General features: G+C 49.1%; 53 protein-coding genes (2 of these 53 cut by a window edge). 24 read left to right on the forward strand and 29 right to left on the reverse strand.

Annotated features, from left to right (window positions below; all coding sequences use genetic code 11):
• Nucleotides 1-1,163, forward strand: the 3' portion of a protein-coding gene (trhP, locus tag J7439_RS03215; RefSeq protein WP_209200402.1) for a prephenate-dependent tRNA uridine(34) hydroxylase TrhP. 163 nt of this gene lie to the left of the window's left edge; only the last 1,163 of its 1,326 coding nucleotides appear in the window; its start codon lies off the left edge, out of view; its stop codon occupies nucleotides 1,161-1,163.
• Nucleotides 1,164-1,194: 31 nt separating this feature from the next.
• Nucleotides 1,195-1,860: a hypothetical protein gene (locus J7439_RS03220; RefSeq protein ID WP_209200404.1), complete on the forward strand. Its 666-nt coding sequence runs from the start codon at nucleotides 1,195-1,197 to the stop codon at nucleotides 1,858-1,860.
• A 42-nt stretch (nucleotides 1,861-1,902) separates the two neighbouring features.
• Here J7439_RS03220 and J7439_RS03225 read toward each other — a convergent pair whose 3' ends face one another.
• Nucleotides 1,903-2,325, reverse strand: a complete 423-nt coding sequence (locus J7439_RS03225; RefSeq protein ID WP_209200405.1) for an H-NS family histone-like protein — start codon at nucleotides 2,323-2,325, stop codon at nucleotides 1,903-1,905.
• Nucleotides 2,326-2,916: 591 nt separating this feature from the next.
• Between J7439_RS03225 and J7439_RS03230 the strand changes: the two genes are divergently transcribed.
• The gene (locus J7439_RS03230) at nucleotides 2,917-4,761 is read left to right on the forward strand and encodes a Na/Pi cotransporter family protein (protein ID WP_209200406.1); all 1,845 of its coding nucleotides are present in this window, start codon (nucleotides 2,917-2,919) and stop codon (nucleotides 4,759-4,761) included.
• A 66-nt stretch (nucleotides 4,762-4,827) separates the two neighbouring features.
• Here the strand turns inward: J7439_RS03230 and J7439_RS03235 are convergent, their stop codons facing one another.
• Both J7439_RS03235 and J7439_RS03240 read right to left on the reverse strand, forming a co-directional pair.
• Nucleotides 4,828-5,946, reverse strand: a complete 1,119-nt coding sequence (locus J7439_RS03235; protein ID WP_209200407.1) for a hypothetical protein — start codon at nucleotides 5,944-5,946, stop codon at nucleotides 4,828-4,830.
• 224 nt (nucleotides 5,947-6,170) lie between these two features.
• Entirely contained in the window at nucleotides 6,171-7,676 is a 1,506-nt protein-coding gene (locus J7439_RS03240) for a Ppx/GppA phosphatase family protein (protein ID WP_209200408.1), read from the reverse strand.
• 408 nt (nucleotides 7,677-8,084) lie between these two features.
• Between J7439_RS03240 and trxA the strand changes: the two genes are divergently transcribed.
• The 5 genes from trxA to J7439_RS03265 all read left to right on the forward strand — a co-directional run bounded on the left by trxA (nucleotide 8,085) and on the right by J7439_RS03265 (nucleotide 13,369).
• Nucleotides 8,085-8,408, forward strand: a complete 324-nt coding sequence (trxA, locus tag J7439_RS03245; protein ID WP_101745329.1) for a thioredoxin TrxA — start codon at nucleotides 8,085-8,087, stop codon at nucleotides 8,406-8,408.
• A gap of 332 nt (nucleotides 8,409-8,740) precedes the next feature.
• A complete protein-coding gene (rho, locus tag J7439_RS03250; protein ID WP_101745328.1) occupies nucleotides 8,741-10,000 on the forward strand; it encodes a transcription termination factor Rho in 1,260 nt (419 codons plus the stop codon).
• A gap of 303 nt (nucleotides 10,001-10,303) precedes the next feature.
• A complete protein-coding gene (gene ubiD, locus J7439_RS03255; protein ID WP_209200409.1) occupies nucleotides 10,304-11,773 on the forward strand; it encodes a 4-hydroxy-3-polyprenylbenzoate decarboxylase in 1,470 nt (489 codons plus the stop codon).
• Nucleotides 11,774-11,833: 60 nt separating this feature from the next.
• The gene (locus tag J7439_RS26865) at nucleotides 11,834-12,562 is read left to right on the forward strand and encodes an NAD(P)H-flavin reductase (protein ID WP_209200410.1); all 729 of its coding nucleotides are present in this window, start codon (nucleotides 11,834-11,836) and stop codon (nucleotides 12,560-12,562) included.
• A 159-nt stretch (nucleotides 12,563-12,721) separates the two neighbouring features.
• Complete coding sequence (locus tag J7439_RS03265) at nucleotides 12,722-13,369, forward strand: TetR/AcrR family transcriptional regulator (protein ID WP_101745326.1); 648 nt, start codon at nucleotides 12,722-12,724, stop codon at nucleotides 13,367-13,369.
• A 108-nt stretch (nucleotides 13,370-13,477) separates the two neighbouring features.
• On the opposite strand, the gene parC is transcribed toward J7439_RS03265, so the two are convergent.
• The 5 genes from parC to cdd form a co-directional block, all read right to left on the reverse strand.
• Nucleotides 13,478-15,733, reverse strand: a complete 2,256-nt coding sequence (parC, locus tag J7439_RS03270; RefSeq protein ID WP_209200411.1) for a DNA topoisomerase IV subunit A — start codon at nucleotides 15,731-15,733, stop codon at nucleotides 13,478-13,480.
• A gap of 114 nt (nucleotides 15,734-15,847) precedes the next feature.
• Nucleotides 15,848-17,314 (reverse strand): di-heme oxidoreductase family protein, encoded by a 1,467-nt coding sequence (locus J7439_RS03275; protein ID WP_502950402.1) that lies wholly within the window; start codon nucleotides 17,312-17,314, stop codon nucleotides 15,848-15,850.
• A 282-nt stretch (nucleotides 17,315-17,596) separates the two neighbouring features.
• The gene (locus J7439_RS03280) at nucleotides 17,597-18,889 is read right to left on the reverse strand and encodes an FAD-dependent monooxygenase (RefSeq protein WP_209200413.1); all 1,293 of its coding nucleotides are present in this window, start codon (nucleotides 18,887-18,889) and stop codon (nucleotides 17,597-17,599) included.
• A 189-nt stretch (nucleotides 18,890-19,078) separates the two neighbouring features.
• Nucleotides 19,079-19,342, reverse strand: a complete 264-nt coding sequence (locus J7439_RS03285) for a hypothetical protein (protein ID WP_209200414.1) — start codon at nucleotides 19,340-19,342, stop codon at nucleotides 19,079-19,081.
• A 35-nt stretch (nucleotides 19,343-19,377) separates the two neighbouring features.
• Entirely contained in the window at nucleotides 19,378-20,286 is a 909-nt protein-coding gene (gene cdd, locus J7439_RS03290) for a cytidine deaminase (RefSeq protein ID WP_209200415.1), read from the reverse strand.
• Nucleotides 20,287-20,462: 176 nt separating this feature from the next.
• Between cdd and J7439_RS03295 the strand changes: the two genes are divergently transcribed.
• On the forward strand, nucleotides 20,463-21,446 hold the full coding sequence (locus tag J7439_RS03295) for an ankyrin repeat domain-containing protein (protein WP_209200416.1): 984 nt from the start codon (nucleotides 20,463-20,465) through the stop codon (nucleotides 21,444-21,446).
• A gap of 277 nt (nucleotides 21,447-21,723) precedes the next feature.
• Complete coding sequence (gene murI, locus J7439_RS03300) at nucleotides 21,724-22,626, forward strand: glutamate racemase (RefSeq protein WP_209200417.1); 903 nt, start codon at nucleotides 21,724-21,726, stop codon at nucleotides 22,624-22,626.
• Here murI and J7439_RS03305 read toward each other — a convergent pair.
• Entirely contained in the window at nucleotides 22,602-23,723 is a 1,122-nt protein-coding gene (locus J7439_RS03305; protein ID WP_209200418.1) for a TRAP transporter substrate-binding protein, read from the reverse strand. The two genes, murI and J7439_RS03305, sit on opposite strands and share 25 nt — an antisense overlap.
• Nucleotides 23,724-23,966: 243 nt before the next feature.
• Between J7439_RS03305 and J7439_RS03310 the strand changes: the two genes are divergently transcribed.
• A complete protein-coding gene (locus J7439_RS03310; protein WP_209200419.1) occupies nucleotides 23,967-24,965 on the forward strand; it encodes an ankyrin repeat domain-containing protein in 999 nt (332 codons plus the stop codon).
• 72 nt (nucleotides 24,966-25,037) lie between these two features.
• Here J7439_RS03310 and J7439_RS03315 read toward each other — a convergent pair whose 3' ends face one another.
• Together J7439_RS03315 and uvrD are read right to left on the reverse strand one after the other, a co-directional pair.
• Nucleotides 25,038-27,404 carry a hypothetical protein gene (locus J7439_RS03315; protein ID WP_209200420.1) on the reverse strand — a complete coding sequence of 789 codons (2,367 nt, stop codon included), beginning with the start codon at nucleotides 27,402-27,404 and terminating at the stop codon, nucleotides 25,038-25,040.
• Nucleotides 27,405-27,637: 233 nt separating this feature from the next.
• The gene (uvrD, locus tag J7439_RS03320; RefSeq protein WP_209200421.1) at nucleotides 27,638-29,812 is read right to left on the reverse strand and encodes a DNA helicase II; all 2,175 of its coding nucleotides are present in this window, start codon (nucleotides 29,810-29,812) and stop codon (nucleotides 27,638-27,640) included.
• A 227-nt stretch (nucleotides 29,813-30,039) separates the two neighbouring features.
• Here uvrD and J7439_RS03325 point away from each other — a divergent pair, with 227 nt between their 5' ends.
• Nucleotides 30,040-30,216: a hypothetical protein gene (locus J7439_RS03325; RefSeq protein ID WP_209200422.1), complete on the forward strand. Its 177-nt coding sequence runs from the start codon at nucleotides 30,040-30,042 to the stop codon at nucleotides 30,214-30,216.
• Between the two features lie 70 nt (nucleotides 30,217-30,286).
• Here the strand turns inward: J7439_RS03325 and J7439_RS03330 are convergent, their stop codons facing one another.
• Nucleotides 30,287-30,937 (reverse strand): hypothetical protein, encoded by a 651-nt coding sequence (locus J7439_RS03330; RefSeq protein ID WP_209200423.1) that lies wholly within the window; start codon nucleotides 30,935-30,937, stop codon nucleotides 30,287-30,289.
• 181 nt (nucleotides 30,938-31,118) lie between these two features.
• On the opposite strand from J7439_RS03330, the gene znuA reads away from it, so the two are divergent.
• Nucleotides 31,119-32,060, forward strand: coding sequence for a zinc ABC transporter substrate-binding protein ZnuA (znuA, locus tag J7439_RS03335; RefSeq protein ID WP_209200424.1), 942 nt, complete (start codon nucleotides 31,119-31,121; stop codon nucleotides 32,058-32,060).
• On the opposite strand, the gene J7439_RS03340 is transcribed toward znuA, so the two are convergent.
• Nucleotides 32,053-32,337: a Lar family restriction alleviation protein gene (locus J7439_RS03340; RefSeq protein ID WP_209200425.1), complete on the reverse strand. Its 285-nt coding sequence runs from the start codon at nucleotides 32,335-32,337 to the stop codon at nucleotides 32,053-32,055. The genes znuA and J7439_RS03340 overlap by 8 nt on opposite strands.
• A 110-nt stretch (nucleotides 32,338-32,447) precedes the next feature.
• Complete coding sequence (gene purU, locus J7439_RS03345; protein ID WP_209200426.1) at nucleotides 32,448-33,305, reverse strand: formyltetrahydrofolate deformylase; 858 nt, start codon at nucleotides 33,303-33,305, stop codon at nucleotides 32,448-32,450.
• A 161-nt stretch (nucleotides 33,306-33,466) separates the two neighbouring features.
• Between purU and def the strand changes: the two genes are divergently transcribed.
• Nucleotides 33,467-34,078, forward strand: a complete 612-nt coding sequence (def, locus tag J7439_RS03350; RefSeq protein WP_209200427.1) for a peptide deformylase — start codon at nucleotides 33,467-33,469, stop codon at nucleotides 34,076-34,078.
• Nucleotides 34,079-34,143: 65 nt separating this feature from the next.
• Here def and J7439_RS03355 read toward each other — a convergent pair whose 3' ends face one another.
• The 7 genes from J7439_RS03355 to J7439_RS03385 all read right to left on the reverse strand — a co-directional run bounded on the left by J7439_RS03355 (nucleotide 34,144) and on the right by J7439_RS03385 (nucleotide 39,242).
• Entirely contained in the window at nucleotides 34,144-34,488 is a 345-nt protein-coding gene (locus J7439_RS03355; RefSeq protein WP_209200428.1) for a hypothetical protein, read from the reverse strand.
• Between the two features lie 54 nt (nucleotides 34,489-34,542).
• Nucleotides 34,543-35,124, reverse strand: a complete 582-nt coding sequence (locus J7439_RS03360; protein WP_209200429.1) for a hypothetical protein — start codon at nucleotides 35,122-35,124, stop codon at nucleotides 34,543-34,545.
• Nucleotides 35,099-35,713 carry an NUDIX domain-containing protein gene (locus J7439_RS03365; protein WP_209200430.1) on the reverse strand — a complete coding sequence of 205 codons (615 nt, stop codon included), beginning with the start codon at nucleotides 35,711-35,713 and terminating at the stop codon, nucleotides 35,099-35,101. Before J7439_RS03365 ends, J7439_RS03360 begins: the two co-directional genes overlap by 26 nt.
• Nucleotides 35,710-36,285 carry an adenylyltransferase/cytidyltransferase family protein gene (locus tag J7439_RS03370; RefSeq protein WP_209200431.1) on the reverse strand — a complete coding sequence of 192 codons (576 nt, stop codon included), beginning with the start codon at nucleotides 36,283-36,285 and terminating at the stop codon, nucleotides 35,710-35,712. The genes J7439_RS03365 and J7439_RS03370 overlap by 4 nt, the downstream gene beginning before the upstream one ends.
• A gap of 364 nt (nucleotides 36,286-36,649) precedes the next feature.
• The gene (locus J7439_RS03375; RefSeq protein ID WP_209200432.1) at nucleotides 36,650-37,525 is read right to left on the reverse strand and encodes an endonuclease/exonuclease/phosphatase family protein; all 876 of its coding nucleotides are present in this window, start codon (nucleotides 37,523-37,525) and stop codon (nucleotides 36,650-36,652) included.
• Nucleotides 37,526-37,676: 151 nt separating this feature from the next.
• Entirely contained in the window at nucleotides 37,677-38,462 is a 786-nt protein-coding gene (locus J7439_RS03380; RefSeq protein ID WP_209200433.1) for a thiol:disulfide interchange protein DsbA/DsbL, read from the reverse strand.
• Between the two features lie 174 nt (nucleotides 38,463-38,636).
• Nucleotides 38,637-39,242 carry a c-type cytochrome gene (locus J7439_RS03385; RefSeq protein WP_209200434.1) on the reverse strand — a complete coding sequence of 202 codons (606 nt, stop codon included), beginning with the start codon at nucleotides 39,240-39,242 and terminating at the stop codon, nucleotides 38,637-38,639.
• Between the two features lie 349 nt (nucleotides 39,243-39,591).
• Between J7439_RS03385 and yihA the strand changes: the two genes are divergently transcribed.
• A complete protein-coding gene (yihA, locus tag J7439_RS03390; RefSeq protein WP_209200435.1) occupies nucleotides 39,592-40,251 on the forward strand; it encodes a ribosome biogenesis GTP-binding protein YihA/YsxC in 660 nt (219 codons plus the stop codon).
• Between the two features lie 22 nt (nucleotides 40,252-40,273).
• On the opposite strand, the gene radC is transcribed toward yihA, so the two are convergent.
• On the reverse strand, nucleotides 40,274-40,921 hold the full coding sequence (gene radC / locus J7439_RS03395; protein WP_286198163.1) for a RadC family protein: 648 nt from the start codon (nucleotides 40,919-40,921) through the stop codon (nucleotides 40,274-40,276).
• A 154-nt stretch (nucleotides 40,922-41,075) separates the two neighbouring features.
• On the opposite strand from radC, the gene coaBC reads away from it, so the two are divergent.
• From coaBC to slmA, 4 genes are all read left to right on the forward strand, one after another.
• Nucleotides 41,076-42,326: a bifunctional phosphopantothenoylcysteine decarboxylase/phosphopantothenate--cysteine ligase CoaBC gene (gene coaBC / locus J7439_RS03400; RefSeq protein WP_209200436.1), complete on the forward strand. Its 1,251-nt coding sequence runs from the start codon at nucleotides 41,076-41,078 to the stop codon at nucleotides 42,324-42,326.
• Nucleotides 42,327-42,364: 38 nt separating this feature from the next.
• Nucleotides 42,365-42,820: a dUTP diphosphatase gene (dut, locus tag J7439_RS03405; RefSeq protein ID WP_209200437.1), complete on the forward strand. Its 456-nt coding sequence runs from the start codon at nucleotides 42,365-42,367 to the stop codon at nucleotides 42,818-42,820.
• 96 nt (nucleotides 42,821-42,916) lie between these two features.
• The gene (argB, locus tag J7439_RS03410; RefSeq protein WP_209200438.1) at nucleotides 42,917-43,819 is read left to right on the forward strand and encodes an acetylglutamate kinase; all 903 of its coding nucleotides are present in this window, start codon (nucleotides 42,917-42,919) and stop codon (nucleotides 43,817-43,819) included.
• Nucleotides 43,820-43,833: 14 nt separating this feature from the next.
• A complete protein-coding gene (slmA, locus tag J7439_RS03415) occupies nucleotides 43,834-44,418 on the forward strand; it encodes a nucleoid occlusion factor SlmA (protein WP_286198164.1) in 585 nt (194 codons plus the stop codon).
• A 29-nt stretch (nucleotides 44,419-44,447) separates the two neighbouring features.
• Here the strand turns inward: slmA and J7439_RS03420 are convergent, their stop codons facing one another.
• The 5 genes from J7439_RS03420 to pyrE all read right to left on the reverse strand — a co-directional run bounded on the left by J7439_RS03420 (nucleotide 44,448) and on the right by pyrE (nucleotide 49,782).
• On the reverse strand, nucleotides 44,448-45,080 hold the full coding sequence (locus J7439_RS03420; protein WP_209200440.1) for a nucleotidyltransferase family protein: 633 nt from the start codon (nucleotides 45,078-45,080) through the stop codon (nucleotides 44,448-44,450).
• Nucleotides 45,067-46,068, reverse strand: a complete 1,002-nt coding sequence (locus J7439_RS03425; protein WP_209200441.1) for an XdhC family protein — start codon at nucleotides 46,066-46,068, stop codon at nucleotides 45,067-45,069. Before J7439_RS03425 ends, J7439_RS03420 begins: the two co-directional genes overlap by 14 nt.
• A gap of 80 nt (nucleotides 46,069-46,148) precedes the next feature.
• Nucleotides 46,149-48,404 carry a xanthine dehydrogenase family protein molybdopterin-binding subunit gene (locus J7439_RS03430; RefSeq protein ID WP_209200442.1) on the reverse strand — a complete coding sequence of 752 codons (2,256 nt, stop codon included), beginning with the start codon at nucleotides 48,402-48,404 and terminating at the stop codon, nucleotides 46,149-46,151.
• The gene (locus tag J7439_RS03435) at nucleotides 48,401-48,940 is read right to left on the reverse strand and encodes a (2Fe-2S)-binding protein (protein ID WP_163372303.1); all 540 of its coding nucleotides are present in this window, start codon (nucleotides 48,938-48,940) and stop codon (nucleotides 48,401-48,403) included. The genes J7439_RS03430 and J7439_RS03435 overlap by 4 nt, the downstream gene beginning before the upstream one ends.
• Nucleotides 48,941-49,122: 182 nt before the next feature.
• On the reverse strand, nucleotides 49,123-49,782 hold the full coding sequence (pyrE, locus tag J7439_RS03440) for an orotate phosphoribosyltransferase (protein WP_209200443.1): 660 nt from the start codon (nucleotides 49,780-49,782) through the stop codon (nucleotides 49,123-49,125).
• A 563-nt stretch (nucleotides 49,783-50,345) separates the two neighbouring features.
• Here pyrE and J7439_RS03445 point away from each other — a divergent pair.
• Both J7439_RS03445 and J7439_RS03450 read left to right on the forward strand, forming a co-directional pair.
• Nucleotides 50,346-51,119, forward strand: coding sequence for an exodeoxyribonuclease III (locus J7439_RS03445; protein ID WP_209200444.1), 774 nt, complete (start codon nucleotides 50,346-50,348; stop codon nucleotides 51,117-51,119).
• 250 nt (nucleotides 51,120-51,369) lie between these two features.
• Nucleotides 51,370-52,818, forward strand: coding sequence for a hypothetical protein (locus J7439_RS03450; RefSeq protein WP_209200445.1), 1,449 nt, complete (start codon nucleotides 51,370-51,372; stop codon nucleotides 52,816-52,818).
• 102 nt (nucleotides 52,819-52,920) lie between these two features.
• Here the strand turns inward: J7439_RS03450 and J7439_RS03455 are convergent, their stop codons facing one another.
• Nucleotides 52,921-53,508 (reverse strand): AAA family ATPase, encoded by a 588-nt coding sequence (locus J7439_RS03455; protein WP_209200446.1) that lies wholly within the window; start codon nucleotides 53,506-53,508, stop codon nucleotides 52,921-52,923.
• Nucleotides 53,509-53,594: 86 nt separating this feature from the next.
• The gene (gene rph / locus J7439_RS03460; protein WP_163372308.1) at nucleotides 53,595-54,311 is read right to left on the reverse strand and encodes a ribonuclease PH; all 717 of its coding nucleotides are present in this window, start codon (nucleotides 54,309-54,311) and stop codon (nucleotides 53,595-53,597) included.
• A gap of 262 nt (nucleotides 54,312-54,573) precedes the next feature.
• On the opposite strand from rph, the gene J7439_RS03465 reads away from it, so the two are divergent.
• From J7439_RS03465 to J7439_RS03475, 3 genes are all read left to right on the forward strand, one after another.
• Nucleotides 54,574-55,443 carry a YicC/YloC family endoribonuclease gene (locus tag J7439_RS03465; protein WP_353622987.1) on the forward strand — a complete coding sequence of 290 codons (870 nt, stop codon included), beginning with the start codon at nucleotides 54,574-54,576 and terminating at the stop codon, nucleotides 55,441-55,443.
• A 106-nt stretch (nucleotides 55,444-55,549) separates the two neighbouring features.
• Nucleotides 55,550-56,164 (forward strand): guanylate kinase, encoded by a 615-nt coding sequence (gene gmk, locus J7439_RS03470; RefSeq protein ID WP_209200448.1) that lies wholly within the window; start codon nucleotides 55,550-55,552, stop codon nucleotides 56,162-56,164.
• A 145-nt stretch (nucleotides 56,165-56,309) separates the two neighbouring features.
• Nucleotides 56,310-57,671, forward strand: the 5' portion of a protein-coding gene (locus J7439_RS03475) for a hypothetical protein (protein WP_209200449.1). 198 nt of this gene lie beyond the right edge of the window; 1,362 of the gene's 1,560 nt are visible here — the first part of the coding sequence; its start codon is at nucleotides 56,310-56,312; the stop codon falls past the right edge of the window.

Raw genomic sequence — 57,671 nt, forward strand, 5'->3', positions numbered from 1 at the left:
CTCACTCCCTGGGCAAAAAGCTGTATATGGCCAGCAATATCGCGGCCCATAACAGTAAGGTGAAAACCTATCTCCGGGATATGGAGCCGGTTATTGCCATGGGGCCTGATGCACTGATCATGTCCGATCCGGGTTTGATTATGATGGTGCGTGAAACCTGGCCGGATATGCCAGTCCACCTCTCAGTTCAGGCGAACGCGGTGAACTTTGCCACGGTAAAATTCTGGGCCAGGCAGGGGGTTGAGCGGATTATTCTGTCCCGTGAGTTATCCCTGGAGGAGATTCAGGAGATCCGGGAAGAGTGCCCTGATACCGAGATTGAGGTCTTTGTTCATGGTTCACTCTGTATTGCATACTCGGGCCGCTGTCTGCTCTCCGGTTATATCAACAAAAGGGACCCGAACCAGGGAACCTGCACCAATGCCTGTCGCTGGCAGTATCAGGCCCATGAGGCAAAAGAGACTGAGAGCGGTGATGTGATTCCGGTCAGTAGTAGCCCTGCGATGGTTACTCCAACCCTGGGGACTGGCGAAACATCTGACTCTATTTTCCTGCTGCAGGAAAAGGGGCGTCCGGACCAATATATGCCTGCTTTTGAAGATGAGCATGGCACTTATATCATGAACTCCAGGGACCTCAGGGCTGTCCAGCATGTTCGTCGCTTAACGGAGATGGGCATTCACTCCCTCAAGATCGAAGGGCGGACCAAATCTTTTTATTATGTTGCCAGAACCGCCCAGGTATACCGTCAAGCCATTGATGATGCCGCAGCGGGTAATCCTTTTGATATGGGCATGATGGACACTCTGGAGAATCTGGCCAACAGAGGATATACCGAAGGCTTTTATCGTCGCCATGTGCACGACGAGTATCAGAATTATGAAACTGGTAACTCCCGGGAAAGCAAGCAGCAGTTTGTCGGTGAAATTGTTGATTTTGACGATCAGCAGCTAACGGTGGATGTGAAAAACCGCTTTGAGTTGGGAGATACCCTGGAGCTGATGACCCCCAAAGGCAACTATGTGTTCAATCTGGAGCATTTGGAAAATCGTCGTGGTGAGCGTATTGATGTAGCTCCCGGATCGGGCCACCTGGTAAAAATACCAAAGCCTGACGGTGTTTTGCCAAATGCCCACTCACTGCTGGTGCGTAATCTGCCCTAATCCGGTGATATTCTGAGTCGATAAGATCGTTATGGATCTTACGACCTTTACCAGTATTTTTTCCGGCTCTGCCTATAAGCCGTTAAGCCAGCATCGACAGGTGATCCTGGATGCCCTGGTGTTATTGAACAGGCAGTTGCAGAGCCGGTTAACTGCCGATGACCAGTGGCATGAGCGGGCGAAATGGCTTGTTGATTTTCTGCCAGCTGTGGAAAAACTGGAGCAGGAAATTCTGGCCAGGCTCAACCAGCCAACATTGACCGCGCAGCCCAAGGGGCTGGTGCTCTCCCTCTTACAGACTCAGAATAACCTTGCACACCTGATCTGCCGACTGGCTGAGCGATTAACTTATCGACCTCCCAGGCTTACCGAAGATTTGCAACGTTCTGTTGAACAGCTGAACCAGCACTTTGCCAGCGTTGTATATAGCTTGAAGTCGGGTATTGCAAAACAGGATCGTTTGGGTATCGCGGGATTTAAAAGGCGACAATCCCTGGCTTTGCTGGAGGTCAATCAGGAAGTAAAAATGGCTGTGGATGAGCTGCGGAATATGATTTCAGCCTGCAAAGGTGAAGTCTTTCAACATGAAGGCGAGTTGGACCCTCTTGATATGGCTCTTTTACTACTGTCCCTTGAAGATATGGATGACCTGACACTCTGGATTCGCTCAATGGTCATCCACATGCAACAGATATAACTGACCAACAAATGAGAAGCGGATTTTCACAAATTCCTGGATCTACTTAATAATGCACTCTGCCCGCTTTTTCTGAGTTTTTTCCAGGTACTCCTGAAAGTCTTTTGGTAGTCTTCCAGTGGTTGAGCCCTCCCAGTACACAGTTTGTCCGGCTGGATTTTCATATTGAAAGGTATGCTTTGTGACAGTTCGTCGACGTTTTCCCGTTTTTCCCGGGTCGTTAATGTTGTCCAGATCTGAGAGCGTAATACCAAGTTCCGCCATTTCTTTGTGTATAGCGACAATGTCTTTCATTTTTTTCTGTCGTTTTGCATCCTCTTTAACCCTGGATTGCAATTTTTCCTTATGTACCCCTTTCAGGCGGTCCAGAATCTTTTCCAGCTCCTGAACACTGACATCTTTGAATAGTGAGCGAATCCGGGATTTACTACCTAGCCGATGATGTAACTCATCCAGTAATTTCATTGTATACCCTCAATCTACTGGAGCCTTTGACCGTATGAGGCGGTAAATAATGCATCAACACGGACATTAAGAAAGTCGACAAATATCTATAACCTAAGACTGGAACGGTTACCTGTCAGTTACGCAGGTATAGGGTAATTCACAGAGTGGTTCTGCTTATTACTCGTTCAATATGAATAAAAGTAATGTATTTTGTTTGATTGGCAAGAAAATGGTGAGTTTGACCCTTATAAAATACTGCTCTTCATTTTACTGGTTACTCCTGTTAGCAGTCGGTTACTGCCCTCTATTTATCAAGTTATAAGGCACATGTTTTATTCAAATACTTTGCTGGATTGTATCGAGTAAGTCAGGGCCGTAGCCTTGGCTCAATGAGGCTTTTTGTTGTCATCCATGTTGCAATATTTGACCAAACCCTTTCTTTCGCTCCGTCGTTTTTCAGCCAGGGCTGAACCTTTTTCCCGATGGTGATTAATTGAAGATCAGATACATTGGAGGGATCCTGTTTACCCGTCGATAACAGACGCTATAGCCCCATATTTTCTGCATTGGGAATGGGTCTTACTGGTTATCCTGGATAAGTGACTAAATATGCTCGGACGCGTTGTTCTTCCAACAGCACTGCTGCTGTTGACTTACGGCTTTTGGGTTAGCTCAGAGCTTCAGGTGATCACGGCAGGTGTGGTTATTTTTCTGCTGGGCATGGTTTATCTGGAAAAGGGGTTTAAGGTCTTTACGGGGGGGATGCTTGAGGCGTTCCTTCAGAAAACCACTGACAGTCTCTGGAAAAGTCTGGCCTTCGGTATCACCACAACCGCTGTCCTGCAGTCCAGTTCGCTGGTTTCCGTTATTGTTATTTCATTTCTCAGTGCCGGCCTGATTGGGCTGACTGCGGGCGTTGGCATCATTTTTGGCGCAAATCTGGGCAGTACTGTCGGTGCATGGTTAGTTGCCTTGTATGGTATGAAGTTAAAGCTGATTTCCTATGCAATGCCATTACTCGTTTTCGGTTTGATTTTGAGGAGTCAACGGGAGAAAGCATTCAGTGGCTTCGGCTGCATCTTGCTGGGTATTGGCTTTCTCTTTCTTGGTATTCATTACATGAAAGAGGGTTTTGAAGCATTCCAGACTGTGATTGATTTCAGCAGCTTCTCCATGGAAGGAATGCAGGGCATTCTGGTATTCACACTCTTTGGTGTTCTGGCCACCATCATCATGCAGTCAACCAATGCGGTACTGGTGCTCACCTTTTCTGCCCTGGCAGCGGGTCAGCTGACTTACGATAATGCGTTAGCACTGGCTATCGGTTCAAATATCGGTACCACCATAACAGCAGTGCTGGGAGCGATGGGGGCAAATGCAGCAGGGAAACGATTGGCTGTGGCACATATTACGTTTAATGTGGCCACCGCTGTTCTGGTTATCCTTTTGTTGCCCCAGTTAAAGGTGCTTGTGGATTTTACTGCCGGATTTTTTCCGATCGGGGCAGACGACTACACTCTGAAGCTTGCGATGTTCCACAGTCTCTTTAATGTCATGGGAATAGTCGTTCAACTTCCTTTTTTCCAGCTGCTTATCCGTTGGCTGGAGTCGCTTTTTGTCGATCCTGACAGGCAGTCTCATCTGAATCTTGCCACTGAGGATAATCCTGCCATTCACCGGGCGCGCTACTTAACCCCGGCAACACTGAATTATCCGGATACGGCGCTAAGAGCCCTGACCCGGGAGTGTGACCATTTATACAGAAATACACTCGAACTGATCTGTTATGGGATATATCTTACCGGAGACAAGCTGAGGGAATCGGACAGTCTGACGGATCTGGTGAATAGCTGGATGCGTGATGATCAGCCCTGGACCATAAAAGAGCTGTATATCCGGCATATCAAAGGTATCTATGCGGACATTATTCATTACTCAGGAGCCATAGAAGGAAATCTTCCGAGAGCGCAGGTGCAGGAGTTATTTGCGCTAAAAGTTGCCTGTCGAGATTTTGTCCAGGCCATCAAACATGTCAAGCATATCTATAAAAATATGGGGCATTACCTGCATTCGGATAATGAGCAGATACGCCACCAATACAACCAGCTCAGACTTTGTCTTGCCTCAGTCCTGAAGCTTATTGATGTATTGGGAGTCCGACGAAATTATGATCATATTCGTCAGCATGCGGAACAGTTAAAGCAGGAGCTTAGCGAGCAGGATGAGCAGATGCACAGAAAACTGAATGAACTCATTCGCTCCAACCAGGTTGACTCATTTATGGCCAGCTCTTTGATGAATGACAGTGCTCATGTACATGATGCCTGCACCAGTCTTATTGATGGAGCCGTGATTATGTTGACCAGGGATCGCGAAGAATATCGAGAGATCGATCTTAATTTTGAGGCTCGTTCTACTCCTCCAAAAAACGTTGCTGGTTCTTTTGAAAAATGAGTGGGCCATGAATTACTCACTGACCGACCTCGTTCAGGTTTCCAGACTCGGGAGAAGCGACAACTATTATGTATGCAGTGACTCCAAGGGGATTTTCACACCCAGAAGCTCATCAGCGAAGCGGATAACTGCTAACTCTGCTGCCCTGATTTCGTCATTAGCAAGTTGGGTTTTGTTGGCAGCCCCAGCGAAATTCAACACGAGATTTGCGTCGGCAAAACGGCCCAGATCTGTTGAACAAATACCAATTTCTTCCGTCAATCTCTCAATTTCATCCTCAACTTCATCCGTCAATCTCTCAGCATTCAGATGATCCTTACTGACTGCCAGTGATAACCTCAAGGCCGCTTCATTGCTCAGGGTGGCCGGGTTGTCGCTGTCCTCCGTCAGAAGTGCTTTCAGGAGCCAATTCTGGTTGTCTTCCAGCAGCACGAACAAACTTGACTTCGGATTGAACAACGCCTCCTGAAGCCCCATGTATATCTGAGCCAGCTTTTCGGCACATTCAGGCTGCCTCGGGTAGCTCAGACAGGCAGCGAGGTGGGCGACGGTTTCCCGGTTAAAGTCGCCATAGGGTACTGGCTCATCCAGACATCCGAAGCCCAAATTGCCGGTAATCTGCCTGCCTGCCAGGGTTAATGCATCTTTCAGAAGCGTCTGCTGTTGCGGAGTAAATTCTGGCTCCGGGAATGCGTAGACAATAAAGTGTTCCAATAATGGTTGTCGGTAATGGTTGAATGTCGTTGGTGGACCCTGGTATCCCACGGGTTGGGTAATTACCAGCTGATTATCTTCCGCCGCTTTGTCTCTTAAAATTACGCTGGGATTGGGGTCTGGAATGTCATGGAATTTCTCAGCAAAAAAATGAATTGATTCCGGATCCGCGCAGTTGTTAGCGGCCAGCAGGATTTTTATGGCATTCAACTGGCTGGGTTCTGCAACCAGGATTGAATGCAGTTTAAAGTAAGTGGTGAAGTTGTGACACATTTGTGCGAGTACATCTGCAGGAACATTTTTCAGATTGTCACCCAATTGATTCAGCCGGTTGGCCAGCACCTCCGCCCACGGTTGATTGCCAAAACTTTCAGCCGTGTACTGGTTTGTTGATTGCGCCGGCAGCTGCTGTTGAACAGGATGAGGCATGATGGTCTGGATTGTGCGGGTAGCTGTAGCTGAAGGAAACATAAAAACTCCTGTTAATTAATAGGGACAACCAGTTTCCATAAGCTAAACGCAAGCTAGAAAAGCCAGTGATATCCTTAATTTATATCAAGCAGGCTGTGTGAACAGCACTGACCGTATGTAGACCTGTCAGGTCAAGGACCCGAAAAGTTCGTCCGTACTGTTTTGACACTGTACGGTCAGATTAGTTCCTCACCACGTTGTTATGCACGTTGTTGTGTACGTTGTTATGCCACCATTAACTTGAAGCCTATTTTTGCCAGATAGCTTCTCTCTGAGTCAAAGTACGCTTCGGTCAGAGGGTGTTGTTCTAACCAATCTTCCGGGAAAAACAGGGATATGGTGGAGTCGGATAAGCTTATGGAATATTCCGGTAAGGTATCGTCGCGACCATGACTCAGCACATTGGCAATGCGCAGCAGGATAATCAGCCGCATCAGCTTGCGTGATACCGTCTTAGGCCAGGCGGAAAGGAGTGATTTGGATATGGAACGTCTGTGGCCCCTGACGAGCAGCGCAAGTTGCTGTTGTTCCCTCTTGCTGAAACCCATCAGGTCAGAATTGTCAATCAGGTAAGCACCATGTCGATGGTACTGTGTATGGGAGATATCAAGCCCTATCTGGCACACGCGCGCAGCCCAGGAAAGCAGCTCAAGATCACAGTCGCCCAGTTCCCAGATATCAGCTGTCATGGCAAAGCAGTTCCGGGTGTGATTCATGACCCTGAAGGCCTGTTGCTCATCAACATGATAGCGACTCATCAAGGCATTTATGGTTCGCTCCCGAACGTCTTCATGGCGGTCTCGCCCGAGCATGTCGTGCAGAACACCCTCCCGAAGTGCACCGTCAGAGTAATGCATACGTTCGATGCCAAGGGCATCGAAGCCTGCCATGAGAATGGCCAGGCCTGCTGGAAAAATCGCCTGACGATCAGGCTTCAGCCCGGGAAAACGAACACGGCCGATCTGGTTAAACTTCAGGACTTTGAGCTTGAGCATCTCCAGATTTTCCCGGGTGATGGTATCACTCTCCCCCATGGCCTGAAGAATGCTGCTGACCGCACGGATTGAACCTGATGACCCTACGGCATCAACCCAGCCCAAACGGGTAAATGATTGTTCAATATTGAGTAATTCCAGTCGTGCGGCGTAATAAGCGGACTGGAATCGTTGTGGTGTGAGTTCTCCGGTGCCAAAAAAGCGGTCGGTAAAGACCACACAGCCCATGTGCAGGCTTTCCATCAACTTTGGCTCAAAACGTTCGCCAATAACGAACTCGGTACTCCCGCCACCGATGTCCATCACCAGACGGCGCTCATTATCATCGGACTGGGTTTGGGCAACACCAAGGTAAATGAGACGAGCTTCTTCCCTGCCCGCGATAATTTCAACCGGGTAGCCCAGGATAGACTGGGCCTGGTCAACAAAAGCATCGCTGTTCCGGGCCTTACGCAGGGCATTGGTACCCACGACTCTGACCGCTTGAAAGGTATTGCCAGCGAGGTACTGGGCAAACTGTTCCAGACAACTGAAGCCCCGCTTCATTGCTTCAGCCGTTAGCTCGTCGTGCTGGTTAAGCCCCGCAGCTAACTGAACCTTTTTGCCCAGCCTTTCTACTGGTCGGATTTCACCCTGATCCACTCTGGCAACGATCATGTGAAAGCTGTTTGAGCCAAGGTCTATGGCGGCTACCAGAGGTAGGCTGCCGGACTGTTCACGCCCTTGTTTTGTCATGATATTTCATAGCTAATATATTGAAAATGTTATGTTTTTCAGTGCTTTCAACGCTCGTTTCAACAACCTGACAATACTGGGTTGCAGACCGGAGCATAACCGATGTCAAAAGGTTAACTTTAATCGAGTTATGCACACAAATCCTACTGGCTGCAGTCCCCGGGGCAAAGCTACACTGATGACTGAAAAACAGGCCTGTGTCATATGGCAATCTTATAAGCCTCCATGCTCAATGGCATTTTTATAGAAAAAAAAGCCACAAAATTCCATGAATCAGGCATAATAGGTCAGTTCTGGGCCGGTGATATCTTTTGGCAGCCTGTTTGGCTTGCCCTCGGTCAAGGCTCCTGAGTTTACTTTAAACACTTTTAAGTACTAATTAAGTACCCTGGTTAGGAGATCCATTCCATGAGCGAAATTGTCAAAGTGACAGATGACTCCTTCGAAGAAGTGGTTCTGAAGGCGGAAGGTCCGGTGCTGGTTGACTATTGGGCTGAATGGTGTGGTCCTTGCAAAATGATTGCCCCCGTTCTTGATGAAATTGCCCAGGACTACGACGGTAAGCTGACCGTCTGCAAGCTGAATATTGATGAGAATGAGGCAACCCCGCCAAAATACGGTGTGCGTGGTATTCCTACGCTGATGTTGTTTAAGGGCGGCAACGTAGAAGCTACGAAAGTGGGTGCCCTGTCCAAATCACAGCTGACCGCATTTTTGGATAGCAATCTGTAATTGCTGGTCATTGGTGGTTGTGACAGACCGTTACAGCCACTTGGCTGGCCTCAATTTTTATAGCCATTTGATTAAATTTTTAAATCAATTCAGTTGACGAAATCTTAATTCTTGATTATTTTCCAGAAATGGATATAGACTGTAATTACACAGGGCTGTCAGGAATCTTCTGACCTCAGGGATATGGCCCAGACAGGGCAGCCGTTATAAACACTCGCAGGCATCAATCAATACTTAGCTGTCCTTTATCATAATAAGTCAAATACTTTCTGATCTTCCTGCAAAGACAACGGCCACTTACCTTTCAATTTAACATTCGCACACTACTGGTTATGCATCTTACCGAACTGAAGAAAAAGTCTGTTCCTGAACTTCTGGCGATAGCGAATGAAATGGGTCTCGAAAACCTTGCCCGTTCCAGGAAGCAGGATGTAATTTTCACCATACTCAAACGCCATGCACGCAGTGGTGAAGATATCTATGGTGATGGTGTTCTGGAAATTCTCCAGGATGGTTTTGGTTTTCTCCGTTCCGCTGATAGTTCCTATCTGGCGGGGCCGGACGATATTTATGTTTCCCCAAGTCAGATTCGCCGATTTAATCTGAGAACGGGCGATACGATCTCCGGGAAAATTCGTCCACCCAAGGAGGGAGAAAGATATTTTGCCCTCCTCAAGGTGAATGAAATCAATTTTGACCAACCAGAAAATGCCCGCAATAAAATCCTGTTTGAAAACCTTACGCCATTGTTTCCCCAGGACCGTCTCACTATGGAGATGGGCAATGGTGCAACAGAGGATTTAACCGCTCGAATTATCGACCTGGTAGCTCCCATTGGCAAAGGTCAGCGTGGCCTGATTGTCTCTCCTCCTAAAGCGGGTAAAACACTGATGCTGCAAAATATTGCGGCAAACATTACCCGTAATAATCCGGAGTGCTACCTGATTGTTCTGCTGATTGATGAGCGTCCGGAGGAAGTTACCGAAATGTCCCGTTCCGTGCGCGGTGAAGTGGTCGCCTCCACCTTCGATGAGCCTCCTTCACGTCATGTGCAGGTTGCTGAGATGGTGCTGGAAAAAGCCAAGCGTCTGGTAGAGCACAAGAAAGACGTGGTTATTCTGCTGGATTCCATTACCCGTCTGGCCCGTGCTTACAACACCGTGATTCCCTCTTCCGGCAAGGTGCTTACGGGTGGTGTGGATGCTCATGCCCTTGAGCGTCCGAAGCGTTTCTTTGGTGCTGCCCGTAACATTGAAGAGGGTGGCAGCCTGACCATTCTTGCAACCGCACTGGTTGATACCGGCTCCAAGATGGATGAGGTTATCTTTGAGGAATTCAAGGGTACCGGTAATATGGAACTCCATCTTGACCGTCGGGCGGCTGAAAAGCGGGTCTTCCCTGCTATTGGTATCAACAAGTCAGGCACTCGCCGTGAAGATCTGCTGACCACGGAAGAAGAGCTTCAGCGTATGTGGATTCTGCGTAAAATCCTGCACCCAATGGATGAAATTCAGGCCATTGAATTCCTGCTGGACCGTATGAAGCACACCAAGACGAATGAAGAATTCTTCCAGTCCATGAAACGGAAGTAATTTTTATTCCCGCAGGAAGGGCTGTGATAAGGATATCGATCACTATCACAGTCTCTGCGGGGGATAAGGCCAAAAGCTCCCTGCAAGCCTATGAATCATTGCACAATTACCTGGTCACACTTTGACCTTTCAGTACGTTTATTTTGCTGCCTGGAAAGACCGTGAAAGGCAAGCTTCTGTTATTTGATCCTCATAATCAGACAGCAATAACCTCTTTATCATCTGTTTCAACTGACGTAGTTTTCCCTATTCAGGAGAAAACTGCCAAAGCCTGAAAAAGTCAGAGCCAAAGAAGAAATATTCATGAAATACAAGGATCTCCGGGATTTCATTGATCAGCTGGAAAAACAGGGGGAACTCAGGCGAATCACGTTTGAAGTTGACCCGGTTCTGGAAATGACTGAAATCTGTGATCGAACCCTGAAAAAAGGGGGCCCCGCCCTATTGTTTGAAAACCCCAAAGGCTTCGATATGCCCGTGTTGGCGAACCTGTTTGGTACGCAGAAGCGGGTTGCCCTGGGGATGGGGCAGAAGGATATCGGTGCACTGAGAGAAGTGGGTGAGCTGTTGGCCTACCTGAAAGAGCCGGATCCTCCAAAAGGCTTGAGAGATGCCATCGAAAAGCTGCCGCTGTTCAGGCAGGTGCTGAACATGGGACCAAAGGTGGTTAAATCGGCACCTTGTCAGGAGGTGGTACTGCAAGGTGATGATATTGATTTAACCCGGCTGCCAATTCAGACTTGCTGGCCTGGGGATGCCGCACCATTGATTACCTGGCCCCTGGTCATTACCCGTGGCCCGGAAAAAGAACGCCAGAACCTGGGTATTTATCGTCAGCAGCTGCTTGGCAAGAATAAATTAATCATGCGCTGGTTATCCCATCGGGGTGGGGCGCTTGATTTCAGGGATTGGCAGAAAAAATACCCGGATACCCCTTTTCCGGTATCGGTGGCTTTAGGCGCTGACCCCGCGACCATTCTTGGTGCTGTGACACCGGTCCCTGACTCATTATCAGAATATGCGTTTGCCGGTCTGTTGAGGGGCAGAAAAACCGAGTTAACCAAAAGTCGCACGAATGATTTGCAGGTTCCTGCCAGTGCCGAGATTGTCCTTGAAGGTTTTATCTATCCCGGGGAGATGGCGGATGAGGGCCCATACGGCGATCATACTGGCTATTACAACGAGGTTGAGTCATTCCCGGTGTTTACGGTTGAATGTGTGACACACCGGCGTAACCCCATTTATCACAGCACCTATACAGGGCGCCCGCCGGATGAACCGGCAATACTGGGATTGGCTTTTAACGAAATATTCGTCCCTATTCTCAAGAAGCAGTTTCCTGAAATTGTTGATTTTTATTTACCGCCAGAGGGTTGCTCTTATCGGCTGGCAGTCGTTACCATGCGTAAGGAGTATCCGGGGCATGCCAAGCGGGTTATGTTGGGTGTCTGGTCATTCCTGCGACAGTTTATGTATACCAAATTTGTGATTGTGACCGATGATGATGTCAATGCCAGGGACTGGAATGATGTGATATGGGCAATGACTACCCGTATGGACCCGAAAAGAGACTCAGTCTTCATTGACAACACGCCCATTGATTACCTGGATTTTGCTTCTCCCGTTGCCGGGCTGGGATCAAAGGTTGGCTTTGATGCCACCAACAAGTGGGAAGGTGAAACCAGTCGAGAGTGGGGAGCAGCCATTTCGATGACAGATACCATTAAACATCGGGTTGATGCTATTTGGGATCAGCTTGGTATTGATAAGTAGCATATAGCTTCAGGAAGCGCGGGGTTCCTGAAGTTTTAAGCGTTAGAGGTAGCGGTATTCGTGCAGAACAACCCAGTTTCCACCCAGTCTTGCCAGGTTGCAAATCTTCAGTTGTTATCGGAAGGTATTTACCGTGTCATCCTCAAGCCTCATCAGGGCTATTTCCCGGACTATCGGGCAGGGCAGTACCTTGAGATTCTCCTGGCAGGTGATGAAGCCTGCGCGTTCTCAATAGCCAGTCCTCCGGTTCCCGGCCAAAAGGAGCTGGAATTACATATTCAAAAGTTATCTTCCAGCGCTAATTCCATTGAGCTATTCAATGAGCTTGAGCAGGGGAGCATTTCAATCCGAATGCCAAAAGGTCAGTGCTTTCTTGACAGTGTTCCGGATAAACCACTGGTGTTTATCGCTGCGGGTACCGGATTTGCCCAGATGAAAAGCATGATTGAGTTCTCACTGAACAAGCCAGGGCATCAAGATATCTACCTGTATTGGGGGGCTCGTTCGCCAGAAGGGTTTTATATGCCTAATCTTCCCATTCACTGGGCTTCTTCTCAATTTCACTACCACCCTGTAGTCAGTGATGCGCTTGGAGAAGCGGGCTGGCAAGGGCGTCATGGGCTTTTGTTTGAGGCGGTTATAGACGACAAAAACCTTCTCCTTGGCAGTGAAGTCTTTATCAGCGGATCTCCGCAGATGGTTTATGCAACATTTGATGCACTGGTAGCGGAAAATTTCCAGGCGAAAAATATTCACTCTGATGTCTTTGCATACGCGCCGAGATCTTGATAAGGCTTAATCACATCGACAGTAGAAAATTCATATAGTTTAATAAAAACGACAGTATTTTTTATTTGAAAACTGTCGTTTTTTATTAAGCCGTGGAAAAAGCCCGTCCCTTGTCTATATTCAAATCGAGTATAATCAATGCAAGGTACGGTATTCAGTATGCAACCATCACCCTCAAAAACAGATCAGGCAGGATTAAAAAATAGTCGGGTCCGGCAGAAAAACATTCAAATTATTCTTCAAGCCGCAGAAGATGAGTTTGTCGCCAGCGGATTTAAGGGAGCGTCTATTCGCGATATTGCCCATCGGGCTGGCTTGCCAAAAGCGAATGTGCACTACTATTTCAATAGTAAGGTTGAGCTGTACGGTGCGGTGCTCAATCACATCATGGAGCTATGGCAGTCTGTTTTCAGTGGCCTCAACCCGGATGATGATCCTGAAACGTCATTAAGACAATTTATCAGGGCCAAAATGAAATATGTTCTGGCTCATTCAAATGCATCCCGCATATTCAGTAGTGAAATACTGCATGGAGGGCAGCATATTAAAGAGCATTTACAGCCTTTTAATGACTGGATTCAGGAAAAATCCGAGGTTATTAATGGTTGGATTGCCCAGGGTAAGATGAGACCGGTTGATCCTGTTCATCTGTTATTTACCATCTGGGCAACGACTCAATACTACGTCGACTATGGTCCCCAGGTTGCTTCTGTTCTGGGTAAAGAGGACCTGGATGCCGAGGACGTGGAAGCCTATACCGAAAGTGTCTGCCAGATGATACTGGGTGGCTGTGGAATCAATAACTAATAAAAACTTTTATAACGCTCTTTCAGTCGTCACATTTTTCCATGGGGGAAGATCATCGGAATAAGCCTTGAAAGGCTTATCCGAAAAGACGCTTAATAATTCTGCAGGTTACCCTGCAGACATCACTTCAACCTTATCCACTTTCTGAAAACCTCTGGGAAGCTTGTTGCCACGTCTTCCCCGCTCGCCACGATAATGCTCAAGGTCTGTGGTTTTCAGAGTCACATGGCGTTTGCCCGCAAAGAGTGTCAGCGCATCACCGTCATTGATGATGGCAAGCTGAGTCATCAGCTCACTTCTCTCGGCTGCACGGGCAGAGGCAATATTAATAATTTTATTGCCTTTCCCCCTGCCAAGCTTGGGAAGGTCCTGCAATGGGAATACCAACATTCGCCCTTCATTGGTGATGGCGGCCAGCATCGGGTTGTTGCCGCTTACGGGTATTGGTGTCAGTACATGGGCATTTTTGGGCAGTGTCAGCAGGGTTTTTCCAGCCTTGTTTTTACTGACCATATCGGAAAATTGCACAATGAAACCATAACCCGCATCACTGGCCAGCAGATAACAATCACTGGCGTCACCAACACACAAACCTTCAAAGGTTGCGCCGGAGGGAGGGTTGACTCGTCCGGTTAATGGTTCACCCTGCCCTCTTGCCGAAGGCAGCGTATGGGTCAGAACGGAGTAGGCTCGCCCGGTAGAATCGAGAAATACTGAAGTCTGGTTGCTCCGCCCTTTTGCAGATAAACGATAGCCGTCGCCAGATTTATAATTAAGCGTCAATGGATCGACATCATGACCTTTGGCGCAGCGTACCCAGCCTTTATTTGACAGTACGATGGTGACAGATTCAGAAATCATCAGATCTGATTGTGATAATGCCTGGGCTTCAGATCTTACGACGATGGGAGAACGACGATCGTCGCCAAAGCTTTCAGCATCCGCTTTGAGCTCTTTTTTTATAAGCGTCTTAAGACGTCTTTCTGATCCCAGGGTCAATTCAAGTGAATTGCGCTCCCGCTCCAGGTCGTCCTGCTCTGCGCGAATCTTTACTTCTTCAAGTTTGGCCAGATGTCGCAATTTGAGGTCAAGGATGGCTTCGGCCTGAATGTCAGAAAGTCCAAAGCGCTCCATCAGAATAACTTTGGGTTTATCTTCAGTACGGATGATTTCGATAATTTCATCAATATTCAAAAAGGCGATCATCAAACCTTCAAGAATATGAAGTCTGCTGAGTACTTTATCCAGCCGGTGTTGTAAACGGCGACGTACCGTTTCACTCCGCCAGGTAAGCCACTCGCCCAGCATTTTGTCGAGCGCCTTAACCTGAGGGCGTCCATCAACACCGATCATGTTCATATTAACCCGGTAGGTTTTTTCCAGGTCAGTGGTGGCAAACAGGTGGTTCATCAGGCTGTCGGTATCTACCCGGTTGGACTTGGGAACGATCACCAGACGAGTCGGATTCTCATGGTCGGATTCATCCCGCAGGTCAGCGACCATTGGCAGCTTTTTGGCCTGCATCTGCGCTGCGATTTGCTCCAGAACCTTTGCCCCGGATGCCTGGTGTGGCAGGGCCGTCACCACAATATCACCACTTTCCTGCTGGTAGACCGCGCGCATTCGTAAAGAGCCCCTGCCCGACTCATACATTTTGATCAGGTCTGACCGAGGGGTAATCAGCTCAGCTTCCGTTGGAAAATCAGGCCCCTGAATATGTTCACAAAGCTCGGCAACACCGGCCCTTGGGTTCTCCAAAAGGTGAATACAGGCGTTGGCCACTTCACGCAGATTGTGCGGTGGAATGTCGGTTGCCATCCCGACAGCAATACCGGTGGTACCATTCAGCAGCAGGTTTGGTAAGCGGGCTGGCAGTATGGATGGCTCTTCCAGTGTTCCGTCAAAGTTTGGTACCCAGTCCACTGTTCCCTGGCCGAGCTCCCCCAGTAATGAGTCAGCATATTTAGCGAGACGGGACTCGGTATAACGCATGGCGGCAAAGGATTTGGGGTCATCAGGCGAGCCCCAGTTGCCCTGTCCATCCACCAGTGGGTAGCGATAGGAAAAAGGTTGTGCCATCAACACCATGGCTTCGTAGCAGGCGCTGTCTCCGTGTGGATGAAACTTACCGAGCACATCACCCACGGTACGGGCAGACTTTTTGAACTTGGCGGTATTTTTCAAGCCAAGCTCGCTCATTGCATAGACAATGCGTCTCTGGACAGGTTTGAGGCCATCCCCTATATGAGGCAGGGCACGATCCAGGATGACGTACATGGAGTAATTCAGGTACGCGTTCTCGGTATACGCTCTCAGGGACTGACGCTCAACTCCATCGTCGCCAATAATGATCTGCTCCGCCATGCTTAAACCTGTGTCAGGACTCTGATAATAAATCCATCATGATAACAAGTATCTTTCTTGTTCTAAAAGTTATGGTGTTATCACAATAAGATTTTTTAACCACATTGGCAGAAATCAAAGAGATTCGATAAAAGCCACCAGGGCCTTGCGCTCACGGATATTCATCTTTAACACATTGCCCCGGGATTGTTTTGCTTCACCGCCATGCCAGAGGATAGCTTCCATTAAGCTTCTGGCGCGACCATCATGCAGGAAGCCGGTTCTTCGATCCAAAAGCTGGGTATGGCCAATACCCCAGAGCGCCGGTGTGCGCCATTCTCTCCCGGTGGCCAGAAACTCCGGACGCCCATCAGCAAGCCCCTCCCCCATATCATGCAGAAGAAAATCACTGTAAGGCCAGATCAGCTGATTAGCCTGCTCCTCCTCAATAACCGTCATGGCGGTTTCCGATTGAACATCCATAGACGCCGTTCGGAAACTGGGTTGATGACAGCCCGCGCAACCCGCTTCATTAAATAATTTCTTGCCCTTTAGCACCTCTGGCTTTTTGGCATTGGTGCGAACAGGAACCCCCACATTACGGCTGTAAAATACCACTTTATCCAGAACAAAGTCAGACACATCTGGTGCCGCACCGCTGGGAGCCGCCAGGCAATCCTTTTGCCACTCAGTACAGGATTCATCCGGGAACAGGCTGGTGGTCAGCCCCATATCCCCGTTGAATGCCGCAGCCGACTGCTGTCGCAGAGTTGGAACCCCTGCTTTCCAACCGAACCGGCCAATGGATGTTCTCTGCTTCTGGATATCCCAGACCCGGTTGGCCCTGCCTGAAATACCGTCACCATTCTGATCTTCAGGGTCTTCATTAGTCAGCAGACTCTTCTCGGAAATGGCTTCCAGCAGACCGATGCCAATCATTGACGGCGTAATCCGCATGGATATCATGGTGTTTTCAGCCATGGGACCATAGCCAAGGTTTTCCATGGTGAATATGGGTTTTCTAAGCTCAATCTGATGGCCATCTGCGAAAGCTACCTTGAAATATTCAAAGGTAACCCTGACCCTCCCTTCAGGCTTCACACCCTCAAGGGCATTAACCTGCAGCTGTCCACCGTAGGTAGGCTCAGGAATCACGCCTGATTTTTTCAAGCGTCTCTTCTGCTCATCAGTGATGGCGGGAATGCTGAGCCGAACCAGAACCGATGCATCGGTCACCTCTCCATCTTCTGGTGCATGCCCTCTTCGATCATGAATATGGCAACCGCTGCAGCTGGCGGTATGAAACAGAGGCCCTAACCCATCCGAAGCCAGATCATCCCCGGATTCCGGTTGCCAGTCCTGGCGGAACAGCGCATTGCCTTTATGAAAGTTTAAACGGTTAAATACCGGCATATTGGCTGAAGGCTTGGCAATGGTATTAAACCCGGAAACCCAAACAGAAGCAGCGCCACCAGGCATGTTTTCACCCGTCTGGAACTGTTCATAAGCAGGCCGATTCTTAGAGTCTTCGGAAAAATCACAGCCAGCCAGCAAAAACAGCAGACTTAAGACGATGAAAAAGGGGTTATTAGCCATGATCATCCTTGAAATCAATCCTTCATAACAATTGCTGCCACCGCAGTAGGGCAGTCTATTCTCGGACAGCCTCCCAGGAGGCAGTCGCACAATGAGCGTGCTTTAGATAGAAGCTTTCTTCCTGTGTTATTTTTGTTTTTCAGTCATGCTGGTAATCGGCAAAAACCTGATAATGATCAATAAACCAGTCAGGACAATTTACCGATTGGGACAGGTAAATGAGTCATCTGTTCAGAGGTCAAGGCGCTGAACACACCGCAAACCATAACAACAAGACCAATGTTGGATTTATAGTTTTTTTCCAGTGGCCAGCCTGGGCTGTTTGCCAGAAAGTCCCATGGCGTACTTCATCACCTGGTTGATCGCGGGTGACAGCTTGCCAGCCAGAGTCAGGCCGAGATTTCGCAGAAGCTGCAGCGGTTTACTCTGATTACTGAAGGTATGGTAAAAAGCATCCATGGTATTCATCATCAAGGCATTATCGCTTCGCCTGGCCTGTTCATAACGGGCAAGAACCTCCGTGCTTCCGGGGTTTTCACCGGCCCTCAAGGCATCCACCAGAATTTCAATCAGCCAGGCGGCATCCTGCAAACCCAGGTTTACCCCCTGTCCTGCCAAGGGGTTTATCGTGTGAGCGGCATCGCCGGCAAGCACGACCCCCTGGCGAAAATATTCAGTAACATGGCGGCGGGCAATAGGAAAAGCACCACGCTCATGGAGCTGAATAACATCAGGCAGTTCAGCAGGAAATGTGGTTGCCAGCGCTTCAATGAAGGCCTCTTTGGACAGTGCCAGCAGTTCCCGAACTTTCTCCGGATGGTTATACCAGACAATCGATCCGTAACTTCTGCCGTTAATATCCGGCAGTGGCAAAAAGGCCTCCGGGCCTGTCGGGGTAAAGGCCTGCCAGGTAATGTCCTGACAACCACCGGCAATTTCAACCGTTGCTACCAGGCATTGCTGCTCATAGTCCCGTTGGTTCATGGCCAGCCCGGCAGCCTGGCGAACCCGTGAGTTAGCACCGTCTGCCCCCACTAAAAGATCACCGGAAAAGCGACGGCCATCGGACAACTCAATCACCGGGGGCGTCGAAGAGGTATGAATGGTTTGAATACTGACCGGGCAGAAAAAAGAGACGGATGGGTAGGATTTGATGGCTTCTAACAGACCTGACTGAGTCACCCGGTTTTCAACAATAAAACCCAGCTGCAAGTGATTAATCTGTCTGGCGTCAAACATCACCCGGTTTGCCCTTGAATCTATCTCTTTGCCAAAAGGGGAGTGCAGTTTTTCCCAGACCGCCATACGACGATACGGCGTCATACGCATGGACTGCATATGTGGCCATGCACCCAGTTGGCGAAGAATTTCCTCCGATGCAGTGCTTAGTGCAGATACTCGCAATTCGGGTAGTGCTTCCGCCGGTAATGGCGATGGCTTACATTGGTCAAATACGGCAACCCTTATTCCCTGCTGGCCGAGGCCACAGGCAATCGTGGCACCCACCATACCTCCACCGACAATAAGTACATCGTAGTGTTGCTGGTCATCACTTTGTCCGGAAGCGTCTGTTCTTTTCATAAGCAAGCATTGTATGTAAGCGTCATAAACCCGTGCAGCAGCGCACACCATTTATCTTCCCGATCAGGATCTTTTCACCGGGAATGGAATTAGTCAAATGAAGTGTCCGGGGGGCCTTCTGGGCGAAGATGCTATTGGCTGAGAAGGGATTATTGTGAGAGGACGTTAACGGCAGTCCGTTGATGGCCTTCACTCATCGGTCTGGCCATCATTAAACTCTTTGGTATTTCTCTCAGAGATTTTTTTCTTTTTGCGCCGGTTTTTTTTACGGGCTTTACGCATTTCCAGAGATTTATCCCGACCCTTTCTTGAGCCTGAGCGGTCAATGTAAGACTTGTGGTCTGTAGAGGAAGCATTTGCACTGCTCTCATTGTGACCCGTACTGTCGCCACTGCCCTGGCCGTAGTCAAGATGGGGTGAGGATGATGAATCAATTCTGTAACCGGAACTCACAATCTGGCCTCCTTGCTCAATGAGTTCCTATAAGTTTATACAACGAAATAGCGTAATTCTGTTCCTGCATGACTAATGATTGAATCTGCCATGGCCTTATGAGAGATAGAGGCCTGGTTTTCAACCATAACAGCGTCAATAATCTTACCCGGTGCCTTGGTCAGGCTGGATAGGCGGAGATTAACCAGGGCGGCTTCTACGGCGGTCATTCCCGGATTGAAGGCTACGTTTTCAGCATATCTACCAGAAATGATATCTCCATTATCTATAAGAAGAGCAACACCGGAGTGACAGCCAGAATAAGGCGCATAACTCCGGCGGGCCGCTTCTGTTGCTGCATTGACCAGCTTATCAGCAGGGTCCGGGCTCTCGAAGGAGAGCAGCGATGGGCTCATTAGTCGAGTGCTTTGTTTCAGGTCGCCGGGGCCAAAGGCGTCGGGCAGCAGGGTTGAAATCCTATAGTGCCGCTGTTGATCACTATTGAGCTGACTGACCAGAATATCCACCTGGTCGATCCCATTCAGTTCGTTCATAAACTGTCGACAGTGCCCACAGGGGGCTTCATTGACCATCAGACGGCGCAGTCGGGTTTCTCCCTGGTGCCATGCATTGCAGATAGCTGCCTGCTCGGCATGAATGGCCATTTTCAGAGGCTGCCCGGCTATTTCAAGGTTTGCACCCAGATAGACAGGCCCTTGTCCTTCCGGGCGAAAGCCTTCAACAATCGCCCCTACGGAAAAATTTGAGATCGGGCAGGTGCTCATGGCCGCAGCGAGAGGAAGCAGTGCTTTGAGAAGATGCTCCGATGGCAACTCCATTAATCCCTGAAGCTCATTCACTTGTTCTGGCTCAAGACAGCCCTGCTGGTGAATCAACTGTTGCAGGATATCCGCAGCATTATCCGGGAACTGAGCCAGTTGATCCTGAAAAGCTCTGTGATTCATAGCGTTACTCCTGTGACAGGATTCAAGGCTGCTTATGTACTACGGAAAAGAGAGAATTTCCATTGCTCTTTTTCAATGGTTTACAGGGCCAGAAGAGATATGGATTTACCAGTAACAGTAACGGAATCACACTTTAGCTAAAGTTAATCGAGGATTGATTAAAAAAGGATTTGATTATGACCTTCCACACCAATGGACTACATAAACCCGGGAATGTCCCACCAAAAATCCCTGAACAAGAAGGCGAATTTCCGGAAAAATCCGGCAAAATCGGCAAAGAGGGCAGTTGGAATGGGAGAACAATAAGTCCGACCCCCAGTCAACAGCATGTTCCGAGAGTCGGTGGAGCGGTGCACAGTGATAAAAGTGCCTGGACTATCACCAAAGCACTCTCAGGGATCGCCAGCAGCATCAATAACAGGATGTGCGGTCAGTCCGCCAGGGCGGCAGACATCTCAAAGGCATTGAAGGAAAATAATGTCGAGGAGTTTACCAAACATCTTGAGGCGATGAAGAATGAAGTGATAGCACATAATAAAGGATGTGTGGAAAATAATCGGCAATCAGAACTAAAGTTGTTGCAGGAACCTGTACAGCAACTGTCAGTCAACAATAAGCCCCTGCTTTATGCCCTGGCAGAATCCGGCAGTCCTGAGATGGTTGCCGCGCTGTGCACCGCCGATAAAATCGCTCCCAGAAGTTTCTATACGGTCCCGGTATTTCAGGATGCTGCTATGAGCGACTATATCGAAGATAATCTCCACAAGGGCGAGTTAAATGAGGCAGGCTGGTGGTGTCATTCAGGTACACCCGTTCATTATGCGTTAAGCTCCGGCAACTATGAGGCGGCAAAAGCCTTTTTGCAACACGGCGGCAGTCTCATTGGTTGCGAAGATATCCTCAGCAAGATACCCCGGGATGTCAGGGATCAATTAGGGGAGGCTATTTTGGCTCAACAGAGCGAGCTTGAGCCAAAACTCTTGAATATGAGACCGGTTATAAACCGTATGGAGGGTGAGCAAAAAGCGGAAAAAATGGGTGATGGTATCCAGAATCCTGAAACGGTCTTCAGTCAAGATAGACTTGACCTCACCACACTCGGAGCAATGGCAGTACAAATTGATAACGATCTTCAACTGCTAGAGTCTCTGGCTAAATGACAGACATTAGTTATAGCGTCTTAAGCCCCTTCGGGGGAGGTCTCTTCCCCCATCCTTCTTGCTTTTCTCCCTCCCTCACCCGCAGAGTTGTCCCGATGCAGGCGGGTTGCAGGGCGGCATGTGACCAAAGATAATGCATTTCCTTCAGATTACCGTCTAACAGACTTACTGTATTAATGGGGAACAACGCTTATTGCGTCATCAATGGCGGTTGGAGAAACTTCATCACTCTGTTGATGGTCAAAAGCTAAATAAACCATTTTTGTGGAAACATCTTGTGAAAACAGCCGTGAATAAAAAGGGAAAGCCGATCGTTATTTTCGATTCCGGTGTCGGCGGCCTCAGTATCTATCAGGAAATAAAACAGGCTTTACCTTATGCTCCGGTGGTTTACTGTTCCGATACTCAGGGGTTTCCCTACGGCCCAAAGCCCGAGCAGGAAGTGATTGAGCGTACCAGCCTCTGCCTGAATGCGTTAGCCGAGCAGTTTGATCCCTCGCTCGCCGTCATTGCTTGCAATACCGCCAGCACCATATCTCTGCCGAGGGTACGCGAAGAGCTGGATTTCCCCGTTGTTGGCGTGGTGCCAGCCATCAAGACGGCCAGTGAGTACTCAAAAAAACGCTGCATTGGGCTTCTGGCGACACCTGGCACGATTGCCCGCAGCTATACCGACCAGCTGATTGATGATTTTGCCGGGGACTGTCAGGTGATTAGAGTGGGTTCCAGCGAATTGGTACAGATGGCTGAACAGCACCTTCGGGGTGAGCCGGTTTCAGAGCAAGATCTGCACCGGATTCTTGGCCCTTTTTTTGCCGAAGAACAGGTGCCGGATGTGGTAGTTCTTGGCTGTACCCACTTCCCTTTGCTGAGAACAGCGTTGCAGCAGGTATCTGCCGACATTCACTGGATCGACTCAGGCTCTGCTATTGCCCGCAGGGTTGTCAGCCTGTTGGACCCGGCCGGGTTTGATGCAGAGTCAGCACCACACGATCTCTTTATGCACACAGGGCTGGATGATCAGGTCAGTGCTCTGATTCCAGCGTTGGAGAAAATGGGATTTGTTGCCCTGAGAAATTTACCCGTCGGGCCAGAGGTGATGACGCCACCGTCACAGGGTGACGGTGGCGTCCATTGCGGCGAGAACGTTGTCAATTACTCAAAGGAGCGGGCTTCATAAAAAGCGACTTCTGAAATACTGTGGTAAGCCTTGGACTGCTCGCGGAACTCGCTGAACGATTGATAAACCCGTCCAGCCACATCGCTGCTGGCAGCAACTTCCTCAGTAACTTCATCCGCCACCTTTTTCAGTTCAGCAAGTACGTCATCCGGCAAACGTTTTACGGTTACCCCATGCTCATTCACCAGCTGTTGCAGCGCCGCATTATTCCTCGCGGTGTATTCATCAATCATGTCCTGATTTGCTGCGCGGGCTGCCGTTTTGACAATGGCCTGCAGGTCTTCTGGCAGTTTATTCCATGCATCCAGATTGATGGTGAATTCCATCATGCTGCCTGGCTCATGCCAGCCCGGGTAGTAATAGTAAGAAGCGGCCTTATAGAAACCAAAGGCCAGGTCATTGTATGGGCCGACCCACTCGGTCGCATCAATAGCGCCGGTCTGAAGCGCCGTAAATAGCTCGCCACCGGGGATATTCACAGGGACCCCGCCAAGGCGCTGCAGTACTTCACCGCCCATACCCGGGATGCGCATTTTCAGACCTTTCAGGTCATCCAGGCTGTTGATCTCCTTGTTGAACCAGCCCGCCATCTGAACCCCGGTGTTGCCACCAGCCATCGGTTTCACATTAAATGGTTTATACACCTCGTCCCAGAGCGCCTGCCCGCCACCATAGTGAATCCAGCTGCTGATTTCCTGGGCGTTCAAGCCAAAGGGAACGGCAGTAAAGAACTGGGTGGCCGGGTCTTTGCCCTTCCAGTAATAAGCGCCACTGTGCCCCATATCCGCCGTGCCGCTGGATACGGCATCAAAGACTTCCAGCGGTGGTACCAGTTCACCGCCGCCATACACTTTGACGGTCAGTCGGCCATTACTCATTTTATTAACGGACTCGGCAAAGCGCTCAGGCGCGATACCCAGACCCGGGAAATTTTTTGGCCAGGAAGTCACCAGCTTCCACTCGATGGCTTTTTGAGCTTCTGGTGCTACTGATTCGGTATTGGTGGTTTGCTGCGGTTGTTCACCCTGGCCACAGCCTGCCAGTGCTGCCACTGCGGCAGCGACCCCGAAAGAGGACAATAAATTACGACGTTTCATGCAAGGACCCTGTTTGTTCTTAGTCTTATTTATGGGGAACACGACAGAAGCATAGTAATTGGATAGGTGGAAGCTGACAAGCTTCCATTAATAGGGAGGCTTTTAAGCAGGAGCCTCAGGGCCTGTTGAGGTTTTGTTGCGAGCAAGAAAAAAATGGAGGTTTTTCAGGCTCAATTGCTAAGGAACTTGCTTTGCCGTTTATTGTCTTATGACAGTAACTCAGTCACGAATACAGGTACGAACATGTATATTGCCAGGGCTAGTACTAGTGATCATTCGTTTAAATGCAATATCTGTCATAGGCATGATGGCGGCACCACAAACGAATTTGCTGGCAAGTTGCAAGTCAAAGCATCGTGTCAGTACGGATGCCAGCTTCACCTTGGTTGTATTCCCCAACTGACTGATCAGCAGCTCAAACTGGGCCAACGCAGCTGTTCCGAATGTCAGAAGCTTCCCTTGCTGCCATTGCTTTGCGGATCCAAATCCCTGGAGGAGTACGCCTGTCACTCCGGAAATTGGCAAGCACTGGCACTGATGCTGAAGATTAAAGTCGATCATGGTGTCAGCATACATGTGGATAAACGTCTGTTGTTTATCGCTGTGCAGGAAAGGAATAGCAAATGCCTGGAACTTTTGTGCATGGCGGGCGCGAATGTCAACGCTGCCTTAATCGATGGATCCACCCCTTTACACATGGCCGCCTTTTATGGTGACACCGACTCCCTTAAGGTGCTGCTCAAGATCCCGGGAGTGAATGTCAGTGCCCTCGAAGAAGATGGTTTCACCCCTTTACACTGGGCTGCCACAAATGGTAACCCAGGTCACACGGATTGCCTGAAATTGCTGATTGCTCACCCCGGGGTGGATATCAATGCCAAGGATGTCTATGGTCTCACTCCTTTACACTGGGCCGCCGCAAAGGGTAACACCGATAGCCTGAAGTTGCTGCTCGACACCCCGCGGATAGATATCCACGTTACCTGTAAACTTGGCCTCACTCCTTTGCACCACGCAGCCAAGTGGGCAAGGGTCGATTGCGTGGAAGCGCTGCTCTGTAAAGGAGCGAATGTCAATGCCGCTGCTACTGATCGCCCCGGCACCACACCACTGGACCTCGCCAGGAACAGGAGCAACCCTGCGTGCGCAGAACGCCTGATTGCCAAAGGGGCAAAAACGTCGCTGGAGCTGAAAGCACTGGAGGAAGAGGCAAGAAAGGAGCAGGAATGCCGTCTGATATGAGGGAGAAAAATCGGGCACGGAATAACCAGAAATGTATAACGCCATCTTGCCTTGCAAAGCCTCACGTGTGAGCTATTCCTGCCCCGGGCTGGCAGGAATCTTCCAGAGTAATGCAATACCGCCTTTTAAAAAGCCAGCAAAGGAAAATATACCATCGTTACAGTAGATCAATAAATGATCACCATCAGGGCTAAATTTGGCCAATTTAACGGGATGATCCAGTTTTATCTGCTCTTTTTTTGACCATTTGCCATCATCACCAATACCCCAGAGTTGCACAAGGCCAGGCTGGTGTTTGTCCTTCCGGTTCATTTTGTTGCCATAGGTCAGAAAATGGTTTTCCAATTCATTAAAACTAGCGTCCCTGATGAAGTCGGCATCAGAGTCCGTCACCGCCAGTTTCACCCACTGGCCATTATCGTTGTGCCCCAGGATACAAGCGGTGTCGTCCAGGCTAATGGTATAGGCAAGCCGCCCTGAACGGGAAAACCGAGCATCCATAATACTGTTTCGATGTTGAACCACCAATTGTTCCTGCCATTTGCCCTGGCTGTCGAGAGCCTGAATTTTTACCGTCCGGTCACGACTGCGGGTCAGCACACAGTCCTCCTGAGCGTTGAAGGCAGCATAGTCAATCCCCCCCTGATGATATATCCTCGTTTTCTCAACCAGATCACCTTCCTCGTAATTCCCCCAAATGCAGGCGAAATTTGTTTCATTGCCATAGCTCAGAAGAAGGTTCTCTGAGGGACTGAAGATAGCTTTGTGACTGCCACTGTGGTAAAAGGTCTGGCCATTAACCAGCCGATGGTCAGTACTGTTGTAGTCCCAGAGTTTAAAGGAGCCAATACCGGAGTTGGCCAATAATTTACGCCCGGAGGCGCTGAATTTGGCCTCTGCACACCTGTGAATTTTAGTTTTTACTACCCAGGGATTATCGTTAGCGTCACAGTTGGCGTCATAACCTGAAATAATAAATGTATTGTCTGTATCACGGGTCAGCGCAAGGTGCCCAGAGGCGTTAAAGGCGGCTTCGCAAATAGGTTTGGCGCAAGGTTGGTTGTCTTCATTCATGCTCCATTCAGGATGACAGATCTCCCCGATCTGTGACCAATTGCCATCGACATCACAACCCAGAAAGATAGCCTGGCCACCTTCGGTGAAGATCACGGTATGCCGCTCATCATGACTCAGCTGAGCACCGGCAATTTGCCTATTGCACTCAATGACCTTTTGCTCCTCCAGGCAGTGAGTCTCATCACTACAGCCCCAAATGGTCGCTGTTGTACCCTGGTAAGTCAGTAAATAATGGTTCGTGGCCTCGAAAGGCACTTGATGTGGCACAGTTTGCTGACAGTGACTGATCTCTTTAGTCTGGGTTAGCGGGGTCCACCGACCGTTGCTATCCTCGCGCAATACGTTGATTTCGCCGGACTGTGGATCGTAGGAGATCATTTTGTCCTGCAAGGGGCTGAAGTCTGCCTTCACCCTCGGATCGTTTTCATTAGTGGTGGTGTGCTCAAGCACCACCGCCTCCTGCCAACGGCCATCCTTGTTCAGCGTACTCATCGTGAGCTTGCCATCGTAGCTCATGCTCAGGAGCGTATTTTCCGACTGGTTAAGCTGGTAACGAAAGATTGCATCAGAGCTCTTGACCTTCCCTTTTGGCAACCAGTTGCCATCCGCGCCCTGTCGCCAGACGCTCAGACTAAACTCGTTCTCATCATCGCGACCATTGATAATCAGGTTCTTACTCGTTGGGCTGAAGCTGACATCACGAATATAACAACCGACGCCGGTCGCCAGTCGGAGTTCCAGATAATTGGCCTGGCATTGCATAATACGAGCCTTGATAGGGTCAATAGCTTTGGTGCCTGAGATGAAGTCAGTTGATGGTTTGGTGCGTGAAATGATGTCCGTTGATGATTCGGTGTCTGAGGTGTCAGTTGATGATTCGGTATATGAGTCGTCAGTTGATGATTCGGTGTCTGAGTAGTCAGTTGATGATTCGGTATATGAGTCGTCAGTTGATGGCCTTGTCAGGGTATGGCCACTATTTGCTGAAATGGCACCAGCTGGCCCCATAGTATTATCTGTCGGTTCAGGCTCGGTGTAACTATCGTACGGAATATTCTGTTGCTCATCATGTTGTTGCGATGCATCGGCCAAACCAATGTCTGGCGACTGCGGCACCATGGAAACGTTCAGTCCGATAATTTCCAGCTTTCGCTTACCGATAGCGGTGATGAACGTCAATTCGGGTGGTGAATCCAGCCTCAACCGTTCAAGCGATTTGAACTGGTCCGGTCCAGAAATTTCTGAGACCTGTTTGTTATAGGCAGCCACGGATTTATTCAGCGTTTTCAGATCATTAAATAACTGCCGTTCATTGGTTTCTATTCTGCTTGCGGCTGAACTGCCTTGCGCAATTGGTTGCATGATAACTCCGGTCAAATTGACACAGGAATGGAATTTATACGGGCATGGTAGATTAGTATCCCAAGGTTGTTGGAATCATCATCTATTACCTGCCTGATCATTTATTTAGTTCCTGAGCATTAAGATCTGGCAATTTAACAAAAGTTCCTGCTCCAGGGTTTACGAGGCTGCCTGCGTCGGCGGCGAAAAAAGGCAAGAGGCAATGCACCATCAGCAATGCCCTTAGAATGCCCTTAGATTGGAGACAGGTTGGCGTAGGCCATCATCAACCATTTAGCGCCTTCAGAATCAAAATTGACCTGCACCCGGGCCTGGTTGCCATCACCTTCGTAATTAATCACAACACCCTCACCAAACACGTTGTGATGGACGCGCTGGCCCAGTGACAGGCCATGGTCATCCGATGCCGGTGCCATGCGAGTCACTACCGGTCGGGTAATGGTGCCACCAAGGCGCACTTCCTGAAGCAGTTCACCGGGGATTTCCCGAATAAAACGGGAAGGGCGGTTCATGGTTTCACTGCCATACAGGCGTCGACTTTCGGCATAAGTCAGATACAGGGTTTCCATGGCTCGGGTAATACCCACGTAACAAAGCCGACGCTCTTCCTCAAGGTTGCCTTCATCCAACGACATTTTATGAGGGAATAACCCCTCCTCCATACCGGCCAGAAAGACCAGCGGAAACTCCAGCCCCTTGGCAGAGTGAAGCGTCATCATCTGCACGCTGTCCTGGAACTGATCGGCCTGACTGGTACCCGCTTCCAGTGCGGCATTGGCCAGGAAGGCATCCAGAGGCGTCATGGTTTCGGTTGCTTCACCCTGCTCGTCAAGGAACAGTTCGTCCATATCAAACTGACGACAGGCATTCACCAGTTCTTCCAGGTTTTCCACCCGGGCTTGACCTTTCTCGCCTTTCTCTTTGCTGTGGTGATCAATCAGCCCGCTCATAGTGACCACATGATCGGACAGTTCACCCAGATCCAGTGTTTCTCCCGCATGGTTCATGGACTCGATCAGTTCCACAAAAGCGGCCATGGATTTACCCGCCTTACCACCAACCGCAGAGGCTGCCACCAGGTTTTTCAGTGCCTGCCAGAGTGAAATACCCTGACTTCGGGCCGCCTCTCTGAGCTTTTCTACGGTTTTCTCACCAATACCCCGGGTGGGAATATTGATCACCCGCTCCAGAGAGGTGTCGTCATCAGGCGAACGGACAAGGCGGAGATAGGCCAGGGCATTTTTGATCTCTGCCCGTTCAAAGAAGCGCTGCCCACCGTAGATTCGATAGGGGATCGCAGCCCTGAGCATCGCCTCTTCAAGAATACGGGACTGCGCATTGGACCGGTAGAGGATGGCAATATCGCTGCGGGCCGTGCCTTTGGTGATGGCATCTTTAATCCGGTCAGTAATAAATCGGGCTTCGTCCATTTCGTTAAAGCCAGCGTACAGGTGCACTGGCTCACCTTTATCACCATCGGTACGAAGCTCTTTTCCCAGACGATCCGGGTTATTGGCAATAACGGCATTGGCGGCCTGCAGAATATTGCCGGTAGAGCGGTAATTCTGTTCCAGTTTGATGGTCTGTGCATTGGGGAAGTCATGGGTGAACTGACGTATATTCTCAATTCTGGCACCGCGCCAGCCATAAATGGACTGGTCATCATCACCCACCACCATCAGTTTGTCCTGGTCTCCCGCCAGTAATCGCAGCCAGGCATATTGCACGGCGTTGGTATCCTGAAACTCATCCACCAGAATGTATCGGAAACGTTCGCGGTAATGCTGGAGAATATCGGCCCGCTTCAGCAGCAGCTCGTGTGCCCGCAGCAGCAGTTCCCCGAAGTCCACCACTCCCGCCTGCTCGCAGTAGTCATGGTAGCGTCGATAAACATCAACCATGGTGCGTTCGAATGGATCGTAACCGGGATCGATGTAATCGGGGCGAAGCCCTTCATCTTTTTTGCCGTTGATAAACCACTGGGCCTGACGTGGAGGCCACTTTTGTTCATCCAGCTGCATGGCTTTCATGATCCGCTTGAGCACTCGCAGCTGATCGTCACTGTCCAGAATCTGAAAGTTTTCGGGCAGTCCTGTTTCCTTCCAGTGTGCTCTGAGCAGACGGTGGGAAAGACCATGAAAAGTACCTACCCACATTCCCCTGGGGGCGATGCCCAGCAGTTCCTCAATACGTGAGCGCATCTCTGCCGCGGCCTTGTTGGTGAAGGTTACGGCCATCACAGAATAGGGGGACATGGCTTCAGCCTGCACCAGCCAGGCGATCCGGTGGACAAGTACGCGGGTTTTACCACTGCCGGCACCGGCCAGAACCAGCATAGAGCTGACGGGAGCTGCAACAGCACTGCGCTGTGCATCATTCAGTGAATCAAGTATTGAGGTTACGTCCATAAGAATCTTTCAGTCAGAATTCGATGCCCCCTGGTGATGGGGAGAGTATTTTCCAGAACAGTGAGAGTTTAGCGAAACTGCGCCATGAGGTCTTGTAATGGTTGATTTGTGCGATTTATCGCACATTTTTATACGACATGAGTAGTTGTCCTATGATCAGTTATTTAATATTTTGGTAATCGTAATCAGGCATCATTTAATAACAAATACAAGAAGAGGATGCTGTTATGGGAAAAGGTAAAAAAGCCGAGAAAGAGTTCATTCTGGATGAGCACCTGATCCGTCCAGAACTTGAGCAGAAAGGTTCCAAGCGCTCCCTGCAAATCCGCAGAGCCCTTGAAGATCGGGAAGAAGACAAGCGCCTCAGCGCCATCTTTGGTGAAGATTACTGGGAAGGCAATTAACCAATTCAAATAACTACAAGCCTCTGCTTACTCCCGGGTAGAGGTTTGTTTACCCTTCGTTAACGGTCTATTATTTTCCCCGGCCAACGAGATTCCAAAAAGGGCTCTCAAAAAGATATAAAGCCAGCGTCCCGGGAAGCGTATGCTTGGCATCAAGTTTGATGAAACCTTTACTCTCGTCTTCTTCAATAACGAAGAGTTGATAGAGAAGAGTGGCCATTTCTGAACAGATCACATTTTTGGGCGTGAGTTGTGATCTGTTTTGGTACTTCTCCAATCGCCTTCTGGCTGCGTCTCCAAAAGCACACGAGCCAAGCCCTGCGATAGCCGAACGATATCCTTTCCAGTGAGCACTGGAGAATCCAACTCGTTGCTGTGTTGTTCCTTCAAAATCCTTAACACCCGAGTGGCGATGCCCACGAGACCAAAGGTGAGCGATATCGCAGGCCCCTAAAGCAGTGAGAGGGTCACCCTTGAAACGAAAAAACACGGCTTGCCTGTGTTTGTTCAGATTACTTGTGTACACTCCCAGCAACTTGTTCGAGTGAACCAGCAAATTGTTACTGCGACCAACAATCACAGTGTGCTCAAACACGAAGCTGTCATCACCAGAGACCGTTACATAGAATCCGATATCACCACTTCGGGTAGCCAGGGTGGGGCCATTACAAAGCGAAATCAGGCTCGAATACTTACATGGAAGTTTGGTCCAGTATGGCATGAATATTCCCCGAATCCAGAGAGACTAATTGTATGACAATAGAACTCTTTAAGTTTGAAACTTGCTTATGCCGTTAGCCCTTGGGGCAAAATTAATCGCCTTCAGTGTAGACCACACATCCTGATACCTATTTAGATTGAAGTGTTATATTATAACGCTTTCCAAAAGAAGCGGTTTTCGTATGCAGTTTGCCCCCATTAAACAGTTGCTGATAACAGTGTTGCTAATGACTGCCAGCTTTTGTGCGAGTGCAGAATCACCAAAAGTTCTGGCCAGCATCAAGCCATTGCAGCTGATTGCCCAGGCGGTGACGGAAGGGGTGACTCATACTGAGGTATTGTTGCCTCCGGGAAGCTCACCTCATAGCCATAGCCTTAAGCCCTCTGATGCCCGCAAGTTAAGAAGTGCGGATGTCATTTTCTGGGTAGGCCCTTCAATGGAGACTTTTCTGCCAAAAATGCTGGCCTCGGCAAAGGGTGTAAAAGCCGTATCCGCGATGGACATGCATGGCATTCGCCTGCGCAGCAGTGAAGAGCATGAGCATCATATTCATGAGCACGGAGAGCACCATGATCATGGTGACTATGACCCTCATATCTGGTTGAGCACCGATAACGCCAGGGTTATTGCCAGAGAGATGGCCCGTGTGTTGATGTCTGTGGACAAGGTTAACCAGTCTCGTTATCAGCATAATCTTGCTCTTTTTCTGAACAGCATGGACCAGACGGACGTGCGCAACGGTCAAAAAGTAGAACAATCAGGCGGGCAGCCATTTTTCGTTTTTCATAATGCCTATGGCTATTTACAAGAGCAGTATGGCTTGGAAGTTGCTGGCTATTTCACCCTGAATCCTGAGCAGCAACCCGGGGCCCGGCACCTGGTAAGCCTGAAAGGACAGTTGAACAAAGCGGGGTCAGCTTGCATTTTCCGGGAACCACAGTTCCAGCCTGCTTATATTGAGCGGCTGACAGAAGGGCTTTCCGTCCGAGTTGGTGTGCTTGACCCATTAGCAGAAAACATTCAATCCGGACCTGAAAGCTATGCGAAGTTTATCAACCAGCTTGTGGATAACATCACCAGTTGTATTCAGGGTACAGCGAAGAAGAGTGATAAACTCAGCTGATCAGGCTGATACCCATCAGGTTGCCAAGCAGCAGACTGATGATGATCGACGCTGGCAGCAGCGCTGCCAGCAATGTTACCCACATTTTCAGATTTGCGTATTCCTGGCGAAGATTCCAGCGTTTTGCCACATATCTTTTATCTTCATCCATCTCTGTGGACAAACCACAGCCACTGCAGCTGACCTGCCACATTTTTATCCGTTGACTGCCTTTGCCGACGATCAGGTCGGCAAATATGGCTTTACCCCGGCAACAGGGGCAGGACTGTAGTTTCATGACTCTTCCCTGAGCGATATCTGCATCATTAATTGGTTATACCCGGTGTATTCATAGCTTATGCACAGACTTTAACAGCTTATCCACAGGATGGCGGCAATCGTTATTCTTTATAATCCTAAAATAATGGTCTTGCTGCCATCAACAATAACCCGGTCTTCGATGTGATACCTCAATCCTCGTGCCAGTACACTTTTCTCGACATCCTTTCCTAAACGCACCATATCTTCAGGCAGGTGGTGATGCCCAACCCGGATTACGTCCTGTTCGATGATCGGGCCAGCATCAAGGATTTCCGTCACGTAGTGGCAGGTGGCACCCACCAGCTTAACGCCTCGCTCGTAGGCCTGATGGTAGGGCTTGGCACCCACAAAGGAAGGCAGAAAGCTGTGATGGATATTAATGACACGGTCGGCATACTGCTCACACAGTTGCGGTGGCAAAATTTGCATATAACGAGCAAGTACAACTGTATCAACACTGTACTGTTCCAGCAGCGCTGTCATTGTCTCAAAGGCCGATGCTTTATCCCCTTTATCCACAGGTACATGGTGGTAGGGAATACCATGCCACTCTACATAGCTGCGCAAATCTTCATGATTGGAGATGACACAGGGTATTTCCATATTCAGGTCGCCACTTCGCCAGCGGTAAAGCAGGTCAGACAGGCAGTGGGCCTCTTTACTGGCCAGAAGGGCAACACGCTGGGGAATTCCTGAGTCATTGATGCGCCAGTCCAGACTGAGTTTTTCAGCAACAGGGGTGAAATGATGTTTAAATTCATCCAGAGAAAAAGGCAGACTGTCCGCTTTGATTTCGTTGCGCATGTAAAAGCGCCCGGTCACTGGATCAGAGTGATGATTGGCTTCAACAATCCAGCCGCCGTGTCTGGCGATAAAGTCACTGACGGTGGCTACGATGCCTGTAGCGTCCGGGCAGGAAACAAGTAAACGATAAGTTCTGTTCATGGTGCTTAATAAACGTAAATTGAGAAGCAATTATAAGTAGTAGTCACTATGAAATCATATTTTGCCGGATGCTGATCAGTGCTTCCGTGGAATTTTCACCGTTCTGCGGGGTCATTAAGTTACACTGATTCATCATAACCAGATGTGGAGTGGTTCTTATTATGATGCGTTTGCCTGATAGCCCGGATCTGGTCATCATGGGTGATCCCCTGCTTTTTCAGCAACATCAACAGATTTGTGTTGATGATATATTGACCGATGATTTTCAGCATAATCTCCAGACTCTGCGTAACAGGCAAATTGAGGCAAACGGTATCGGTATTGCTGCGCCTCAGATTGGCTGGGGGGCAAGGGTATTGTGCATAGGAGTGACTGAAGAGACGAAATCACGTTATCCCGCCGTGCCCGATATTCCGCTTTCATTTTGGATCAATCCTCAGATCATAGAAGTCAGTCAGGAAACCTGCTGGACATGGGAGGGGTGTTTGTCCGTTCCTGGTATCAGAGGATGGGTGAACAGACCGGCAAACTTGAAAGTCAGGGGCTTTGATGGTCAGGGCAATACCATTGAGGCTGTTCTTAATGGGTTTGCCGCCAGGGTTATGCTGCATGAAATTGATCACCTGAACGGGATCTTGTTTCCGGAACGGGTTGATGAAACGACGCTGATGGTGCCCAACATATCAATGGAAAACCAGAGCCGCTGGCCGGAGAACTGGCCAACCATCAATGCCCGAATGACTCCACCTGGAATGATTTCGGCTGAAAGATAGCCTGCTGACCAGGCATTAAGAATTCATGTGGAAGACATCTGACTCTGACGACCGCAGATTTTCAATTAAAAGATGCTGTCATCACCGTCTTCCAGAAGCCGCGTAGTATCTGCATTACTTCTGAGGCTTTCACGATATCTGCGGCGATGGAGAAGTTTTGCCTGAACAACATCCGGAAACTCAGTGAACTGGATGATCTGCTTATCAATTAATAGATCAATCACATCCTCAAGTACCCGGATGAAATCGGCATCGGAAGACGCCATGATGCCGGTGCTGATTTCCGGATTATTGTGCAGAAAGAGCATCAGGCTTTCGTCGTCCATCCCGGCCTGTTGCCACTCATTGGACAGTGGTTTCTCTGAAACGGCACACACCTGATTGTTATCATCCCTGAGTACGTAGAGCATGTCCTTTTCTCTCGTTTTTGATTAATTGGTATCAGTTTTCCGGTGCCACTGTACTTATTGAAGCGGCATGGCAGCCACCAGATCAGCAATCAGTTTTCGGCTCACATCGTAGGCCGCTTCACCAGGTCGGCCTTCTCCCAAGCCATCTATGCTCCAAACCAGGTCTCCCGATGATAAATCATTAACTTTCAAGCTAAGAGTTGTGGAAAAGCGATTCTGCTGGTCATATTGCCATTCAAGAATTTCAGCAGATATGGAGTACTTGATGTGTTGACTGATGGCCCACACGCGCGCTTGCTCAACCTGGAAGACCTCGGAAAGGTAATCCGGAACCGAGAAAGTTTTAGGTAAGTGATAAATTGTAGGGTTTTTTATACCTTTCGAGGGCAGTTGGACCAACAACATACGTTCAAGCTGAATAAGGTCCTCGGCTGGAACTTTAGCGTGGCTAATAAAAGGTAATACGGTCCAATTATTATCCTTCGTGAGCTTTTCCTGCTTAAGTTCAGGGAACATCTTGCCGTTCGTCTGGCACCCAGCGAGCATCACCGCAAAAAAACTGACAATAAATATGAAGGCATACCGTTGCCGGAGCCAGTTTGGGAAAATGTTATTTTTCATGTTGGCATAACTCATGGTGATGCAGCTTAAGCCATTGCAATGCAATGACCGCTGGAGCATTGGCAATCCTTCCGTCTTCCACCATATCATAAGCTTCCCGGAAGGGAAGAACATGAACCCTGATATCCTCACCTTCATCGGCAACACCAAAAATGCCGCCAGCAGCCGTGGCGTCTACCAGACCACAGAAAAGCCTGAGTTTTTCGTTACTGGCACCGGGGCTGACATAGAAATCCGAGACCGGCATTAATGAGGTAATCTGATAACCGGTTTCTTCCTCTACTTCGCGCAGGGCAACTTCTTCCAGGGTTTCTCCGGGCTCACTGATGCCGGCAACAACTTCCAGCAGCCAGGGGTCATCGTCGCTCAAAAAAGGCCCCATGCGGAATTGCTCCACCAAAACCACCTGGTCATGAACCGGGTCAAATAATACAACGCCCACAGAGGGTGGCCTGACGGTGGCTTCTCGGATCAGGGGACGGCTGACTCCCCCGTTAAAGAGTCGATGAGTAATCGTGTATTTAAAGAGCTTCAGAAAGCCTGAGTAAACCTTTGCCTCTTCCTGAACCTGTACATCGCGGGCATCAAGACCTGAAAGCTTCATGGGTTCCCTGTCTGGTATAAGTTGTTATTGATAATAAAAGCCTGAACAGAAGGTAGCAGCATATTCAACCCCTGCTGAAGATCATCGGCTATTTTTTCGGATTCAAGAATATTGCGGACATCACTGCTGCGGATGGCAACCCGTTCAGTGGCGGTAAAGATCGGCCACGTTTCTTCAATTTCCTGCGATTTATAAAATCGGTTCCAGGTTTCAGGCCTGGCATTGTCCGGTCCCCTGATGAAAGACAGTGTGGCTTTATCCCGGTACTGACTGGTCAAGGCTGCCATCAGGTCATAGGTGTATACCGGCCTGCCGGGATTCTGTTCCAGCAGTTCTGCCTCCAGATCACATACCTCCAGGGGACAGCCAGCCTCTGCTTCATCAATAAAACATTGCAGCATCTGCAAACGGAGGCCGAATGGCAGAGGTTTTTTGTCAAAAGCATGAAAGGCACTGGGAACCAGCAGGATGCAGTCATGGCAGGTGGCTGCCTGTTGTAACACATCCAGATGCCCAAGTGTTGGTGGGTCAAATGCTGAGCCAAAAACACCCAGCTTGATAGGGCTCATCATTGAGTCTCCGTTTTTGATGGTATCCGCGCTGACAAAAGCGTGGCCTCATTATATCGATTTTACAGGGTCTGCCGAAGGCAACCAGACCGTGGGTTTATTCCGAAGCGGTTCAAGATTCATTACGTACCCGGTGCGGGTTTTTTACTGATAGGCAAATAATGTGTGTCAGGTAAGATGCACCTTCTGGAATGACTCCCTGTCACTGGAACAGTGATGGCTTTTTCTTCGAGGCCCGATATCTCCCTCCTTACTTCCCCCTTGATATCGGGCCTTTTTTATTTTTTCCTGCCTTGTTGTAGTCAACCAACCTTTCTCATATACCCAGCCAGCAGAGCCAGAGAAGCTTCGGCCATATTTCGATGAATCACACTTTGCTCAATACGGAGTCAGGCACCCGGATTTCCACAGATACCGGCAAATGGTCTGTGATGGGCATATTGATAACGCCAAATCGATTAACAATCAGGGATGGGCTGATCAGAATATGATCCAGAGAACGGGTTGGTTGCCAGCTGGGAAAGGTATTTTGCCCCCAGTGTGCCGCATGAAGGGATGTATTTTTCAGTGGTGAGTCATTGAGTAATTGATCCGCGTGGGTGTTCATATCACCCATCAGCACCACATGCTGGTTGTGCTGCACAACATCACGGATATAGGAAAGCTGGATATTTCGGGTCCTTTTGCTCAGGGCCAGATGCATCATCACCACTGTAAGAGGCTCCTCAGGGTTACCAAAGCGGGCGACAATGGCACCCCGGCCGGGAATCAGTCCGGGCAGTTTATGGTCTTCCAGTGATAGAGGCTCAAACCGGCTAAGGAAGCCATTGCTGTGTTGTGCCAGCTTGCCAAGGTTGCGGTTGATCTGGTGATACCAGTAAGGGAAGTGTCCTTTGAGAGCCAGATATTCAGTCTGGTTGATAAAGCTGCTGCGAATACTGCCACCGTCAGCTTCCTGCAGGGCAACAAGGTCAAAGTCAGGAAGAACACTGGCAATCCGGTCAAGGGTAGCCTGGCGTTTGGCGTGAGGCAGAATATGCTGCCAGCTGCGGGTCAGATAATGGCGGTATTGCTGAGTATTGATGCCCACCTGAATATTAAAGCTGAGCAGCTTGAGGGTCTTTTTGTTGAGCTGACGGGGGGAGCCGCCCGGTGCCGAGTGATGAATATGCCCGGAACGGTACTGACAACGCTGTCGGTGTAAACGTCGTCGAATGGCACCTGTAAGGGTTCGAATGGGCATAGTGCTTTACCGCCAGAAATGGACAAGGGAAATTGATAGACAGATGTTACAGGCCTTTTATCCGATTTCCTGCAAAGAATGATCGATGATTTACCAAATGAGAGTGGTTAAAAGCCAAAATGTTTGACATTTAACCACTGCTGCAATGTCACTAACCCTTTCGATCCTGTTTAACTTTTCGGATCAGGTAGTCGGCAATCACCGGCATATTAGCCAGTGATCCGGCCAGCCCGGGCTCAACCACATATCGCCCATCGATCACGATGGCGGGTACACCAGAGAGCCTATAGCCTTTCAGTTTGGAGAAGGCTTTTTGCAGCTGATTATTGACACCGAAACCCTTGAACGCTTTATTAAACGCTTCAGGTTCAACACCAAACTCCCGATTCAGGAACTCGGCCATTTGTTCACTGTCCCTGAGCTGATTTCGGCGGTTCTGTATTTCACTGAAGATACCGGCATGAACCTTCTCTTCCAGTCCCATATTGCGCACAGTATAGTAAAGCCGGGCGTGGGTCTGCCAAAGGTTAGGGCCGAAGAAACCGGGTGTTCGAATAAACTCAACATCGGCAGGCAAGGTCTGTTGCCACTGTTCAATCCTGGGTTCAAGTGCGTAACAGTGGGGGCACCCGTACCAGAAAATGGAGACCACCTCCACTTTCTCCGGTTTGGCATCCGTGGTAACCGGATTGGATAAAACCCGATAGTGCTGGCCTGGCTGAAATAGTTGCGGAGTACCGGATTGAGTGATGGCTGACGCTGATGAGGTTTCACTGGCTGCTGAGTGCCTGGTCGTACTGGCCTGAGTTACCGGGGTATTTTGAGTAACGGTCACTTCCTGACTGTGTTGGGCATCATTAATCAGATAACCCGCTGCGACCGTGGCGATTCCCAGGAATACAGCGATACCTAATATACCCTTCGTTTTTTTTATCATACGAAAGTCCTCTGTTTTTCATTGTTATTCAAGGATATGGCGCTTTATAGACGACACATTACGCCAGTGTCTGACGAAAAGGAAGTCTGATCAAACAGGCAGGTCTGGATGAGAGGAAAATGACAGAAGCCGGTAAAGCTCAGACTTCTGTCAGTTATCAAGGATAAGAAACGATCAACGAAGACCGCTGATGTAGTGAGAAACCGCTTCGATCTCTTTATTGCTCATCTTCTCGGCAATGGTTCTCATGATTTTGGTGTCACCATCGTTGGTTCGATCACCTTCACGAAGGTCACGAAGCTGCTTGGCGGTGTACTCTGCATTCTGGCCCGCCAGTAAGGGGAAGCCCGCCAGGAAGTTACCCTTGCCCGTGGGAGAGTGACAGCTGGAGCAGGCCGGAATGCCTTTTTTGGCATCCCCACCGCGGTAAAGTGCTTGACCCAATGTGACATACTTGGCGTCTGTTGCTCCCTGAGGGGCTGGCTGACTGGCAAAGTAAGCCGCCAGGTCAGCAATATCCTGCGTGGTCAGAGCGCTGACGAAGGGCATCATCTCTGGCACAGAGCGTGCGCCGTCCTTGATTTCAGTGATCTGTTTGATCAGGTAACGCTCCCCCTGACCGGCGAGATTTGGCCAGTTTGGAGCAGGACTGATCCCTGTGGCACCATGGCAGGCAGCGCAGGTCGTCGCTTTGCTCTTGCCTGCTGCTGCATCGCCTTTGGCAAAGGCGAAGCCCGTTATCCCCAAAGAAATTACCAGAGTGAGAATGACTTTTTTCATTACCTGACCCAGTTACGGCGTTTGCCTCAAATGGCTGTTATTATTCATCAGACCTGACAGCTTTTATTATTTAGCGCAACAGACCCACGCAGTGATTCGCATCTGCGTTGTGTCTGCTTCAGCATCAGGTGACATGACGGCATGTACCTTGAACGACGATAGTATAAACTACTCAACCGGCGACCGGTACAGGCAGAGCGATATCGATCCGTTGGAAGTGATATCCGGGAGTCGGACAGGCTCCCGTCGCCCGTTTGCTGATCTCCTTTACGTGATTTATTGAGTCCCGTGCTTATTTATCACCGGCTTATTGGCAATCAGCAAAGATTACTGGAATAGATGAAACCCCATGAGTGATACCAGATCTTCATTAAATTACCGCCAGGCCTCTTTTTACAAGAGTGCGGCCAGGCTGAGCCAGTGTCCGGAGAATGAAGGTCGTGAAGTGGCCTTTGCAGGTCGCTCTAATGCAGGAAAGTCCAGCGCCCTGAATGCGCTGACGGGTTCCAACAAGCTGGCTCGTACCAGTAAGACGCCGGGAAGAACCCAGCTCATCAACTTCTTTGAAGTGCAGGATGGTGTCTTTCTGGTGGATCTTCCGGGCTATGGTTATGCCAAAGTGCCTGAAGCCATGAAGCAAGAGTGGCAGCATCACATGACCGATTATCTGGAGCGCCGTGAGGCACTGGTTGGTCTGGTGCTGTTGATGGATATTCGTCATCCGATGAAAGAGTTCGATCAGATGATGCTTAACTGGAGTGTGAGTGCAAACTTACCTCTGCACATACTGCTCACCAAGGCGGACAAACTGAAACAGGGTGCTGCCAAACAGGTTCTGAACACCCTCAAAAAGGATCTGTCCCGATTCCCACAGGTGAGCGTGCAGTTATTCTCTTCGCTCAAGAAAACCGGTGTTGATCAGCTCTCTATGAAACTGGATGAGTGGTTTCTCGCGCCTGAGCCCGATGATGTTTATGACGATGACGAGCACCTGGCGTCTGATGATTAGGTTTCATTGCTGGGCATGAAAGCTAAACCAGACCACGTTCCGCCATGGATAGTATCTCTCCCTGACCCACAATCATATGATCCAGCACCCGGATATCCACCAGTTGCAACGCCTCTTTCAACCGTTGGGTAATGCGAATGTCAGCCTGACTGGGCTCAGGATCGCCCGATGGGTGGTTGTGACAGAGAATCAGTGATGCCGCATTCAACGCCAGCGCCTGCTTCACCACCTCCCTGGGATGAACGGTGGCTGTGTTCAAGGTGCCCTGAAAGAGTGTTTCCAGCGTAATAACACGGTGCCGGGTATCCAGAAAAAGACAGGCAAACTGCTCCCGCTGAAGACCCTGGAAGTGCAGCTGCAGGTATTCCCGGGTTGACTCCGGGCTGGAGATAACATCGGAGTTGGCTACCTTTTCACGCAGTACCCTTCGACAAAGCTCCAGGGTGGCGCTGAGCTGCGTGGCTTTGGCAGGCCCAAGGCCTTTAACTGACATAAGATGCTGATGGCGGGTGGTCAGCAGTTTTTCCAGGCCACCAAACTGTTCCAGCAGATGGCTGGCCAGTTCCATCACGTTCATACCCTGGCACCCCGTTCTTAACAGCAGCGCCAATAGCTCCGCTTCAGTCAGGGCTGAAGGGCCCATGGCCAGTATCTTTTCTCTTGGCAGCAAATGATAACTCCGGGCTTGTATGGTGGTTATACCGTCAGCTATTCACTGCTATGATGGAGCGGATTTATGGTGAGTAGCCTATGGCGTTTTGTGCGGTTCCTGACTACTCAGACAAAAAATTGCCGGTTTAATTCCCTGAGGAAATTTGCAACCTATGCAACAGCTAAGTAACAAACGCATTGTTCTTGGTGTTACCGGTGGCATTGCTGCTTATAAGAGTGCAGAGCTGATTCGTCTGCTGACCAAACTGGGGGCTGATGTCCGTGTGGTCATGACCAGTGCCGCCTGTGAGTTTATTACCCCGTTAACCTTGCAGGCACTGTCCCACAACCCGGTGCATCTGGATCTGCTCGACACCGGGGCGGAAGCGGCCATGGGGCATATCGAACTGGCCCGCTGGGCGGATGTGGTTCTCATTGCCCCTGCCACTGCTGACTTTATTGCACGACTGGCCGGAGGGCATGCGGATGATCTGTTAACCACCCTGTGCCTGGCCACCAGTGCACCTATCTGCCTGGCACCGGCCATGAACCAGGGGATGTGGCGTGACAGTGTGACCCAGCGAAATTGCGAAGAGCTGCTGGAGCGGAATATCCATTTGTTCGGCCCGGGCGATGGCAGCCAGGCCTGTGGTGATATCGGCCCGGGCAGGATGCTCGACCCTGAGCTGATTGTGGAAAAAACATCGGGGCTGTTCAGCCATGATATTCTCACCGGGGTGAATATCATGATCACCGCTGGCGGTACCCGCGAAGATATTGATCCGGTTCGGTATATTTCCAACCACAGTTCCGGAAAAATGGGCTTTGCCATTGCCGAAGCGGCTGTTGCATCCGGGGCAACGGTTACCCTGATCAGTGGCCCGGTGAATCTGGACACACCGGATCGGGTCAGGCGGGTGGATGTGGTCAGTGCCAGGGATATGCATCAGGCGGTTCATGACCGGATAGCCGGTGTGGATATCTTTATCGGTTGTGCTGCTGTCAGTGACTATCGCCCTGCCGAGGTTGCCAGGGAAAAGATCAAGAAAGACCCTGACAATGGCAGTGAAACCCTGGAGATTAAACTGGTGCGTAACCCCGACATTATTGCTTCGGTCACCGCTTTGGACACACCACCCTTTGTGGTGGGTTTTGCCGCAGAGACGCACAATGTACTGGGCTACGCTGCGGATAAGATGCGCCGCAAGAGGATGAATCTGGTGGTGGCCAATGATGTGGGTGATCGGGAGATTGGCTTCAGCAGTGACAGCAATGAAGTCACTGTCATCGGCGAAGCGCTGGAAGAGCCATTGCCGAGGGCATCGAAAAAAGTGGTGTCCAGCAAGCTGCTGCAAATTGTTGCCCGCCGTTTCAGAAAGTGGAAAAGCCAACAGCCTGTAACTGAGACAGTTGAACAGCCTTGAAAGGCATTTCACGGTAAATACACAGGGAATTAAACGACATGAGAACACTGAAAACCCGTATTCTGGACCCACGGCTGGGCACAGAGTTTCCATTGCCGGAATATGCCACAGAAGGCTCAGCTGGTATTGATCTGCGAGCCTGTCTTGATCAACCGATGACCCTGGAGCCGGGGCAAACCCAGTTGCTGCCTACCGGTATGGCTATCCATATTGAAGACCCGTCCCTGGCGGCGATGATCCTTCCCCGCTCCGGCCTGGGTCATAAGCATGGCATTGTTCTGGGTAACCTTGTTGGACTGATTGACTCTGACTACCAGGGGCAGCTGATGGTCTCCTGCTGGAACCGGGGAAATACCACGTTCACGGTTCAGCCGGGTGAGCGTATTGCCCAGTTAATACTGGTTCCCGTGGTACAGGCCCGACTGGAGATTGTGGAAAACTTTGACGAGAGTGACCGTGGTGCCGGAGGCTTTGGGCACTCCGGAACCCACTGATTACTGCTTTTTAAGAAAGGTATGGCTGAGCCATGCCGCCACCAATAAACCATAACGGACACCATGCTCAATCTGTAAGAGCAATGTGGAGGAGTCATGGATAAGCCTGCTTTATCCTCTCAGGAAATCGCCACGGTTCTGACCGAGGCACTGCCCTATTTGCAACGTTATGCCGGTAAGACCGTTGTCGTTAAATACGGTGGCAATGCCATGGAAAACGACGAACTGAAAAACAGCTTTGCCCAGGGCGTGGTCTTGCTGAAGGCGGTGGGTATTAATCCTGTGGTGGTCCACGGTGGCGGTCCACAGATAGGTGACATGCTGAAACGGCTGAACATCGAAAGCCGGTTTGTCCAGGGCATGCGAGTCACTGACTCCAATACCATGGATGTGGTACAGATGGTATTGGGCGGACTGGTGAACAAGGAGATAGTGACACTTATCAACAACAATGGCGGGCGGGCCGTTGGTGTTACCGGCAAGGATGGTCGGTTTATTCGTGCCAAACGGTTGCTGGTGACCGAGATGACCCCGGAAATAACCGCGCGGGAGATTATTGATATTGGTCAGGTGGGCGAAGTGGAATCCATCGACACCGACATTATCACCATGCTGCAAAACTCCGACTTTATTCCGGTGGTTGCGCCTATCGGGGTGGATGATGCCGGTGCCTCCTACAATATCAACGCCGACCTGGTGGCCGGACGCCTGGCCGAGGAGCTGGTGGCAGAAAAGCTGTTGTTACTGACCAATACTGCAGGCCTGCTGGATAAGGATGGCAACCTGCTGACCGGACTGAACTCAGAGCAGGTCGAAGCATTAATTGCTGACGGAACTATTTATGGCGGTATGCTTCCCAAGATACAATGCGCGCTTAATGCCGTGAAGTGCGGTGTAAAAACAGCGCACATCATTGACGGCCGGGTGCCACATGCCGTTCTGCTTGAGCTGTTAACTGACCGGGGAGTGGGCACCCTGATAACCGGAGATAGTGTTTAGTACTCATAATGGATATGTCTCAGAAAATTTCTCGCAAGCAGCAGATTCTGGAAGCCCTGGCTCATATGCTGGAGACGGCTCCGGGTAACCGGATTACCACCTCGGCCCTGGCCAGAGCGGTGGGTGTTTCCGAAGCGGCCCTGTACCGTCACTTCCCGAGCAAGGCAAAAATGTTTGAAGGGCTGATCGAGTTTATTGAGGAGACGCTGTTTTCCCGAATCTCGTTGATTCTTTCTGACGAGCCTCATGTGAATGCACGATGTGAGAAGATCCTGCTGTTGCTGATTGGCTTCTGTGAGAAAAACCCCGGCTTGACCCGTATCCTGACCGGGGACGCACTGGCTGGCGAGACTGAGCGGTTGCGCCAGCGTGTGACTCAGCTGTTTGACCGTCTGGAGACACAACTGAAGCAGACGTTGCGTGAAGCGGAAATCAAGGAAGGTGTGCGACCCCGCCTGACCGTCAGCGTGACCGCAAATCTGATGCTGGCTGCTGCCGAAGGCCGGATTGCCCAGTATGTTCGCAGTGAATTCAAGCGCAAGCCCACGGAAAACTGGGCGGATCAGTGGCTAATTCTTTCTGCGGCGGCGTTCAGATAAGTTCTGGTTTTCCTGGTGTCTGGCCATGGTCAGGCACCGGATACCTGACCAACTATTTCGTTATGACCGGTATAGTAATCAATATCCTTGATCACGCCTTCGTCAGATGTTTCCAGCAAAATCGGTTGGTGGATCTTAAGAATAGATTTAGCGCCTGCATCACCACTGAGTAATTTCAAATCTGCCTGAAGAGACGCCGGAAATAACACGGGGTGAGCCGGAATGGGATCTTCAGATTGATAGATCGGCCTGATGATTTTATTGAATTCATGTTTTCTAAAACCTGCAATAAGGCGCTGGTAAGTATCAGGTTCGATGTGGGGCATGTCTCCGAGACAGAGAAGGATATTCTGATCGTCAGGAATATGGTCAATGGCGTGCACAATGGATGAACTCATACCTTGTTCAAAATCAGGATTGTCCGTGTAGGAAAGCTGGTATTTATCCAACGCACGTTTAAGGCGGTGATCCTGAGGCCTGACAATAACTAAAACGTGATGAACATGGGGCTGAGCATTCAATGCACTGCGAATGGCCATAGGGATGCCGTTAATATCATGCATCATTTTATGGCCGTTAAATCGCGTACCTTTACCGGCGGCTAAAATAACTGCGGTTATTTTCTCGCCAGTGTTCGATGCTGCAATGCTAACGGATGTCACAGGCGGCCGTCTGACTGATTTGATCTTCTTTCTTTTCCAGTGCCTTACCAGGCTGTATGCCATTTTTAATGGCTGTGATTTCAGCAAGAATAGACAGCGCAATTTCAGCCGGGGATTTACTGCCGATATTTAATCCCACCGGGCCATGGAGTTGGTTAACTTCAGCTTCACTGAAATCAAAGTGTTCCCTGAGGCGGGCGCGACGTTCCTGGTTGTTGAGTTTTGAGCCAAGGGCACCAACATAGAAGGCATCACTTTTTAATGCGGTGAGTAATGCCATGTCGTCTACTTTCGGGTCATGGGCGACGGCGACAATGGCTGTACGAACATCCACGTTTAAATCCTGAATGATATCGTCAGGAAAACCTTGTAGCAGCGGTAAGTCTTTCAAGGGCCAGTTGCTCCGATAATCAGGCCTGGGATCGCTAACCAACACTTCAAACCCAAGGCCCTGGGCAAATTCAGCCAGATATCGGCCAGTTTCACCGGCACCAATCACCATTAATCGCCAGGTTGGGCCAAATACGTTTTGCCAGTGGGTTGGTGACAGCTCGGGTGCCTGTTGCTGCCAGGGAAGATAAGTCACCTGACCCGTTTCAAGGCTTACCTTTCTTAAGCAGGTTTTTCTGGCGGCAATATGATCAATCAGAAATTTAACATCTTTAATGTCATTGAGAGGTTCCGCCATAAGTTCTAAAGCACCGCCGCAAGGTAATCCAAAACGGTGACGCTCTTCGGCCGTTTCTCCGTACATGATTTTTTGTACAAATCTGACCGGATGTTGGGCCAGCTGTTCGATCAAATCTTCTTCAACACAACCGCCACTGACACTGCCAAAAAAACGACCAGAAGAACTTACCGCTAAAAGGGAGCCTACCGGGCGGGGGGAAGTACCCCAGGTTTTAGCCACACTGACGAGTGTAATATTCTCGCCTTGTTCAAGGCAGGATAAACAACCGTTTAATACTTCTAATTGTGAGCCTTGCATATTGTTTTAATTAAACCTTTGCACATAACTGGTCTTCGTCCCTCAGGTAGCCTCCCAAGGGACGAAGCACCACACTCAAATTAACTCAGTTTAAGAGGCAAGCTTCTTAAACGCTTACCCGTTGCGGCAAAGATGGCATTGCCCACGGCACCGGCAATGGGTGGTAAACCGGGTTCACCGACACCCGTTGGTGCTTCATCACTTTCTACAATGACTACCTCAATGTCTGGAGATTCATTCATTCGCAGTATCGGGTAATCATGGAAGTTACTTTGCACCACTGCACCGTCTTTAACGGTGATCTCACCGTAAAGGGCAGCGGTTAAGCCAAACAGGATGCCACTTTCCATTTGCTGGATAACGATTTCAGGGTTAACCGCCAAACCGCAATCCAGCACACAGGTCACTTTGTGAACTTTGATTTGACCGTTGTTCACCGATACCTCTGCGATTTGAGTTACGTAAGACAGGAACGAAGCATGAACGGCTACGCCGTGATAGTGTCCTTCAGGTAAAGGTTTTCCCCATCCCACTTTTTCGGCTGCCAGCTTCAGCGTGTTCGCCAGTCGAGGATTATTTTTTAAGTGTTTCAGGCGATAGGCGACAGGATCCTGTTTTTGCAAAATGGCCACTTCATCCATCATGCTTTCTTTAAAGAAGCCACTGAATGAGTGACCAACACTGCGCCAGAAACCTACCGGTAGTCCCGGATCAACGGTAACGTGGTCAGCGGATTTATGGTTGGCATCATAATCTTCGAATAAGCCTTCTACGGAAGTAGGATCTACCGTCCAGCCGTCAAACAGGCCGTAACCCGCTTTACTGATCCAATCAACCATGCCACCAGGCAGGAATCCCGGCATCATGGCATCGGCCACCTCATCAATGGTATAGGGCAGGATGTTCGGGCCAGAACGCTTAACGTTCCAGCTGTCAATATTACCGTCTTTATCCAGGCCAACCTGAAATTTAGCCATGGACGCAGGACGATAATAATCGCGTTTTGTATCGTCTTCACGGCTCCAGATCAGTTGCACCGGAAGACCGGATGCCTTGGCAATGGAAACGGCTTCTGCAACATAGTCGTTTGATATACGACGTCCGAACCCTCCCCCCAGGAACGTACTATGAACAGTCACATCGTCTTTTGCTACATCACCGTAAAAGGCAGCTAATTTGGCGGCAACACCAGGGTTTTGGCAGCCTGTCCAGATTTCTAATTTATTACCGGTGAATTTCGCCGTGCAATTCATCGGCTCCATTGTGGCGTGGGCCAGGTAGGGAGCCCAATACTCTCCGGACACAACCGTATCAGAGGTTTTTAATGCATCACGACCGTTGCCTTCTTCGTGTGCATTATCGGATTCATCGCTATCCAATGCGGCTTTAAATAATTGTTTACCGTTGCCTGCTTCAGTGGAGTCACTGGAAAAGTCAGACAGGGTTTCCGGTAATTCCCATTGCACGTCCAGCACAGGCAAGGCGGCTTTTGCCTGATAGTAATGATCCGCCACCACGGCCACACCGTTAAAGATGCTGACCACGGCTTTGACGCCGGGCAGGCTTTTCACGTTGCTATCATCAAAGCTTTTCACGGTGCCACCCAATACGGGGCAGCGTTTTAATGCCGCCCGGTGCAGGCCTGCAAACTCCACGTCCAAACCAAATTCCGCTGAGCCTGTGCTTTTCGCTACGGCGTCCAAACGTTTTGAGTGTTTACCAATGTATTTGAAGTCTGCTTTTTTCTTGAGCGGTGTCTCTTCAGGAAGACTCAAATGAGCCGCCACTTTGGTAAAGTCACCGTAAGGCAGTTTTTTACCATTGGCGACAATCATGCCGTTATCCGTTTGAATTTGATCCAGCGGCAGTTGCAGTACTTGTGCGGCCGCCTGTCGAATAACCATACGGACATTTGCCGCCATTTGCCGCAGCGGAATAAAATGCACACGAATGCTGTTGCTACCACCGGTCAGCTGCAGTTTATATTCCGGGTTTGCATATTCTTCGTGAGCACCAACGTTTTTAACATTGATTTTACCCGGATGAACGTCGAGTTCTTCCGCCAGCATGGTGGTCAGGCCCGTGTACACGCCCTGGCCCATTTCGGAACGGGGAAGATAAAAATAAATGTCATTATTGGCGGTAATTTGCAGCAATGCATTGGGTTGCAAATCACCGTCCATGGCATTGGGGAATTTAACACTGGCGCAGCCCGTCAGTGGAATTCCCACCACTAAACCACCACCGACAATGCCCATTTTTTTGAGAAAGCTGCGGCGGGAGCTGTTTTGTAATGTGTGTTTGTTTTGCGTTAGTGGTTGTTCAGTGACGCTCATGATTGCACCTCCTGTGTCTCCGGTGATGCAGTTGCCGTTGGATCAAATACCTGAACCGCTTGCAAACGGCCTTTGCCATTTCTTAAATCTGCCGCTGCATTTTTGATGGCTTTTTTCACATTGGGATAGGTGCCGCATCGGCAGATATTGCCGCTCATGGCGATGTCGATATCGCTGTCACTGGGGTTGTTGTTCTGGCTCAGCAATGCGGTAGCACTGATGATTTGCCCACTTTGGCAATAGCCACATTGTGGAACGTCGGCTTCAACCCAGGCGTTTTGCAAAGTGGACATCATTTGTGGGTTACCAAGGCCTTCAATGGTGGTGATATGTCGATTGGCCACGGCTTGAACCGGCATGATGCAGGTTCGGGTACTCACACCATCGATTAACATGCTACAGGCACCACATAAGCCCATACCGCAACCGAATTTTGTGCCTTTCATGGTCAAATGTTCACGAACCACCCAGAGCAACGGTGTATCTCCCGGAGCGTCGACATTTACCGTTTGTCCATTTAACTTAAAGCTAATCACGTGTGCCTCCCCCGGCAGTGTCAGTTTCTTATTTGGCGCTAAAAACTCATCAAAATATTTTTTTAATCCGCAGGCATTTGTCGTCAGTTTTTTTATATTCGTACATACCCTGCGCCGCAGCCTGATTGGCTACGGTCGCAGATAGCATTCCTGTAAAAACAGTAGGAATGCCAGTTTAAGTCTTATACCCCATAGGCATCTCTATAGGCTTTAATTTCCGGCGCGTATCGACGGATTTCCGGATGATGTTCACTATACTCAAGCAAGTCAGACAGGGAAACAATACTCAACACCGGAATATTGAAATCACGCTCCACTTCCTGGATGGCAGAAAGCTCTTTTAGCGTTGCGGACTCCCCTTGCCCTTTTTCCTGACGATCCATGGCGACCACAACGGCTGCGGGTGTCGCGTCTGTTTGCTCAATAATGGTCATCACTTCACGAATCGCTGTGCCTGCCGTGATAACATCATCAACAATCACGACCCGCCCTTCCAGGGGCGTACCGACAATATTCCCTCCTTCACCATGATCTTTGGCCTCCTTGCGATTGAAGCACCACGGCACATTCCGGTTATGCTTTTCGAATAATGCGACAGCGGTCGCAGTGGCCAATGGGATACCTTTGTAGGCGGGCCCAAACAGCAGGTCAAATTCAAGCCCGGCATTGACCATGGCTGAGGCATAAAACTGACCGAGTTTGCTGATGGCTTCACCACTGTGGAATAACCCGGCATTAAAGAAGTAAGGAGATTTTCTTCCGGACTTCAGGGTGAACTCACCAAAACGGAGCACCTGCTGCTCAATGGCGAAATCCAGAAATTCTTTTTGGTACTGATGCATCGGGAGGGTCCTGTTTGCTATATGCCCGTAGTGCCGGACTCAAGAGCTGATCTTATACCAATATATGACCCTAAATCCCCTGTGTGAGGTGTTATTTCAGAGATATTGTGCAATTTATAATATTGGTTGCATCCCGGTCAGCAGGTGTGAAATTACGGAAACCGTCAGGTGTCACTTCGTCAGAACTGCAGGCTGCTGTAGAAGAGACCGGATTTATGCGGATAAACATACGGGAGGCGACCGGTTATCATTTGTCCGATATAATCCATAAATTTCTGTGTTCAACCGTACCATAAGAATGTTAATCATGCCTTATAATAGGGGTGAGGGCTCTTACCAACTCTGTCGTACAGTTGATGCAGGGTTAATCCCGGTTGAGTAACTGTATCCTTGAAAAGCTTAGACTTTAGCCGTCGTTCATCCTGATCAAAGCAACTGCTGCTCAGGCTGAGATTTGCTCAAATGGTTTTGCAGGTCTTCAGTTTCTGTTTTTCCGGTTACTGTCTTGCCGAGGTAACAAGCTTAATGCCAGAGCGTGTAAACGGCCTGGTAAGGTGTATTCGATGAGAGTTATCAGTTTAAATTGCGAAGGCATTAAAAACGCACGGGAAAAAGGCCTGTTTGACTGGCTTCTGGAGCAGGATGCTGACCTTATCTGTCTGCAGGATACTCGTGAAGACGAGCAGGTGATTGAGGATCAGTATTTTCTTGATGGCTACTTTGGTTATGCTTTCAGTGGTTACAACAGGGTTGAGCGAGGCGGTGTAGCCATCTATACCCGTCATGCTCCCAAGGCTATTATCAGTGGCCTTGGTATTCCTGAGGTTGATGAAACCGGCCGTTACCTTCAGGCAGACTTTGACAAGATCAGTCTTGTCAGCCTGTACGTACCGGAAGGTGACAGTGAAGAAAACCTGAATTTCAAGTACCGTTTCCTGGATGGCTATTCGCACCACTTAAGCAAACAACGTCGTAAGCGTCGTGAGTTCCTTATGTGCGGCACCTGGAACATTGCACACCGCAAGATTGATGTGGCTAACTGGCGTGATGCCCAGGAGGTCTCAGGTTTCAATCAGGCCGAGCGTGGCTGGATGGAAGGTTTGCTGGGTGATATGGGCTTCTTTGATGCCTATCGTGAGGTTGACCGGGAAGCGGGCAAATACAGCTGGTGGCAAGATGAGTATCTGCGCCATGACAATGTTGGCATGCGTATCGATTACCAGATTATCACTCCGGGCATGCGTCACCGCGTGCTGAATGGTGGTATCTACAAGGGGCAGGTCTTCTCATCCCATGCACCGGTCATCATTGATTATGACTGGGAGCTGGGGTTCTGACTATTTCCTGTTCCGGGACCTGATTAATCGTTTTGTTCCCGGATAGGAACATCACTGAAGAAGGAGAGAGTCAACAACGTTGGCAACCTCCTTTTTTCACTTTTACTGAAAAAGAATAAAGTTTCTGATTTGAGTAATCACTCTACAGTGTGTCGATTTGTCGTCCATTGTATGGAACTTTTTAATAGACGCACGGTCAATGGTACAGTAAAAAAATTGCTGACAGGTTAATTCAGGAGTGCCGGATGCCGTGAATATTCTGACCAAACCCGCTCAATCATTCTGTTCTGTCGTCCAGACTCGGGATATAGCCACACAAACAGAAAAAAGTGCTATCAATCACCTTGGAAAGGAGGTGAAACTTATTGCTCCCCGTTATTTGTATAATACCTGTTTTCCTTACCAAAGAACGAAAGTATGCCAGGATGAGTTGTCCCGAAAAATCAAAATTATCAGAACAAATGCGTCATTGATTAATTTTCCATTGATTGAGACTGCCTTACTGGCTAAATATGGCTTGTCCAAATGCATTGCCAAAGAGCAAGGCAAAAGATTTATTGCCGAATGTGCCATCGCCACTGCCATTAATGTGCAAATGCCTATCGGTAAAACGGAGGGCAGACTGGAAGGAGGAGATCTTCAATATTTGGGTGAGTGTATTAACAGCCTGGAAACTCTGATGGTAGAGGGGTGGAATTTAGAAGCATCGAAACGTCTGAAGAAAAACCTGGTTTATGAAAAAACGCGAATCACCATTCCGTACGAAAACCTGAACAGTGACCGGAAAGATGCGGTCAAGAACTATATTCTGAAAAACCGGACACTCTTTGTTAACGATGCAGCAACTGAAAAAACAACTCAAGCCCTCAACCTGTTCAGACATCAGTTAGCCTATCAGAATGCTCTGGGTCTATACCCCCGGACACCCCAACTATTCGACCTGAGTTCCCCACAAACAATCATCGATATTGAGGCTAACAGAGTGTTTCCGGGGGATGAATCCGGCGTACAGGAAATCCGGGGTGTCCTGAAGGCAAAAATGACCCGGGTGCTGGCACAAATGACCGACCCTGACTCAGAGCTGGTCAGTATGATGCTGGAGGATAAACGCGCTGCTGGCACTCTGGCAGATGGCGACAAACAAATCCTCAGAGCAGCGTTGACCCGTCACCACGCACAAATGCCCATACCTGGCCCTGAGGCATGTCTGTTTTATTTGCAGTTTGCATTTGAGTTCAGGGCGAGTCTGATGTCTTCAGGCCTGGATCCAGAAGCGCTGTCTTCGGTAATTGTTGGCTGCCTGAATATGCATCAACTTGCAAGACGGAATCAGAAAATCCAACAGGTGGAGATCTCCTGGGAAAGTTTATTGCATGCCTGGTCGCAAAGCAGCAGGATCTTATCAGTTTTATCGTACATAAAAACATCAGACGACATGGAATCATTGGTCAAAGAGTGTGGTAAACAACTGACGTATGTACCGGATACAAACTTTTTCAGGATGATTAATAACCCATGGGTTTGTGAGAAATTAAAGATTACCCCCCAATACGCCCCGGAGTATCACCAGAATAACCAACCTGGCAGCAGTTCAGGCCCGGGCTTTATAGCTAACTCAGACAACGGTACGCGAAAACGACCAGCAAATAGCGATGATACTGTTCCGCACTCCAGTAAAATGGCCCGCCCGACAGAGTAAACAGAACATTGGGTACTTTGTCGTAAAATGAGTGTTCGTGAAGTTGATTCAGGCTCTAAAGAACCGCAATTCATCAATTAATAAGAAAAGATTAATGTACTGTTATTTTCTGATGAAGTTTTGGATCATCTGGATACATTCGTCGGTTCTTTTTTCAATATCAGTACTTTCCATCATCAGGATCTTTTTTTCAGATATTCCGGGATCGACGGTGTTGCACAGTACCCACTGATCAATATCTTTCTGAAAAATGATATCGTCACTGCGAATGCCATCACTCGCCAGTGCAAATTTTCCTGTTGGCAGATAGCAGTAAGCATCAATTTTCTGGCTAATGGCGTTGGCCAGCTTGAGCATATAAGGGCTGATAGGGGTATCGCATATTTTCAGCCAATATCGATGGTAGGCAAGTAATGAGGGAGGACCTGTATCGATAATGCCATGACCTTGCAGATTCTCTGTCCACTCAAGCATGGCACCCAGTGCCGATCCCGCCATGGCCGTGGAAGTAACCTGACGGATTGCCTGATCTTCAACTATTGCGTCACGGGGCGTCTTATACTTCAGATGTTTTGCGATTTTTCGGTAATAGTCGGTGAATACCGACCACTCACTCCCAAGCTCTTTTACGAGAGCGTTACAGAGTGTTGTTTTACCCGTTCCATGGGAACCAATAAGTGAAATAATCATACTGCTGACCTGTTACAGAGTAAGAACCCGGCATATAGCCGGGTTCTATTAAAAATAGCTCAAGCAAAAGGACAGGTAGTAAAGTGTCATTCTGCTAACGCTTTTTTCTGTAACTCAATAATTTCCTCAATACCGGATCGTGCCAAGGCCATCATGGCCAGCATTTCATTCTGGCTGAAAGGGGCTGCTTCTGCCGTTCCCTGGACCTCGATAAAGCCGCCAGCATCGGTCATCACCACGTTCATGTCCGTTTCGGCACTGGAGTCCTCAGGATAATCAAGGTCAAGAACCGGGCTGCCTTTGTAGATTCCCACGGAAACGGCGGCAATCATGTGCAGGAAAGGATCACTTTTGACCATCTTCTTCTCCTGCATATAGCGCAGTGCATCCACCAGTGCCACACAGGCTCCGGTAATTGAGGCTGTGCGTGTGCCACCGTCGGCCTGAATCACATCACAGTCAATATTAATGGTGTTTTCCCCGAGCTTTTTCATGTCTACCGCCGCACGCAAGGCACGGCCGATCAGGCGTTGAATCTCCAGCGTCCTGCCACCCTGCTTGCCCCTGGAGGCTTCCCTTCCCATTCGTTCCGTGGTGGACCTGGGTAGCATGCCGTACTCGGCGGTGATCCAGCCCTGGCCGGTTCCTTTGAGAAACCGGGGTACACCGCGTTCTACCGACGCGGTACAGATGACTTTGGTATCGCCAAACTCAACGAGCACAGATCCTTCTGCGTGTTTGGTATAGTTGCGGGTGATGTTTACATCACGTAATTGGTCTGCCGTTCTTCCGCTAGGGCGCATTTGGGTTACCTTGGTATGTCTGAAAAAACGTGAGCACTGCAAAATTTGCGGAATTATAACTGTTCAGTGGGTTTTCGGGAAAATAGAGTTTGAATAATCAGCTCTCTTTGTTGATGCTGCATCATTAAATCAATGACATACATTCAAGTGGTCAGTATTTTTAGAACTATAGTTTTTCCAAAATCTTATCTCATCGGTTTATTTTGTGGATAAACTTCTGAAATAATGGGTGTTTATTAGCCCACCGATTAAAGAGTATTTCATGACTTCCAGCATGACTGCATTCGCCCGTGTTCAGATACAGGAGGATTGGGGAAGCCTGGTATGGGAGATTCGATCCGTTAACCACCGTTACCTTGAGCCCCACTTCCGTCTCATGGAGCAGACACGGGAGATCGAGCCTGCGTTGAGAGAATTGATTCGCAAGCAACTGAAGCGAGGTAAGGTTGAATGCAGCCTGAAATTTCAGCTGGTTGAGAAAGAGCAGGTGCTGGACCTGAATCGTGCCCTGCTGGAAAAGCTGCAACTGGCCGTGCGTGAGGTTGAGGCCCATTTTTCCCGTGTTGCACCGGTCAATCCTCTTGAGGTTCTGCTTTGGCCCGGCGTGCAGAGCAATGAAGAGACGGCAATGGCCGTTGTTCATCGGGCTGCCATAAAAGGGTTCAACACAGCGCTTATTCAACTGAATGAGATGAGACAGCGGGAAGGTCAGGAGCTGCAGTCTTTCATTGAGGCCCGTTTGGATAAAATGGGGGATGAGGTGCTGCGGCTTCGTGGGCTGCTGCCGGAAATTCTGCAAAGCCAGCGTGAAAAAATCCTTGATCGACTAGCTGAAGCCAGACAGGAGCTAAATCCGGAGAGGCTGGAGCAGGAAATGGTGATACTGGCTCAGAAGATGGATGTCGATGAAGAGCTGGATCGTCTGGAAACGCATATAGCTGAAGTGCGCCGAACACTGAAAAACCCCGGGCAGGGAGCGGTCGGACGGCGATTGGATTTTCTGATGCAGGAACTCAACCGGGAGGCAAATACCCTGTCGTCCAAGTCCATTCATGCTGGCCTTACCCAGACTGCTGTAAACCTCAAGGTCCTGATCGAGCAAATGCGCGAGCAGGTCCAGAATATTGAATAGGAAACCCTATTTAATCAAGAAGCTATTTTTGCTTTGTGGTAAATAACAGGTCTGGCTTATCCTATAGTACATAGGTTTAAAACAGGGAGTTTTCCCTGGAGTGTTCATGAATATTGGCAAACTTTATATTATCGCTGCCCCTTCCGGCGCTGGAAAGACAAGCCTGGTAAAGGCCATGGTTGAATCTACGCCCCATGTGCGTGTATCTGTCTCTCATACCACCCGGGGTATCCGGCCAGGTGAGCAGGATGGCGTAAACTATCACTTTACCTCTGTCGAAGGCTTCCGGGATATGTTGAACAAAGGCATGTTTCTTGAGCATGCTGAAGTCTTTGGTAATTATTATGGAACCTCGGCACACTGGGTTCGTGAACAGCTGAACAAAGGTGAAGATGTTATTCTGGAGATTGACTGGCAGGGGGCGCAGCAGGTTCGCCGTTTGTTGCCTGATGCCGTATCAATCTTTATCCTGCCGCCTTCTCTTGAGGCTCTGAGGGAACGATTGATCGGGCGGGCTACCGATGATCTTTCGATCATTGAAAGACGTATGTCTCAGGCGGTCAGTGAAATGTCCCACTATGGTGAGTTTGACTACCTGGTAATCAATGATGAGTTTGATCTTGCCTTACGGGATCTGCAAACCATTATTCGAAGCCAGCGCCTGTCAATTAATTGGATGCAGCACTACAAAGAAGATCTGATTAAAGGTCTCATAAACTGAGTAATTAAGGGTAAGTAGTTGATCAAAAGAGATCATATTTTCTGTCCAGGTGTCAGTCACTCTGTGGCGTTACAACTTTGGTCATATAACGGCTATGCTCCCTGTGTTGTCCTTGCATAGCGACTGTTCATTCAGGTAGAAATATATGATTCCATTTGGTCGGCTACTTATCAGCTTTAAGCAACAAGCTATATTTAAATCCAAAGAATTAAAAGGAAGTAATGTTATGAGTGTTAACAGAGTACCTGATAGTACCATTCCAAGTTATTATCAAAAATATAAAAAGCCTGTTAATGGTCAGAATTCCGTACAGGATAAGCAACATAAAGTAGGTAGAGTATCCTGTGATAGTCAAATTAGAAAAACGAATAATGAACATTACCAGGTTAATAACACAGTAATAAAGCCAAAGCAGGTAGATGCTCTAGATCATCTTTCTGATACTTTTATGAACCCAAATGATGATAAGAGTAATCAGTTTGATCGAGACAAACCACCAAAATTCCTTTCCAAAGTCGCTAACAAGGGGATCAAGGCTAAATCTGCAGAAGAGGCAAGAGGTGCAATAAAAAAGTATTTCCAGCTACTGAGGAGATCTTACTCCAGAGACGCACCTCCTTCACCAGAAATAAGAGAGCAGTTATATAATGACGTTGTAAAACTGTCTGCTAAGGTAATGAGCTTTGAATTTACCGCTGGTCGGGATAAGGATAAGGAAAAAGCGCTTGGTTTAACTGCAGAGCTTCTTCAACAAATGCTGACTGGCCTGGAAACCTCTTCTGCTGAGTTTGTAAACAGCCAGGTGACAGCCGTTCTTTCCCTTGGAATGATGACCCCAGAGGATAAAGAGTTTCTTTTTGGCTCCTGCCTGAATACTCAGATTGTTTCTGTGGATAAATACACTGCTGACATAAGAAATTTAGACAATAAAATTTCTAGCCTGAAAACGAAGTTAGCTGGTTCAAAGCAAGATGAGGCAGAAGGCCTGCAGCGCAGAATCAAATCTGCGGGTATTGAACGGGCTGATTTAGAGAGAAAGCATCAGCTGCTGGTGTCTAAAGAAGTAGGGGGGATGCATGGCCAAAAAGAGTTTTTCCAAAGCTGCTATGAAATTATGATGAAGCAAGTCAGGACTGAAATCAGGTCTGGTTTAAAGAAACAATTAAAGCAAAAAAATAAAGCAAATTTTGATGAAGGAGTGAAGTTGGTTAACCAAATAATGGAGAAGATGGATTCAACCCTTCGTAGTAAAGCTGAGTCTATTGCTAAAAATGCAGCCAACCAAAAAAAGGGTATTCAAGCGGAAGATGTTTATCAGAAAAAAAGAACAGACCTTTTTTTACTTCTGAATGAAGAGGTTTCAGGGCTTCTTGGAGGTGGTATAAAAGAATCTCCTGACTTAAAATCTACACCTGTGCATAAAAATGATGCAGTGCCAGCCCATAAAGTTGATGATGGAAAAAGTTTTGATAGAAACAGTGAGTCACGAAAGCCTGTGCACAAGAAG

The organism is Salinisphaera sp. G21_0 (assembly GCF_017744115.1).
Classification (GTDB): domain Bacteria; phylum Pseudomonadota; class Gammaproteobacteria; order Pseudomonadales; family Endozoicomonadaceae; genus Endozoicomonas.

Bases quoted from the DNA above. Each gene is read 5' to 3' on its own strand.
- J7439_RS03220 (WP_209200404.1), top strand. From the start codon at position 1,195: ATGGATCTTACGACCTTTACCAGTATTTTTTCCGGCTCTGCCTATAAG.
- J7439_RS03225 (WP_209200405.1), bottom strand. From the start codon at position 2,325: ATGAAATTACTGGATGAGTTACATCATCGGCTAGGTAGTAAATCCCGG.
- J7439_RS03230 (WP_209200406.1), top strand. From the start codon at position 2,917: ATGCTCGGACGCGTTGTTCTTCCAACAGCACTGCTGCTGTTGACTTAC.
- J7439_RS03235 (WP_209200407.1), bottom strand. From the start codon at position 5,946: ATGTTTCCTTCAGCTACAGCTACCCGCACAATCCAGACCATCATGCCT.
- J7439_RS03240 (WP_209200408.1), bottom strand. From the start codon at position 7,676: ATGACAAAACAAGGGCGTGAACAGTCCGGCAGCCTACCTCTGGTAGCC.
- trxA (WP_101745329.1), top strand. From the start codon at position 8,085: ATGAGCGAAATTGTCAAAGTGACAGATGACTCCTTCGAAGAAGTGGTT.
- rho (WP_101745328.1), top strand. From the start codon at position 8,741: ATGCATCTTACCGAACTGAAGAAAAAGTCTGTTCCTGAACTTCTGGCG.
- ubiD (WP_209200409.1), top strand. From the start codon at position 10,304: ATGAAATACAAGGATCTCCGGGATTTCATTGATCAGCTGGAAAAACAG.
- J7439_RS03265 (WP_101745326.1), top strand. From the start codon at position 12,722: ATGCAACCATCACCCTCAAAAACAGATCAGGCAGGATTAAAAAATAGT.
- parC (WP_209200411.1), bottom strand. From the start codon at position 15,733: ATGGCGGAGCAGATCATTATTGGCGACGATGGAGTTGAGCGTCAGTCC.
- J7439_RS03275 (WP_502950402.1), bottom strand. From the start codon at position 17,314: ATGATCATGGCTAATAACCCCTTTTTCATCGTCTTAAGTCTGCTGTTT.
- J7439_RS03280 (WP_209200413.1), bottom strand. From the start codon at position 18,889: ATGAAAAGAACAGACGCTTCCGGACAAAGTGATGACCAGCAACACTAC.
- cdd (WP_209200415.1), bottom strand. From the start codon at position 20,286: ATGAATCACAGAGCTTTTCAGGATCAACTGGCTCAGTTCCCGGATAAT.
- J7439_RS03295 (WP_209200416.1), top strand. From the start codon at position 20,463: ATGACCTTCCACACCAATGGACTACATAAACCCGGGAATGTCCCACCA.
- J7439_RS03305 (WP_209200418.1), bottom strand. From the start codon at position 23,723: ATGAAACGTCGTAATTTATTGTCCTCTTTCGGGGTCGCTGCCGCAGTG.
- J7439_RS03310 (WP_209200419.1), top strand. From the start codon at position 23,967: ATGTATATTGCCAGGGCTAGTACTAGTGATCATTCGTTTAAATGCAAT.
- J7439_RS03315 (WP_209200420.1), bottom strand. From the start codon at position 27,404: ATGCAACCAATTGCGCAAGGCAGTTCAGCCGCAAGCAGAATAGAAACC.
- uvrD (WP_209200421.1), bottom strand. From the start codon at position 29,812: ATGGACGTAACCTCAATACTTGATTCACTGAATGATGCACAGCGCAGT.
- J7439_RS03325 (WP_209200422.1), top strand. From the start codon at position 30,040: ATGGGAAAAGGTAAAAAAGCCGAGAAAGAGTTCATTCTGGATGAGCAC.
- J7439_RS03330 (WP_209200423.1), bottom strand. From the start codon at position 30,937: ATGCCATACTGGACCAAACTTCCATGTAAGTATTCGAGCCTGATTTCG.
- znuA (WP_209200424.1), top strand. From the start codon at position 31,119: ATGCAGTTTGCCCCCATTAAACAGTTGCTGATAACAGTGTTGCTAATG.
- J7439_RS03340 (WP_209200425.1), bottom strand. From the start codon at position 32,337: ATGAAACTACAGTCCTGCCCCTGTTGCCGGGGTAAAGCCATATTTGCC.
- purU (WP_209200426.1), bottom strand. From the start codon at position 33,305: ATGAACAGAACTTATCGTTTACTTGTTTCCTGCCCGGACGCTACAGGC.
- def (WP_209200427.1), top strand. From the start codon at position 33,467: ATGATGCGTTTGCCTGATAGCCCGGATCTGGTCATCATGGGTGATCCC.
- J7439_RS03355 (WP_209200428.1), bottom strand. From the start codon at position 34,488: ATGCTCTACGTACTCAGGGATGATAACAATCAGGTGTGTGCCGTTTCA.
- J7439_RS03360 (WP_209200429.1), bottom strand. From the start codon at position 35,124: ATGAGTTATGCCAACATGAAAAATAACATTTTCCCAAACTGGCTCCGG.
- J7439_RS03365 (WP_209200430.1), bottom strand. From the start codon at position 35,713: ATGAAGCTTTCAGGTCTTGATGCCCGCGATGTACAGGTTCAGGAAGAG.
- J7439_RS03370 (WP_209200431.1), bottom strand. From the start codon at position 36,285: ATGATGAGCCCTATCAAGCTGGGTGTTTTTGGCTCAGCATTTGACCCA.
- J7439_RS03375 (WP_209200432.1), bottom strand. From the start codon at position 37,525: ATGCCCATTCGAACCCTTACAGGTGCCATTCGACGACGTTTACACCGA.
- J7439_RS03380 (WP_209200433.1), bottom strand. From the start codon at position 38,462: ATGATAAAAAAAACGAAGGGTATATTAGGTATCGCTGTATTCCTGGGA.
- J7439_RS03385 (WP_209200434.1), bottom strand. From the start codon at position 39,242: ATGAAAAAAGTCATTCTCACTCTGGTAATTTCTTTGGGGATAACGGGC.
- yihA (WP_209200435.1), top strand. From the start codon at position 39,592: ATGAGTGATACCAGATCTTCATTAAATTACCGCCAGGCCTCTTTTTAC.
- coaBC (WP_209200436.1), top strand. From the start codon at position 41,076: ATGCAACAGCTAAGTAACAAACGCATTGTTCTTGGTGTTACCGGTGGC.
- dut (WP_209200437.1), top strand. From the start codon at position 42,365: ATGAGAACACTGAAAACCCGTATTCTGGACCCACGGCTGGGCACAGAG.
- argB (WP_209200438.1), top strand. From the start codon at position 42,917: ATGGATAAGCCTGCTTTATCCTCTCAGGAAATCGCCACGGTTCTGACC.
- slmA (WP_286198164.1), top strand. From the start codon at position 43,834: ATGTCTCAGAAAATTTCTCGCAAGCAGCAGATTCTGGAAGCCCTGGCT.
- J7439_RS03425 (WP_209200441.1), bottom strand. From the start codon at position 46,068: ATGCAAGGCTCACAATTAGAAGTATTAAACGGTTGTTTATCCTGCCTT.
- J7439_RS03430 (WP_209200442.1), bottom strand. From the start codon at position 48,404: ATGAGCGTCACTGAACAACCACTAACGCAAAACAAACACACATTACAA.
- pyrE (WP_209200443.1), bottom strand. From the start codon at position 49,782: ATGCATCAGTACCAAAAAGAATTTCTGGATTTCGCCATTGAGCAGCAG.
- J7439_RS03445 (WP_209200444.1), top strand. From the start codon at position 50,346: ATGAGAGTTATCAGTTTAAATTGCGAAGGCATTAAAAACGCACGGGAA.
- J7439_RS03455 (WP_209200446.1), bottom strand. From the start codon at position 53,508: ATGATTATTTCACTTATTGGTTCCCATGGAACGGGTAAAACAACACTC.
- rph (WP_163372308.1), bottom strand. From the start codon at position 54,311: ATGCGCCCTAGCGGAAGAACGGCAGACCAATTACGTGATGTAAACATC.
- J7439_RS03465 (WP_353622987.1), top strand. From the start codon at position 54,574: ATGACTTCCAGCATGACTGCATTCGCCCGTGTTCAGATACAGGAGGAT.
- gmk (WP_209200448.1), top strand. From the start codon at position 55,550: ATGAATATTGGCAAACTTTATATTATCGCTGCCCCTTCCGGCGCTGGA.